This is a genomic window from Lysinibacillus boronitolerans JCM 21713 = 10a = NBRC 103108 (genome assembly GCF_000772935.1).
Lineage (GTDB): Bacteria > Bacillota > Bacilli > Bacillales_A > Planococcaceae > Lysinibacillus > Lysinibacillus boronitolerans.
The window spans coordinates 173,015-230,685 of the sequence record NZ_JPVR01000078.1 but is presented as its reverse complement, the minus strand read 5'-3'; the positions used below and the strand labels follow the sequence as shown (position 1 = coordinate 230,685).

The window sequence follows — 57,671 nt, the reverse complement described above, 5'->3', positions numbered from 1 at the left end:
CAGGATATGGAACCAACCGTTTTACCAGCACGTTTTCCAAACCTTTTAGTCAATGGCTCTACAGGGATTTCCGCTGGGTATGCGACAGATATTCCACCACATGCCTTGGATGAAGTACTGGATGCCGTGTTAATGCGCTTAGAAAAGCCTAATGCTACTGTAGATGAATTGATGACGGTGATTAAAGGGCCAGATTTCCCAACTGGTGGAATCATTCAAGGTGTAGATGGTATCAAAAAGGCGTATGAAACAGGTCGAGGTAAAATTATTGTTCGTGCACAAGCAGTTGTCGAACCAATTAAGGGTGGTAAAGAGCAAATTGTTATCACTGAGTTACCATATGATGTAAATAAAGCGAATCTTGTGAAAAAAATTGATGAGCAACGTGTAGATAAAAGACTAGAAGGCATTGCGGAAATTCGAGATGAATCAGACCGTACAGGTTTACGTGTCGTGATTGAGCTGAAAAAAGATGTACCTGGGCAAGGAATTTTACAGTACTTGTTTAAAACAACGGATTTACAGGTAGCTTATAATTTTAATATGATTGCAATCCATAATCGTCGTCCAACAATGATGACATTGCCATTATTGCTAGATGCGTATATTGCCCATCAAAAAGAAGTGGTAACAAACCGTTCCATTTATGATTTACAAAAGGCAAAGGATCGTTCTCATATTGTAGATGGATTAATTAAAGCTCTTTCCATTTTAGATGAAGTTATTGCGACGATCCGTTCTTCTAATGATAAGAAGGATGCGAAGCTTAATTTACAAGCGAAGTTTGATTTTACAGAGGTACAGGCAGAGGCCATTGTAAGCCTGCAATTATACCGTTTAACGAATACGGATATTACAGAGCTACGTCAGGAACAGGACGAGTTAAATAAGTTAATTGCGAAGCTAGAGGGGATTCTGCAAAGTGAGGCTAAGCTTGTGCGCGTTATTAAACAAGAGTTGCTAGATATTAAGAAACGCTTTACAGAACCTCGCCGCTCGAAGATTGAGCAAGAAATTGAAGAAATTAAAATTACATTGGATGTCCTTGTGCCAAGTGAAGAGGTTGTCGTAACAGTAACGAAGGATGGTTATATTAAACGTACATCCACACGTTCTCATGCCGCTTCAAACGGGCAAGATTTTGCCATGAAGGATTCAGATTATTTATTGTATGAAGCAAACTTAAATACACAGCACCATCTATTGCTGTTCACAAATCGAGGCAATTATATTTATCAGCCTGTTCATGAGCTGCCTGATATACGCTGGAAGGATCTCGGCCAGCATATTTCAAGTATTGTGCCAACAGGGGAAGATGAATCCATTATTGCGGTTTATGGCTTCGAAACATTTGAACAGCCAAATACGTATGTCTTCACAGCCACAAAAGATGGCCAAATTAAGCGCTCACCACTCGCAGACTATGCGGTAACACGTTATTCAAAGCCAATTAAAACGATGAACGTCAAGGCTGGTGATGCGATGATCTATGCATCGTTTGTAACAGATGACGTGGAGCTAATGCTCACAACGGATACAGCCTATGCGATTCGTTTCCCGATGGAGGAATTACCAGTTACAGGTGTGAAAACAGGCGGTGTGAAAGGGATCACACTAAAAGATGGCGAAGCCTTAGTTGGAGTCAATGTGTTACAGCCTGATGTTACCCAATATGTAGTCATTGTGACACAGCGTGGGGCCGTAAAGAAAATGAATGTCGCTGAAGTTGAAGTAGCAAGTCGTGCAAAACGTGGACTAAAAGTATTAACAGAGTTAAAAGCAAACCCTCACCGAATTGTGGCAGTTGTTCAAGCAACAGATGAGGAGCAGGTTGTGATTGAAACTGAAAAAGGTGTTCAAGAGGTGATTGACGTACAAGCATTGTCTCGTGCGGATCGCCATTCCAATGGTTCATTTAAAGTGGATATTGCTACAGATGGAGCAATCTCTCATGTTTTAACAGCCAAAAAAGAACAGAAACCAAGCTAAATGCATGCCCAGTCTCTAAGGAGTACTGGGCTTTAAGCTCTATTCAAAAAATAGCACCTTGTCATTTAAGTGAAACTATGGGTATAATAATCATCGAAAAGTTCATAGCGAAAGAATGTAGGGGGGCTAGTAATTGCTAGCTGAGATTGTGTCCGATAGACGCTGACCCTTTGAACCTGATTTGGCTCGTACCAGCGTAGGGAACATCTATTCAAAAAAGCAAAGCTTTGAAGATTGATTGCAATACGTCTGGGAGGAATCCTAGGCGTTTTTTTATGTTTTCAAGCAACAGCTTGCCAACATTGTATACGCTTTCTTCTGGTGACAACATTCATTCATGAACACTTTCATATTACAAACTGGGAGGCTTTCGCATGAAAAAATGGTTATTTATTCTATTCGCAGCACTATTGACATTAGTAGGCTGTAGTGACAAGGATGACAAGCAGGCTGCTGACAAGCTGAAAAAGGTGTCTGTGGTACTGGATTGGACGCCGAATACAAATCATACAGGACTATATGTTGCCAAAAAACTCGGTTATTTTGAGGAACAGGGCTTAGATGTTGATATTATCATGCCTGGTGAGGCGGGTGCAGATCAGCTTGTTGCTTCTGGAAAGGCGGATTTTGGCGTGAGCTATCAGGAAGGCATAACACAGGCACGAGTACAGGATGTGCCGCTGGTCTCAATCGCAGCTATTATACAGCATAATACATCTGGCTTTGCCTCTATTGCTTCAAAGGGCATTACATCGCCAAAGGATTTTGAAGGAAAAACCTATGGTGGTTGGGGTGCGCCATTAGAGCAAGCCGTTTTACAATCACTAATGCAGACGGAAAATGCAGATATTAACAAGCTAGATATCGTCAATGCAGGCGATTTAGATTTCTTCACAATGATGGAAAAAGATATTGATTTTGCTTGGATTTATTATGCATGGACTGGTATTGAAGCTGAGCTGCGTGGGGAAAAGATCAATATGCTATATCTTACAGATTATAGTGATCAATTGGATTATTATACGCCCGTTTTAGCTACAAATGAAAAAATGATACAGGACAATCCTGATGTTGTGAAAGCCTTTGTGGCAGCTGCATCGAAGGGCTATGAATACGCAATTGAAAACCCAAGTGAAGCGGCTGATATTTTAATCGAAGCGGCACCTGATTTAGATAAAGCGTTAGTTCATAAAAGTCAGGAATGGCTGGCTGATAAATATCAAGATGATGCCAAGCAATGGGGAGAGCAAAAGCTTTCTGTGTGGGAAAATTACGCGAAATGGATGTCTAGCAATCAAGTACTAGAGGGCGAATTTGATGCGAAAAAAGCCTTTACTAATGATTTCTTACCTAAAAAGGAGGCCAAATAAGATGGCAAATTCATTAATCAGTGTACAAATCATTCCGAAGACAGAGAAATATGAAGATGTTATACCATATGTCGATGCAGCAATTGCGGTGATCGATGCTTCTGGGGTGAAATATGAGGTACATCCATTGGAAACAACGATGGAGGGTGAGTTGTCAACATTGCTTCAAATCATTGAAAAAATGAATGACAAGATGATCGAGCTTGGTGCCATTAATGTCATTACACAAGTCAAAATTTTATATCAGCCAACGGGTATTACGATGGATACATTAACGGAGAAATATCAGTAATGAAACGTGCATTACAGAAGGGAAGGACGATAATTATTATCGCCTTCCTCTTATTCATATGGGAACTAATCGTGCGTATGGCTGAAGTTCCACATTGGTTATTACCCGCGCCAAGTAGTATTTTGTCGGAGGCCCTCCAGTCATATCATACCTTTCTACCACATGCATTCGCTACGGTGCAATTAGCCCTACTAGGTTTGGCCATTGGCATTGCTTGTGGGCTAACGGTGGCAGTAGTGTTGCATCGGTTTACATTCATTCGGGAGCTGTTTTATCCAATTCTTATTATGTCGCAAAATGTTCCTATTCTTGTCTTGGCACCACTGCTTATTATTTGGTTTGGCTTCGGCTTATTACCGAAGCTTATCATTATCTGTCTTGTGTGCTTTTTCCCGATTGTCATTGCGGCAATGGATGGATTCAGGCAAACAGCACCTGAGTTAAAGCATTATTTTGCTATGGTTGGTGCTACAAAGGCACAAACTTTTTGGAAGCTAGAATGGCCTCATGCCTATCCTGCTATTTTTTCAGGCGTTAAAATTGCGGCTACATATAGTGTGATGGGGGCTGTCATTGCGGAGTGGCTTGGTGCAAAAAAGGGTATTGGCGTATACATGACCCTAGCCCAGTCCTCCTTCCGTACGGATCGCGTATTTGTGGCAATTTTTGCGATTGTTCTCTTGAGCTTACTATTATTTAGTGGTATTCGTTTGATTGAAAAATTCATGGTGAAGGGGAGAGGCTATCATGCTCAGCATTCAAAACATCGCTAAATCCTTCGATACACTGCAAGTTCTCAATCATCTATCGTTTGACGTCAAGGATGGCGAGTTTGTGGCCATCGTTGGTCCTTCAGGCAGTGGGAAGAGCACACTTTTTCAATTAATTGGTGGTGTTTCGCCAATTGATCAAGGAGCCATTTTATTAAATGGAGAGGATATCCAGCGAAAAAAAGGAACGATTGGCTATATGCCACAGCAGCCATGTCTATTACCCTGGCGTACAATAGTAGAAAACGTCACGCTTGTAGAAGAATTACACCATAAACCGAATGTTGAACGTGCTAAGGAATGGTTGGAAAAAGTTGGACTTGCCTCCTTTATCCATGCCTACCCGAACGAACTGTCTGGAGGCATGCAGCAGCGTGTGTCCTTTATTCGTGCAATGGTCAGTGATAAACCGATTTTATGCTTAGACGAACCATTTTCTGCGTTGGATGAGTTTACTCGACTAGAAATGCAGGCATGGCTTTTATCCATCTGGGAAGAGTACCGTAAATCCATTCTATTTGTTACACATAGCATTGAGGAAGCTCTCTTTTTAGCCGATCGCATACTTGTTTTAACCAAGCGTCCAGCAACCGTTAAAAAGGAAATCATCGTGCCATTTGAGAGACCTCGGAAAGAGGAGATTCGACATTCTGCAGCATTCACAGCGTTAAAGCAACAATTATTTATGTATTTACAGGAGGAAAAGGGTGATATGTATGTTGATTGATGCGCATATTCATTTGGATCAGTATACCGATGAGGAAATTCCCTCCTTATTAGAAGAGGTGAAAGCTGTCATCGCGGTTAGCATGCAATTATCCTCTTGTGAAAGAACGTTGCGTTTAGCGAACAGCTACCAGCAAGTAAAGGCTGCTTTTGGCTTTCATCCTGAACAGCCTTTACTAAGTCCAAATGATGAGACAGCTTTATTCGATTGGATTCGTTCGCATCAGGATGACATGGTTGCTATTGGTGAGGTGGGTCTACCTTATTATTTAAGACAAGAGCAAGCGATTGATGAACGTCCCTATGTGGCGTTATTAGAGCGTTTTGTTGTATTGGCGAAGGAACTGGACAAGCCAATTGTGTTACACGCAGTATATGAGGACGCCCATGTTGTGTGTGATTTGCTGGAAAAGCATCAGCTTCACGAAGCCCATTTTCATTGGTTTAAAGGGGATGCAGCTATTGTGAAGCGCATGATAGAGCGTGGTTATTTTATTTCCATTACGCCAGATTGTTTGTATGAAGAGGAAATTCAACAGCTAATTCATGCTTATCCCATTGAGCTGATGATGGTAGAAACGGATGGTCCTTGGCCGTTTGAGGGACCGTTTACGAAGAAGCGTACATCTCCCTGGATGATGCACTCAACGATTGAGGTGATTGCCGCCATCAAAGGACTGTCAACACAGGAAGCGGCCAAAATTATGACACAAAACACGACAACATTTTATCGGCTTTAATAAGAAAAAGCAGTATAGGGTACGAGTTATTCGTCCTTATACTGCTTTTTATATTTCGTATAATCATGCTCTAATTTTTCGTTTTTTGTTTTCGTTAGACGTTCATGTGTACTAAAAGAGCTTGATTGTCGATTTTTTTCAACATCTTTACCAACGGTGCGTTGAATGTGCATCCGCTTCTTTTTAGCCTTTGACTGTGACATGAGCATCGCCTCCAATTCATTTTTAATTCTATAGTAGCGAATAGGGAAGAAAAAGTAAAACCTCGTAAGCAAGATACTTACGAGGCTGTTGAGTGTATTAGTGAGATACGTCCTGTACAGAAATACCTGTGTTTGCTTTAACGTCAACTTCACGATACTTCGCATCATCTGTTTCTTTAGAAAGTAATGTGCCGATGAAACCACCAAGGAAACCAAGTGGTACAGAGATTAAGGCTGGGTTCGTTAACATAATTAATGGATCACCAACGAAAATTGCCTTACCTTCAACTGGATTCCATACGTTTGGAGACATAGCAACTAATACTAACGCAGAAATTAAACCTGTCAACATCGCAGTAACAGCACCTGCTGTATTAAAGCGTTTCCAATAAATTGTGTAAATAATAACTGGAAGGTTAGCTGATCCTGCAATACAGAATGCTAAAGATACTAAGAATGCAACGTTTAATGTTTGTGCACCAAGTGCTAATAGGATAGAAATAACAGCGATTGTAATCGAACCGATACGAGCTGCAAGAACTTGTTCTTTTTCTGTAATTTTACCCTTTTTGATAATTTGTCCATAAATATCATGTGATAGGGCAGATGCACCAGATAGTACAAGACCTGCTACTACCGCTAAAATTGTTGCGAATGCTACTGCACAAACGAATGAGAATAGAATGTCGCCACCAAGTGCTTCTGCAAGAAGTGGGGCAGCCATGTTACCAGCAGCATTTGCTGCGATAATATCTTCTTTCCCAACGAATGCTGCTGCACCGAAGCCTAAGAAAATTGTTAGAACGTAGAAGATACCTACGATCCAAGTAGCCCAAATAACAGATGAACGAGCTGTTTTCGCATCTTTTACTGTGAAGAAGCGCATTAAGATATGTGGAAGACCCGCAGTACCTAATACTAACGCAATTAACATTGAGATTGTATCAAGTCCATTTGTATATTTAAGACCTGGGTTTAAATAAGCAGCGCCACTGTCAGTAACCGTTGTCATTTCTTTAAACATAGTAGAGATACTGAAGCCGAACTCTTTTAATACTAAGAACGAAATAATAACTGTTCCTAACATTAAAAGACAAGCTTTAATAATTTGTACCCAAGATGTTGCAGTCATACCACCGAATAGTACGTAAGTTGTCATCATGAAACCTACGATTAATACAGCGATCCAATAGTCGATTCCTAAAAGTAATTGAATAAGTGCTCCTGCACCAACTAGTTGTGCAATCATGTAGAATAAAACAATTGTAATAGTGCTTAAAGCAGCTGTTCCACGAACTTTGGCGTTATCAAAACGCGCTGTAATCATGTCAGCTAGAGTAAATTTCCCAAGGTTACGTAATGGCTCAGCAACGATATATAATACCACTAAGTAAGCTACTAAATAACCAATAGAGAAGAAGAATCCATCAAATCCAAATAATGCTACAGCACCAGCGATACCTAGGAAGGATGCAGCTGATAAGTAGTCACCTGCGATAGCTAGTCCATTTTGCCAGCCTGTTAAGCCACCACCAGCAGTGTAGAAATCACTTGCTGAAGATGTACGTTTAGATGCCCACCATGTAATAACTAATGTTAAACCAACAATGGCTACGAAGAAGAATATGGCTGTAAAACTCATTCCGTTACTCATCGGCGGCCACCTCCGTTCTCGTATTCAGCGATAATCGCTTTTGCTTCTCTATCGAAGCTGTTTGCCTTTGCTACATATAAATGACATAACCCCCATGTCATGATGAAAAGACCTGCTGCATAGATCCACACCCAAGTAATTTCCCCAAATGCCTTTTGGTGTAGAATTGTCGTGTACGATGTCAGAATTGGTAACAACATGTATGCCGATAAAAATATGGCAGTCATAGACCAAAGAAAAGAGTTCTTTCTTCGTACAAGAGACTTAAATGATTCTTGGTTTGCAATTGCATCATAGTCAATCACGATACCTTTTTTTGCTTGATTGTTCGCCATTAACATTCCCCATTTTGTGTATATTTTTTCTACCTCAAGACTTGATTTTGCTAGTTTAGTGAATTCACATTTTCATTTTATGAAACAGTTCACAAAATTGCAATACATTTCAGAAAAATTATGTAAAAAAAATTTTTCAGAAAATACTCCTAGAAGAGAAAAAATGGCGCAAACTCAAGAATAGAAAGGGTTTTAGAAAATTCAGATAAATAAATGAAGTGAAGAGAAATCTAGATTCTTGACAAAAAATGAAGGGTAAATTTACAAAAAAATCTTGTTTTTTCAATCGAAAATAAACACTATTTGCCTAGTGAAAATTGGATTTTTTCTGTTTTTTGGAAGTGAAATAATATTGTTCGATAAATAAATTGGTAGATATTGAATAACAAAAAAGGCGAAAAACTCGACCAAAAATCGAATTTTTTGCCTATTTTTTTGCATTTTTTGAATTAGAATTCATTATGCAGGAGGTGTATAAATATTAATGTGAAATATCAGAGACAGACACACCTGTATTTGCTTTCACACGAATTTCTTTATAAATACGTTCTGCCTCTTCCTGTGGCACTTTGTTAGATGAAAGAACAGTACCTAAGTATCCAGCAATAAAGCCTAATGGAATCGTAATAATTGCAGGAACAGCAAGTGGCACAAGTGGTTGTCCAACAAAGATAGCCGCACCTTCAACAGGGCTCCACACATTTGGTCCCATTGCTCCTAAAATTAAGCATGAAACTAGCCCCGTTACCATTGCAGTTACAGCACCTGTAGAATTAAATTTCTTCCAATAGATAGTATAGAGGATCACAGGTAAGTTTGCAGATGCCCCGATACAAAAGGCGAATGATACTAGGAACGAAACATTTAAACTTTGTGCAAACAGAGCAAGAATAATAGAGACAATTGCAATCGAAATAGAGCCTGTTCGTGCTGCTACTACCTGTTGCTTCTCTGTTAATTTACCGCCTTTAATGATTTCTCCATAAATATCATGAGAAATGGCAGACGCCCCTGTCAGTACTAAACCAGAAACAACGGCTAAAATTGTCGCAAATGCTACTGCCCCGATAAATGCCATCAATACATCTCCACCTAAGTAATGCGCAAGAAGTGGAGCAGCTGTATTACCAGCCTTACTTTCAGCAAGAATTTGATCTAAACCTACAAAGTTTAATGCACCGAACCCTAAGAAAATTGTTAATGAGAAGAAAATAGCTGTAATCCAAGTTGTCCAAGAAATAGAGGCACGTGCTGTCTTTGCATCCTTTACTGTAAAGAAACGCATTAAAATATGTGGTAAACCAGATGTTCCTAAAACTAAAGCCATCATCATCGAAACAGAGTCGATTGTACTTGTGTACTTTATTCCAGGAACAAGGAATTTTTCGCCATGATCTACTGCAATTGTGTCGAACATCTTCATAAGAGAGAAGTCAAATTTCATTAGCACTAATACCGCTAAAAGACCAGTCCCGAATAATAATAGACTTGCTTTAATGATTTGCACCCAAGAAGTCGCTGTCATACCACCAAACAATACATAAGTTGTCATCATAACACCGACAATTAAAACGGCAATCCAATACTCAATGCCAAATAATAGCTTAATCAATGCACCAGCACCGACTAGCTGTGCAATCATATAAAGAATAACGATAATAATTGTACCAGACGCTGCCACGCCACGAATTCGTTTTTCATTGAAACGAGCCGTTAACATATCTGCCAATGTATAACGTCCTAAGTTTCGCATTGGCTCAGCAATGACATAAAGCAGTACTAAATTCGCTACTACATAGCCTACAGAGAAGAAGAAACCATCAAAGCCAGTTAAGGCAATTGCACCAGACACCCCAAGAAAGGCTGCCGCAGATAAATAGTCACCAGCAATCGCAAAGCCGTTTTGCCACCCCTTTAATCCACCACCAGCTGTGTAAAAATCAGCCGCAGAGGATGTGCGCTTTGCTGCAATATAGGTAACAACAAGTGTTAAGCCAACAATAGCTAAAAAGAAACCTATGGATACGATGTTCATTTATTTTCCACCTTTCGCCTGATACTCTGCTAGCACAGCAGCTGCAGCTTTATCGAATGAAGCAGCTTTTTTTACATATACTGTACAAAGCACAATGGTCATGATAAATAATCCTGCAGAATAAACCCATACACCCGTAATATTTCCGAAGAATTTTTGTTGTAGTACAGGCTGGAAAGCAAGAATCGGAAGCAGGATATAAAGAATTAAAAACACTGCGGTAATCGAGAAAAGAAAGGTATTTTTCTTTTTTACAAAGCTATTAAACGATTCCATTGCTTCAATTGCATGATAATCAATTGATTGGGCCTGTTTTTTGCTTGAAACATTCGCCATTATTATTCCCCCTAAAGTTATATATTTCTGTTTTAAACGACATATTTCTTTTTCATTCGTCGTTATATTCACTTATTTTATGGGGGAGATTCCTATAATGCAATACTAAATTTTGAGTTTTTATAATTTTTAGTCACTTTCGTTTTGAGGAAATAACATAGAAATAATAAGGATTTATTAGAAAAAATGTGTTTAAAAGAGTGTGAAGTTTTCTGATGAAATAATATTGTTAAAATAGTTTGTTGTTAATAAAAATGAATGTAGGAGAAAATCCAAACATAAAAGAGAATATTCTGTATTTTATTATTCTGCTATTAAATTCCAGGGTAGCTAGTTTAGCAGAAATAATTTGTTATATAACAATTATCTGAGGTTTTGGGAAATAACAAAAATAATAAAAAAAAGCTATGAAAAAAATTTTGAAAAGGATGTGTCATTTGGAAGATTTAGTGAGGCGGAATTCCAGAATCAGTTAATGTTCACATGTTATACAAATAGCAATCTAGGTGTAAGTCCATTATCTTGTGTTTAGCTTCTATAATGAATAAAATAAAGTGATGAAATGAAGGGAAGTGGGCACCACTAATGACAAAGAAAAGTATATTGCTAGTTTTAGTTCTAGCATTAAGTAGCATTCTAGCTGCTTGCGGTAGTTACAAATTTGAACCAACATTAAATCTCGAGGTTCAAGATTTCACTGTAACGAATCAAAAAAATGAACAAGTAAGCCTAGATGATCTTAAAGGTAAGCCTTGGTTAGCCATGTTTATTTTTACAAATTGTACGACAATTTGTCCTCCCATGACATTTAATATGACAGAAGTTCAACAAGCACTACAGGATGAAGGCCTTGAGGATTATCAAATTGTGGCATTTAGTGTGGATCCAGAAGTGGATAAGCCTGATGTTTTAACAAATTACTTAAATACGTATAATGTTGTAGATGAAAGCAAATGGCAGCTATTAACGGGCTACCAACAAAAATTTATTGAACAATTTGCACGTAAATCATTTAATTCATTAGTTAAAAACGATCCTAACTCAGACCAAGTCATACATATGTCGAGCTATTATTTAGTAAACGCAGACGGCACAGTTGTAAAAGACTATGATGGCGCGACAAACGTACCAGTTGAAACAATCGTTGGAGATATGAAAGCTCTTATTAAGGAGAGCAAATAACACAGAAGTCCATGTGACTTCTGTGTTTTTTTATGGAAAGAGGGGAAAATAAGGTGTATGCCTTTAAAAATCATTCGTCTCGATTTACTTTCCCAATATTGCAGCGAATAGGGCAATATTATATCGTTATATGCAGCAATGGTTCATTAACTTAAACTATTCAACTGATTAGTAAGAGGAGGGATTTATATGAATAAACAGGACCAGCTTAACTTGATTAAGGAGGACTTTATAAATTCTCAAAAGGTATTATTAGCAATTGGTGATGAAACCAGACAAGCCATTTTAATGGTTTTAATGAGTACAGATTGTCAAACGGGATTGCGTGTAGGAGAAATCACGGAACAAACACATCTTTCTCGACCCGCTGTGTCACATCATCTTAAGATTTTGCGAGATGCTGGAGTTATTTTAATGCGTAAAGAAGGTACAAAAAACTTTTACTATATCGATATACGGACAAAACTAGGTTTGTTAAAAAATCTTGTTTTGGATATTGAGACGTTGTTAACGGAATTTTATTGACAATATAAAAGATTATCTGGAGGAATGAACGATGAAAGCAATGGTGATAGATCAATATGGCAAAGCCCCAATGCGCTTGGCAGAAGTGCCTACACCTGAAATAAATGAATATGAGGTACTTGCTGAAATCCATGCAGCAAGTATTAATCCGATTGATTTTAAAATCCGTGATGGGAAAGTGAAGCTGTTAATCCAATATAAAATGCCACTGATTCTTGGAAATGATTTTTCAGGGGTCGTCGTAAAGGTTGGTGAAAAAGTGACTCGCTTTAAAGTAGGAGATGAAATTTATGCACGTCCAAGGAAGAGTAAAATTGGTACTTTTGCCGAATACATCTCTATTCATGAAGATGACATAGCCCTAAAACCTAAAAATTTGAGCTTTGAGGAGGCCGCATCAATCCCACTGGTTGGCTTAACGTCATACCAAGCCTTACATGACATCATGCAATTACAAAAAGGTCAAAAGATTTTAATCCATGCTGGCTCTGGTGGTGTAGGTACCTTTGCTATTCAACTAGCAAAGGCAATGGGTGCCACAGTGGCAACAACCGCTAGCGAAGCTGGTGCAGACTTAGTTACATCGTTGGGTGCAGATAAAGTGATTAATTATAAGAAAGAAAACTTTGAAGCTATACTGAAAAATTATGATGCAGTCTTTGATACGCTTGGAGGAAAGACCTTAGAAAAATCCTTCGAGATTATCAAGGAGGGTGGGAAAATTGTCTCCGTATCAGGCAGGCCGAATGCTCGTTTCGCCAAAGAATATGGTGCAGGATTTTTTAAAACACTGTTATTTTCAGCGGCAAGTCATAAACTGACTGCACTTGAAAAGAAACATCATGCTCAATATTCCTTCTTATTTATGAAGCCAAGTGGCGAGCAATTACGAATTATCGCAGATTTAATTGAATCTGGTAAAATCAAACCCATCATTGATAGAACTTTTTCATTTGAAGAAGCCCAAAAGGCGATGGAATATGCGGAGTCAGGTAGGGCAAAAGGGAAGATCATCGTAAAAATGAAATAGTCTTTATGTTGTATTTTAGCAAAGTTTAAGTGAAAAGTACGTAATAACCACAAACCTCAAATAAAATAAGAGGCTTCTGCTTTTGTAGGATAGATGTAGTCCAATATTGAGATGAGCGATGGTTCACCACTTGCGTTCTTTGAAGGCAAATATAGCAAAGTTAGTCAGCCAATAAGCTTATAATTACCTATCTCCTAAAAAATAGCACCATCGTTTGAGCATTATTTGTTCGAACGGTGGTTTTGTCTTTGTTTTAAGTGGAAAATGGATTGCTTAATTGTTGTTGTTATGGACGTTTTTATTCAATCCAAAGGTTGATAAAATCACATCATACTACAAGTAGGAGTGATAACAATGGATAAGGTACGTTATAAAGTAAGAGAAGTGTTGGACAAGAACAAAATTGATGCATTTTTGCAGCAAGCTCGCATTGGGCATTTGGGTATGGTTGATGGTCATTTGCCGTATGTTGTCCCCCTTAATTTTGTGTGGACAAATGGAGTGCTTTATTTCCATGGAGCCACTGGCGGGAGACGAAATCAAGTGATGGAAGAGAATCCAGAGGTTTGCTTTACGGTTTGTGATGAATATGGAACCATTACAAATCCAGTACCTGCAAAGACGGACACGGCTTATATGAGTGTCATGGTTTTTGGCAAGGCTCAGCCAATTTTCGATTTGGATGAAGCGACACATATGTTGCAAGAAATGATAAATAAATATGTACCTGGTTACTATAATCGCCCCTTATCCCAGCAACACGTGGACAAATATCGATCAGCCATTTTCGGAGGGCCTGTTCAAGTTTACCGTATTGATCCTCAACATATTACCGCGAAAGAAAATCCAATTGCCTTAGGGGAGATGTTCAATATTGAGAAAATCCCACATACATAGTATTGGTTTTCAGAAATTAGTACATCAAATCACTGCAAGCACCGCTAACTCTAGTCAGATATGTAGCTTTGGAATAAAGATGGATTAACAAATAGCTCTAATCTTATCTAATAGCAACATCAAAAACTCCATTTTGAAAAATTGATCAAAATGGAGTTACTCTCTTTAGATAAGCATGAGATTTTTATAAAAAAGTTTGATCATTTTTCAGCTATGTTGTTCCACAATTGCGCCCTATTATTGAAGAATAAGCTATTGCATGATGTCCTCATATTGTTCAGTAGTTTTTGGATTAGCAGTAAGCTCGCTATGCAAATCTAAATTAATCGAAACCGTAATTATATGTTAAGATTGACTTATATAAAATAAAAGGAATGATCTTATGAAAAAAGCAGTCAAATTAGCTTCCTAAAATTATCTAGATTTTAAATTTTAGGAGGCTTTATAAGATGAGATTCAATAAAATTGATATTAATAATTGGGAACGAAAAGAAATTTTCAATCATTTTTTAAATCAACAAACGAGCTTTAGCATCACCAGAACTATTGATATTACCGAACTTTATAAAATTACAAAAGATAAGGGATATAAATTCTATCCTGTACTCATCTTTTTAATCACTCATGTAGCAAATTCACATAAACATTTTAGAATGAACTTTAATTCTGCTGGAGAGTTTGGATACTGGGATAAGGTAGTCCCAATGTATACTATCTTTGATAAGCAATCAGAGTTATTTTCAGCCATTTATACAAATACAGATGAAGGTTTTAAAAAGTTTTATGAGAACTATATTTCCGATACTGAGAAGTTCAATGGTAAAGGAAAGCTTTTTCCTAAAACACCGATCCCTGAAAATGTCGTCAATATTTCTATGATTCCATGGACTTCTTTTACTGGTTTTAACTTAAACGTGAATAATAGCCCAAATTATTGTTTGCCGATAATCACTGCAGGTAGGTTTATCAATAAAACTAGTAATATTTATTTACCTTTATCCTTGCAGGTTCATCATTCTGTCTGCGATGGTTACCATGCAGCACTATTTATGGATAGATTTCAGACTCTTGTAGAAAATAAACTAGAGTTTCTTGTATAAATTAAACACGAAACACTGACTAATTTCTTTTAGTTGGTGTTTTTTACTATCCTGCACCTAAAACAAGGTAGTATATGTGCCTTATTTTGTATTCCTTGTATCAGATTATTGTCTATATGCTTTCCTCCTATGTCCACTCAAGTTACTGAACAATTTCTTTCAAGTATGCAAAACCGCTTTGAAAGATGTTAATTAAAAAGACACAAATTCTTTTATAAGAATTGCGCCCGATTGTAGAAGGTTGTGATTCAACTAAAGCCCTCGTTACTTCCATGTAACAAATTACTAAATGTCAGTTGATAGTTTTGAGCATATTTATTCCCGCTATTTCAAATCCGAGTTCCTCATATAGTTTCCTAGCCCCTTCATTACTTCCAAAAACATGAAGTTTGAAGTAATAAATTCCTTCCCGTTCTAACCACTCCTCAACATTTTTCATCACTCTAGTCCCGAAACCTTTACCTCTGTATTCTTCAAAAATAAATATCTCATAAAGAAATGCACTTTTCTTTTCCTTTTCAACCTTTATCCAAACAAATCCAATTAACGAATCATCTTCATATATATTATATAAATGATGATTAGAGGTTGCTATTCCTTGAGGAAGTAGATTATATAACTGTTTACGTGCTATTGAAAGAGGATCTTCGCTACTTACCTCATGGACATTTTCTGATTGAACTTTGCTATATCTCTCTACCTTATCTTCTAAATAAATTGTAAATTCTTTTTCTGACATTTTCTTTAAGACAATATCCATTTTAATCTCCTATTTTGAATGACTTGTAAAAAAATTGATACACTGAACTGTTCAGTAAATTTATGTGAACTTTCTACAAATATATCTATATTTTAACATTCATACTAATTTATTTGTGTAGTATTACTCCACAATCTGGCCCTTTAATGATAACGAGCACTGATTCTTATTACAGAATCGCGCCCGATTGCTGAATATCAAGTCGGTGATTTGTCTTTTGCTTGTTAAAGTAAGCACGCCGTTAGTTAAAGAAGATTTATAATTAAAATAAGTGTTTTTGAATAGATAAGGTGCTTTCTCCATCAAATTCGAAGGCAGATGATCCATTTGAAAAAATGAACTATTTATAATGCTAAATTGTTACTTGTGTAGAAAACGGAAAAGGAGGTGGGAATATGGAACAAATTAGCGATGAAAGGGTCTTGTTTCAAACATATTATAAGGACGTCTTCAGAGCTTGCTATTACATGCTTCAAAATAAATACGATGCAGAGGACCTTTGTCAGGATGTATTTGCAAAAGCTTTGAGTGAAGATTTCCAATCTATACAAAATCAAAAATCTTGGTTACTTAGTATTTCTATGAATATGTCTCGAAATTACTTAAAGAAAATGAAAAGACTGCTATTAAAAGAAAATTTTGAATTCCTATCATTGATGCGAGTTGACAAATCCCAAAATATTGAGCGTACAATACAGCTCAATGAAAATAAAAGTGAGTTAGTCGACTTAATGAACAAATTGCCTATTCGTATACGAAAGGTAATGATATTGAAATATGTGCATGACTGTAAAGATAGAGAAATCGCTGAAATTCTAAAAATCCCTGAGGGAACGGTTAAATCGAGGCTTTTTAAAGGTAAAAAATTAACGAAAGAGTTTATCCAAATAGATGAAAATTTGTTATTTGAATGGAGGGATCATCGTGAATAATATGGACGATTTAATAAAAGAAAAAGTGAAGTACGATCAAGTAGATTATCCTAATGAGAATGAAATGTGGAGTAAAATCATCCGTAAACAACAAAATCAAAATTATAAAACTAAAAAACATAGCTATAAACCACAAGTTATATTAACCGCCATTATGTTCACAATTGTTTTATCAGCCACACCTGTATTTGCTAAATATACAACAGAAATCTTGGACTGGATGCGAAATATGAATAGAACAGGCATTATTACTTCTTTAGAAAATGGCTTTGGACAGGAAGTCAATAAAACTGTAGAAAACGAAGCTGGTGTATTAAATATCCATAATGTAATTTCAGATCAAAATGGTACTACTATTAACTTTAGCTTAGATATTGATCATGATTATCCAATCGATGCAGCAGATTTCGAACAAGCATCACTCAAAATAAATGACGAAAAAGAAATAAAGTTGGAGGCTAACGCAGTATATAATCAGGAAACGGATCAATTAGTAGGGATTCTACATACAGATGAGGGAATCCCGCACAACAGCAATGTTACACTTCAACTTGGAGGTGTAAAGGAGACACAGTTGAAAAGTGTAGAGTTAAAAGATGTGGTTCAATCGAACGCGTTCCCTGAAAAGATTACTATAAATCAAGATGGAATATCACATATAGAATTCACTTCAAATGGATATCAAAACGGGCAATATACATTGGATTATCTTATCGATCTGGAGGAGTCCAATAACATAGAAAACGCATATTTATCTTATAAAATTCAAGGTGAAAACATTGCGAGTTTTGGCGTTACTCATAAACGTCCAAAACCAAATGTCATTAAAAGTAGTGATTCACTAGAAATTCAAAAAGAAGTGGTAGAAAAATTAGGGGTATTTTTAAGTTATACTGATACAGTAAGTTATAAACCAGATACGTGGAGCCTGGATTTCCAATACAATCAGGATCTTGCTAAAAAATCTACATTTGTTATGGATATAGACGAAACAATTGAGATAGGCTCTCAGCAACTTCAATTTAACGAGCTTGTTATTACACCGAGTGAGGTAAAGCTTTATTTTGATGAAAAATATATAGATTCTAATTCTAATATAGCTCATTTCAACTATCGTCAGTTTAAATTACGAATTGGTGAGCAGGAATTATCGGGAAATAATTTTAAAGATTATATTTCTTTTGAAACAATGGGGCTGATAAAGGATATTACGAATAAAGAAATTTCTCTTACTTTAAATGATGCGAAGATTTCTTATGAAGCTGGAAAGCAAGACAAAGTAGAGCTAAGAAATATTTCTGAAGTTCCAAAGACTCTAAATGCAGAATTAAACGGGTATCCAATTGATATTACCTACTATACGAAAGGTAATGATTTAATTGTTGAATCAGAAAGTAAGAACGAGCAATTTGGAGGTATTACACAAAATGTTATTTATGAGAATGGCAAAAGAATCTTTGCTGAAACTCGTTCTAATGACGGAGTGTTAAGAACACACAAACAAGTAGAAACATTTAAAAATATAAAAGAAAAAGATATTACATTAAACTTCTTCCTTTATACTGTCAATGAGGATCGAGCGAAAACTATTGTTTTACAGTAAATCGTTTGCAGTATAACTTCTTTCAGCAAATGTTTTATGTAACGTAAGTGAAACGGCAGTGACAAATGTTTTATGTAAGTCTTTTCGTAGCGACAGTACACAACTTCTTGGTGTTTTAACTGTAAGTCATCTAAAGGTAACGCTACTTGAAGGCACATGATAATAAAAGAATAATTCATTTGAGTATAAAAAAAGCGTGTTTTGATTAATTCAAAATACGCTTTACTATTTCTTTGGTTGTTGTTTTCGAAAAGATAATTGCTTTTCAACGCTTAACGCATCTAAACGAACGATTTTTGTTTGCTCTGCTTGTGTTTATGTATCGTAAGCTTTGCCTCAAAAAGCTTTCCACGACCGCTAAATACAATACATCTACATCTAATTGAGGAATTTCCTCTTTAATTTGACTGTTCAACAAACCATCAGAATAGGTGCATTTGTTGTAATCAATATTCAGCTAGGATTAACTAAAAACGAGATAAATAAAAACACCTTTCGTTATAAAAAGGTATTGAATAATCAATGAGGATGTATCTATAGGGACAAAAGTATGTTACAAACTATATGGCCCTTTCATGAAAAAAGACGCATTCTTAATTAAAGAATTGCGCCCGATTGTTGAAGATCGGTTTTTCAATTAAATGCCCTATAATTTTCTTCGTTTGTTTTTCAAATCATTTATTTTAATAACACCATAATAAACAATCCAAAATAAGAGAATTATAAATACAGAATAATTCTTTTTACTTTCAGGCAATAAAATTAAAGTTACAATATATATAAGAACACTAGGAACAAGTAATACCCAATACAATTTTCGTCTATTCATTTAAAATCACTTCTCCTCCAAGACAATCTATTGACAGTATAGTTCTCGCACAAACAACCCTAATAAAGGAATTTTAAATATATTATACCATTAACAAAAAAGCTCCCAAAGCGTCCTTTGGTGACCTAATTGTTATTCAACAATCTGGCCCTTTTCATGAAGAAAGACGCTTTCCTAATTTCAGAAAAGTGCCCGATTGTTGAAGATCGTTTTTGAACTAAAGCACCTGGTTAGTTCAATAAGAAAAAAAGAGCTGCATACGCAACTCAATTATTTTTAACTAATTCTTAATATATATTTACCCCTATAATATATGTCAATTCATTCATAGATTTGTTATTTATAGTTTTCAAGATAGTTTCCTTTTTCAAAAATTTCTTTTGCACTTAAGGCAGTCCATTCCTCTGGAGTTTTATCAGGATTTAAGTCAAGATAGGATTTAACCATCTTGTAGCCTTCACTATAGCCGTAAGATATCGGCAACCCTTTTCCGCCATTTAAAATTTCTAAACTACGATTACTGTCATAATTTTTTAAATCAGGTTTAACTTTAGACCACAAAACCTTGTTGTAAGTCAAGTAAATCGGAGTATAGTCGTAGTCAGGATATACAGATTTTTCAAACATGACCGCTTTTCCTTCAAAAACCATATTATCCAAAACAGAAAACCTGTCCCCATTGGCATGCTTTTCCGCCCAAACACTGTGATGGTATTCGTGGGCAACGATTGACTTTAAAGCATCCCCCAAACCATTTAGATTAAGTGGGATAATAATTTTGCCCGCCCCTACTGCGAATGCCCCCCTATTATTGGTAGAGGAAGGGAATACACAAACTGCTACATCACTTTGAGAGGGTAGGAGGTCAGCTGATTTCAAAAGGGATTCTTGTATAAGTTGATTGATTTCTGCTTTACGAGTCTCCATTTTTTCACTTACCACTTCTATTTCTGTTAACCCATTAGGAATCGTATTAAGAAGGTTTTCTGCCATATGAAGGTATTCTCCATTTTCAAAACAATCTTGATATATGGGTTGAATAATCTCATTATTATACAGTTCTAAGGTTTCCGAGGTTGAAAGATTCGGATTATCTTTGACCTTTTCAATATACGGATAAAACAGTTGATTGGCATAAATGATTTTGTATTTTTGTTTGGTTTGAGGGTGCTCAAATGAGAACACCATTTCTTTGTCAAGTATTTTTTGCTCTTTTTCTGTTTTTGTACAAGAAGTAAGGGTTAGACATGAAATTATTAGAATAAAAACAACAACAATTTTTAGATATTTTTTCAAAAAAATCCCCCTTATGTAAAAAAGACTATTTGTAAATAATATTACCATATTTTAGTCCCTTTTCGTCTATCAATTCTTGAACTAAACTGCCCCGTTAGTTTAAGTGAAAAGCTTCAAAATCTTTTACTCAATAATTCAACAATAATGTCCAATTTTATTGAAAAGGTTTATCAATAATCTGGCCCTTTAATTAAAAAAAGCGCTGATTCTTGTTCCAGAATCGCGCCCGATTGTGGAAGATTATAAGCATAATTCTTGCTAAACTAAAGCATCCCGTTAGTTCAACAGCAAAAGTTTATTAATTCTTTATTTTCCTTTATGTAAAAACTTCAAATAAAGCAAGAAGGAAAATAACAATACTATTGCATAAAACCAAATTGAACGATACCAAGCATTTTTAAATTCTATCCAAAAACCCCTTCCACCTAGTTCTGGAGGCAAAGCTGAATAAATTGAAACTTCAATATATAGCATTAAACTGAAAAATAAGAATAAAGGAAGAAAAAATACCCACACCAAAAGATTGGATTTCATAAAAGTCCCCTTTCTATTTCACAAAACTATTAATAACAGTAGAGAATTTATAAGTTTAACGTTTGTATTTAGATGAAAGTTCCAATATAAAAAGGAGATGGTACTTCAACTAACCTGCACCATTAGTTTAAGTAATCTTCACAATCTTCGCGTCCAATAATTATTGTATTTTATTCTATTAAATGGCCCGTTTGTTGACAAAAAAATCCTGCATTTCAACACAGGATTTTTATCAAACTTAATATGAATGATCAATCTTTGTTTTTAACGATTAGTCATTTTTATAAAACTACACTATAGGGATAGTGGTTATTTTATTATACCTAATTTTATGGACTGCTAAAATTCGTAGTTTTGGATATTTTTTATCAATCCGTATTACGTTATGCTAAGACCGTTCAAGCAAGGAGGGGAAGTGCTACTGTTTAGTTCAGGTAGATTGACATTTTATCAAATAGCGGCAAGTAAAGCGTTAACTGGAATTAAACAAATTGAAATTTTACTGGAATGACATGTTACATAAAGAGGGCTAATGACAATAGGAAAACGATATTCCATATAGGAAGGGAACAGTTCTTAAAGGACGCGAATACATGCTGAATTCCTAGTATGAAGAAGTGATTAAAATAATTTGTAGAAAGGAAGGAAAGTGTATGAACTCAACATCCGTTTCACTGAATGTGCGTGATTTCCTGTCGCCCACCATCGCTGCTTTTATATCTGTCTTAGTTAACTATGGGGGCACTTTTATCTTGGTGTTTCAGGCTGCCAAGGTTGCTGGTCTAAGCCCAGAAATGACTGCATCATGGATATGGTCGATTTCCATTGGTGTGGGGGTAACGGGTATATGGCTAAGTTACCGATACCGTGAACCCATTATTACAGCTTGGTCAACACCAGGCGTGGCGTTTCTTGTTTCGGCTTTAGCGGTTACCCCATATGCTGAAGCCATTGGTGCTTATATTATTTCTGCAATAGCCTTTGTTTTGTTAGGTTTATCAGGCATGTTCGAACGTTTTGTTCAACTTATTCCTCCAGGCATTGCGTCAGGTCTACTGGCAGGTATTTTATTACAATTTGGTATTTCTGCCTTTGGTGGTGCGAAAGTGGAACCTTTACTTGTCATCGTCCTGTTTACTACGTATATCGTATTAAGAAGGTTTACATCTCGCTATGCGATTGTCGGTATTCTAGTCATTGGCTTGATTTATTTAATAAGTATGGGGCAGGTAGATTTCAGCCATATCGAGTTGGCCTTCGCCTCTCCTGTATTTGTTGCGCCAACGTTTTCTCTACATGCATTATTGGGTGTCGCCTTGCCACTTTTTATTATTACCTTAACAGGACAGTACATGCCAGGCATGTTAGTGTTGCGAAATGATGGATATAAAACGAGTGCCAATCCGATTTTGATTGTAACAGGATTGGGATCACTCCTGACAGCCCCCTTTGGATCACATGCTTTTAACATAGCAGCAATTACAGCAGCCATCTGTACGGGGAAGGACGCTCATGAGGATTCAAGCAAACGTTATATTGCAGGTATTGTCTGTGGCATTTTTTATATAATTGTCGGTATTTTTGGGGTAACATTGGCTGCATTGTTTTTAATTCTCCCAGCTACGTTCATTGCAACATTAGCGGGATTAGCGTTGCTAGGCACAATTGGTAGTAGCCTTGCCAATGCTTTATCAAATCCGATTGGACGCGAAACAGCACTCATTACTTTTTTGGCAACAGCCGCAAATGTTACTTTACTTGGAGTTGGCGGGGCATTTTGGGGGCTTGTAGCTGGTTTGGGCGCACATTTATTAATGAATGTTCCATTGCTTAGAAAACAGCAAAGCATAAATGAGGGACAACAATTTAGACAAAGATAATATCACTGCGAAAGGTGGTTTTTAACATCGATACGACGAAATCAATAGAAGCCTTTGAAATAGCAAAAAAACTTATGCCTGGTGGGGTAAATAGCCCAGTGAGAGCATTTCAATTAGTTGGGATGGAACCAATTTTTATAAGTCATGGGAAAGGCTCGAAAATATATGATATTGATGGCAATCGCTATATAGATTATGTTCTATCTTGGGGACCATTAATTCATGGACATGCAGATAAGGAAGTTTCAGATGCACTTCTTGAAGCCATTTACAGGGGGACAAGTTTTGGCTTGCCAACTTTACTAGAAAATAAGCTAGCCACATTAATATCGACTCGCATTCCTTCCATAGAGAAGATACGAATGGTGAATTCGGGTACAGAAGCGACAATGAGTGCCATTAGACTAGCTAGAGGCTTTACTGGCAAAGACATGATTGTGAAATTTGATGGAAACTATCATGGACACAGTGATCATCTATTAGTAAAGGCAGGCTCAGGAATTGCTACATTAGGGCTTCCTGATAGTCTGGGTGTACCTGTAGAGATCACTAAGCATACAATCTCCATTCCTTATAATAATATCGAAGTCCTGAAAAAGATCTTTGATAAATATGGCCCACAAATTGCAGCAGTCATCGTAGAACCGTTTGCAGGCAATATGGCGGGAATACCAGCTAACCCTGAATTTCTTCAAGCAATACGTTCTTTCACTACAAAATATGGTGGACTATTTATACTCGATGAGGTCATGACTGGTTTTCGTATAGATTACCACTCTGCTCAAGGGCTTTATAACATAAAACCAGACTTAACATGTTTAGGCAAGATCATTGGTGGGGGGATGCCTGTTGGAGCATATGGTGGAAAAAAAGAAATCATGGATCACATTGCACCTGAAGGTAATATTTATCAGGCTGGAACCTTATCGGGTAATCCAATCGCTATGGTAGCGGGGTATACCACAATCAATAAATTAAATCATAACAGTTATACGTATATCGAAGCGTTAGCAGATCGGCTTATTCAAGGGTTATCAAAAGCAGCTCATACCAATCATATTCCACTTAAAACAACGAAAGCTGGGACAATGATTGGCTACGCATTCATTGATCATCCCTTACAAAATTTTGATGATGCTCGAAAAATAGATGCTGAGATGTTTCGCCGTTTTTATAAAGAAATGCTTAAACAGGGTATACTCCTACCTCCTTCTCAATATGAAAGCATATTTATCTCAACTGCACATTCCATACAGGATATTGATAGAACGATTCATGCTGCAGATGTAGCCTTTAAAAGGATGTTATCATGTATTTAGATGATGCAAAGTGTACTACAAACATCCTATATCTATAAAATGATCGATTTGATAGTATAATAATTATCGACTGTACAAAACTATAAATTTTCTCATATTTTAACAATCTATATTCTAACTGGAAGTGAATTGAATGTTACAAGTTAACCGAGACGATAAAAATCCTATATGGCAACAGTTACTTGACCAAGCTATTCATCATATTACAACAGGAAAATGGCCACCAGGGGAGTTACTCCCTCCATCCCGAGAACTCGCCTTATTAGTAGGTGTTTCACGCTCAACTATACAAATTGTATATGAGGAATTATTTAGTCGAGGATATACCGTGACAAATTGGCGTGGTGGAACAAGGGTGAGTGAATGGGGATATAAAACTAACTTGCAAGAAGAGGTGATTCCTCAAGGACCATCAACGCCAGCATTACCTTTATTAAACGTGGCAGTTGATGAATTAAACAGTTGGTTTAGAGGCAAAGAAAATGGAAACGTCGCAATCGATTTTTGTCCCCATGAGCCGTATTTGGACGAGCATTTCCGAAAAACTTGGCGACAATCGTTTTTACAGGCCTCAGCAGAAACTGATCTGACCAATTGGGGCTATGGCGATGCCTACGGTTTTACACCGCTGCGTGAAAAGATTCAACGTTACCTGACATTTGAAAGAGGTGTACATGTAGAGATTGACCAAATCATCTTAACCTCTGGCGCACAGCATAGCATCGATCTGATTGCCCAAGCCCTTCTTAAGGAAGGAGAAACGGTTTCTGTTGAAGATCCAGGCTTTCCTGCAGCCTGGATGACCATGAAATATCGGCGTATGAATGTTGTTGCTGTGCCTGTGGATGAGTATGGCGTACAAGTAGAGCATATTGATCCACAAACAAAGCTTATTTTTGTTACACCTTCTCACCAATGTGCGGTTGGTGTCATAATGTCTGAGCCACGCAGACAACAATTGCTGCAAAAATCTGCGAAAAATCAATTTTGGATTGTAGAAGATGATTATGATGGTGAGTTTAGGTATCGAGGTGGCCCGCTGCCTACCTTGTTTAGCCAACAACCTCACAACACATTATATATGATGAGTTTTTCTAAAATGGTTGCTCCTGGCATACGAATATCGGCTGTGGTCGGCCCAAAAGATGCCATCCGCCAGCTTGCGCAAGTACAACAATTAACCTATCGACATCTTCCCATTATGGAGCAATTAACGCTTGCTCATTTTATTGAGAACGGTCATTTTATGCGTCATATGAGGAGAGCCAGAAATGTCTATCGACGTAGACATGAAGCGATGACAAAGGCAATCATGGCGACAGGACTAGCCGAGCGTTTCAAGCTAAGTGGCATTGAAACGGGTTTGCATATGCTTCTTGAGGCGGAAGAATCGTTTGATGAAGAAGCAATGACGAACCTCGCACTCGAAAATGGGATACGTGTTTATCCACTGAGCAAGTATTGCTTAGAAAATAATCGAAAAGGATGGGTACTAGGCTTTGCTAAAATTGATGAGCAAGCCATTGAGGAAGGCATTTTTCGTCTTGCAAAGATTCTCTTGCAAGAAACGTAATCATTAGCTGGGCAATAAGGGAATTGGGGGTTGCGATACTATGCCATACATTCATGAGTTTGGAATCATTGCTTGTATAGAAAAAGACAAGGAATATGCTGCTTATGAACCTGAAAAATACAATTGCATCGGTGTAGATGGTGACCTCTTTGATGAACTGCTTTCCAAGGATTTTGGCAAAAAAATACATCACCTCGAAACTTTTGCACACAACACAAATAGGCCATTTAAAAGTCTCGCCTATTGGGGGATAACCTTGATACCACCGAGCTCTCATAAACAATTTTTAAATATGGTGAGTGAAGCCAATGTCGAGTACCAATCTGCAGAACTTGAAGAATTAATCAAAAAAATAGCTGAAGCAATAAAACAAGATAAATGGATGATTCATTATGGTGTTTAATTTTTACCAATACATACAGGTAAGGGGAAGAGGCGATTGTTCAATTAGAGCAATCGCTTCTTACGATTCATGGGGAGAAGTGTTGTAATAACAGGATCCTAAAAAATATCAAAAATTTTGAACGAAATGCAACAATGTTGAGTCTAATGAGAGAAGGAGGCGAAAAAGGATGAAATTTGAATTAGAGCAGCGTGCTATACGTGGAGATCAAGAAGCGATACTTTCACTGATTGAAATGGATGAGGATATTTTATATCGCATGGCCTTTACATATATGAAAAATGAGCAAGACACGCTGGACGTGATGCAGGAGCTTGTTTACAAGGCACTCAAAAAAATGCATACCGTTCAACAGCACGAATATGCCAGAACATGGCTTGTGCGCGTCTTAATCAATTGCTGTAAAGACCATTTACGAAAACGTCCGCCGACTGTTCAAATTGAGGAACACCATTTATCTGAATGGGTTATTTATTCAGATATGGAGAGATTATTGGAACATTTATCTTTGTCGGAGCAGCAACTCGTCTATATGAAATATTTCCAGCAACTAAAAAATAAAGAAATTGCTGAGCTAAATCAAATTCCTGAGGGGACTGTAAAATCGAAGCTTCATCACATTTTAAAGAAACTTAGAACCTTTGCTAGAGAAAAGGAGGACTGGCTATGAGTAAACCATTGATTGACGTTCCAAAGGAGAAATTGCAACAAGTTCGCATGGACATGTTTCGGAAGGTTCAACGAGAAAAAAGAAGAAAGAAGCGCATTGTTTCGGTTACATTCATCTCCATGCTTTGTCTAAGCCTTCTCTTTTCAATTCGCGTTTCACCAACGATTGCTAGCCAAGTTGCAAAAATACCTGGCTTTCAAGCAATTGTAACAGCGATTGCAATAGATAAAGGAATAAAAGATATTGTAGATCATGAATACTATGAAGAAATCAATGTAACGCAATCTAGAAAAGGTCTAGCCCTTACATTGCAGGGCGTGGTTGCCGATAATTCGGGATTTGTATTGTTCTATGACGCTGATGCCTCATTTGATATTTCAAAATTAAACTTAGAGCGAGTTCAATTGTTTCAAGGAGATGAGGAGATTGAATGCGGCTGTACGTTTACGATGAATGCAAGCAATCAAACATACATCTCTTCATCCGTGAAATATAATTTTTTAAAGCCTATCGCCTATACTTCAAAGGATTTTAAAGCAGTATTTCATTTTCATGATGAAGAGAAGGGGAACATTGAAATATCTTTACCGTTTTCACTGAAAAACGAGATCGCAAAGGAGAAAATTTTTACTGCAAATCGTACAATCGATGTCAATGGGCAGAAATTTACGATTACACAAATTCGCCGTTCGCCATTAAAAGTGGCACTCGATATAGAAGTAGCCAAAGATAATACAATGCAACTATTAGCGCTGGATGATGTTGCCGTCATGACAGAAAGCGGTGAGCGTAGAGATAGTATTAGAAATGACATTTCAACAGGTGGAGATATTCGCGATGGCAAATTTACGCTCTATTTGCAAAGTAATTATTTCGATGATCCAGCGTCATTGACGGTTATGATTGGCGCCGTTCAAGCTGTGCCCAAGGGTGAGGATTTTATCGAAGTTGATTTTGGCACAAAAGAGATACTCACGAAGCCTACTTATTTTAAGGGGGACATTTCAATAGTGCAGCAAAGTGTAGCAGTTAAGATGAATAAAAATAATGAGGGCAAATTATTAATGCTTTCTGACGCCATAAAAGAAGATGGTACGCCGCTAGAATTCAAAGGTTTGACGATTTCACGAGACGAGCAGTATGTAGTGGAGACATCACAATTTGAAGAATATAATGGAAAAGCTAAGCTATATTTAAAATATTACCCTAATCCGATTGGGGAAAATATTGAAGTAAACATTCCATTGCAATAAAATGCAGCAGCTGTTCAAAAGGACGAACCTTTTTGAATAGCTGTTTTGCTATTTTGAATGCAAGGGTTGGGGGCTTCTTATATGAACAACTTGATAGATGATAGATTAAATAGGCACTTGATTTGGTTATAACAGAGGTAACGATATGTTTTGATTTGAAGCGGTTATCTTTTCTAGAATTAGTTACATAGCTAGCTCTTTTTTCTTTTTGAACTTACAATAGTTGTAGAGCGATGATGGTATAATTACTTTAAACGGAGGTGGAAAATGGACTCTTTAGAATTAAACAAATCAAAATATATGGTCTCTAATATCAAAGACATTTTGCATAATAAGCTTATTCTTGCAAAACCGTTGACTAAAGATGACATCAATAAAATAAACCTAGTCAATCCCCCTGTATACGATAAAGAGAAGTATCTTATTCAGGAACAGTGGTTATACAGTATGAATATCGGGGAATGGGAAGATGTGGAGATAATTATCCAAGGAAATAATGAAAATCCTGAGGTGGGGATCATCGAATTAGCGGAAAGAATTTTCGATGAACTCCATTTACATATAAGCTGCGCATTGGCGTATTTACATAAGTTTTTTCCTAATCAAGAAATAAACAGCTATTATTTATCGACGATATGCTTTGGAAATATGGCTAACTTTGATAGTTATATATTTTCAGGCTTTAGTTTAGCTTTTATTTATGAGGGTCACTTTGAATTTCAGTATAAAGTGAAATTTAAAGAAAATGGTTGGCCTATTGGTTTTGAGGGTGGACCACTTTAATTCATGGGGAAGGAATAGTTATCCCATGACGAAATCGTTTTGAAAAGAGGGAGTTGAATGGAAGGTTTTTTCTTCATACTGATAGGCTTTTTGATTGTTACTGCAAATGTGATTGGATTTCTATTCTTCAGAAAAAAGAAAAATCTATATCATGCTGCTTTCATCATTTTACTACTGGCAGGTGTATTTGGTGGACTAGGGAGTGTAATAGCACTAATTATTATTCGTGATCCCTTTGCGTTATTCTATGGATTGAACATTGCCTATTATTTACTCATTAATAGTTTGATTGTATTTCTTGTGGCGATTTTCGTTACGATCATTAAAAAATATACTAGCAGTAGCACCATATAATTAACGATCGTGGTGCATGAGCATTGAGTTGTTTATGAACGAATTACTATTAAAAACGTTAGGCGGGACGCTATGCATAACTTGTCGGGAAAGGTTATTCTTATCACAGGTGCAAGCTCGGGTATTGGATTTGCCACGGCTGAACTACTGGCAAAACTCGGGGCTAAAGTAATTATCAATTATCATACAAATGTGGAAGGTGCCAACGAAGCTGTCCAACGAATTCAAGAACAAGGTGGAGACGCCATTGCTATTCAAGCTAATATTGTAAATAAAGAAGATGTGAACGCAATGGTTGAGCAGGCTATTTCTTCATTCGGCACGATTGATGTTTTAGTGAATAATGCTGGAGGTGGCATCCGTCAAAGTACATTTATGGAGATGAGTGAAGAGCTATGGGAAGAAACATTCAAGCTAAATGTCAATAGTGTACTCTTATGCTCTCAAGCTGTATTAAGACATATGATTCCGAAGAAATGCGGAAAAATTATTAATGTCTCTTCAGCAGCTGCACGTATTGGTGGGGCAGGGGAAAGTATTCATTATGCATCGGCTAAGGGAGCTGTCAATACAATGACGATTGGTATGTCCAGAGAATTAATTGAATATGGAATTATCGTGAATGGGGTAGCGCCTGGAATGGTAGAGACACCCTTTCACGATAAATTTGCTCCTGGTGACAATCGGCTAGAACGGATGGCTTCCTCTGTACCCATTAAACGAGCTGCAGCGCCTAAAGAGATAGCAGAAGTAATTGCCTTCCTTTCTTCTGATGCCTCCAATTATATTCTTGGAGAAATTATACATGTGAGTGGCGGTAGATAAATAAAACCTATGAAAATTATTATTGCTAAAATTGTTCGTCTATTCTACTAACAGTAGCTATTTCTAACGTAAATTGCGGATTCTAAACAAGCTCTACCTTAGATATCCTTAAATTTTGAGGCAAAAAAGGTAGGACTTGTTTCGCTTATTTTATTAAATCCGACACAACTTGAACAATTAAGAACAAAAAAATGATCGGTAAAATAATTTGAATCCATTTTGTTTGGATATACGGAATGATCCTTAAACCTAAGAAAGAGCCAGCAATAGAGCCAATTGAAACAGGGATAGCAATTCCCCAATCAACAATGCCAGTAAAGTAATAAAAGAGAAAAGCACCTGTACAGCTTGATAACGAGAGCATTCTTGTTAACTCGACTGCTTTTAAATAATGGTATTGTTTTTTCAGGAAATAGGTTATATTCATAAGAGCTGAACCTGGTCCAAAACCACCGTCATATATGGAGATTGCAAATGGAATGAGCTTGCTCAAGAGTTGTTCCTCTGTTTCTTTTACATCTTTGACAATCCATTTATTACTGCAAAGGACAATTAGAAATGCAAATATTAAGCTTATACAAGCGACCACATTCATAATTTGTTCCGATAAAAGGATTGCGAATAATGCCCCAAATACTCCTCCTATACTAGCAACAATCATGAAAGAAAAATATTTTTTTATAGATAATTGTCCTTTTATGACAAATGAAACAACATTTGATAGGGCTGATAAGCCTGTCGCAAATTTATTAACGGCAACGGTTGTATGTATCGGAATGCCGACGAGTAACAATGAAGGCATCAAAATAAAGCCTGCTGCCCCAAAAAGCACGCCTATTATGGCTGCGAGTAAACCAATTGTAAATAAAATAACTCCTTTTACTGTTAACCATTCCTGTAGTAAAATTTCCATTCAATCACCTCAATACTTAAATTACTGGTAAACTATACATAAAACAAATATATAATTATTGCTTATTCATAAATATTATTTATGGATAGAAAGGGTGGAATGGAATGAATTTACATGCATTGAGGATCTTTACGAATGTAGCCAAGCTTGGCGGAATTACTGCAGCAGCGAATAGTATGCTACTAAGTCAACCTGCTGTTACCATACAAATTCGAAAATTAGAGAATGAAATAGGGGCAAAATTGATTGAAGGTAAAGGGCGTGGAATTCAATTAACGCCAGAGGGGAAGTTTTTATACGAGCAGGGCATGCGTTTATTTTACTTAGAAGCACAAATCGATGAGAAGCTTGGGAAGTTTTTAGCAAAGGAAGACAAAATACATATAGCATCCTCTTATATCCCTATTAATTATATACTTCCGCCTATCATCGCTAAATACAAGCTTGCTCATCCTCAAATTGAATTTTTTGTATCGTTAGGTAATGTTCAATCTGTGGAGGAGCAAGTGCTGAATTATGAAGTAGATTTTGGTTTTGTCGTTCAAAGCAAAATTGGCCATGAAGATTTACAATTTGAAAAGGTATTAGATATCCCGTTTTGGTTTATAGTCCATCCCTCACATCCTCTAGCAAATCAAACGGTCTCCCTTCATGAATTATCGAACGAGGACTTTATTTATCGGGAACGTGGTAGCTCGACACTCGATTTATTGGAGTCCATATTTTACACGTTTAATGCGCCATTACCTAAATTAGGACTTCAAATGCAGGGCTTACATGAGTCCATAAAAGTAGTGGAAGCGGGGTACGGCATGACTTTAGCTCCGTCCTCTAGTGTGGCTGAAAGTATAATAAACGGGAAACTTGCTCAAGTGTATGTTGAGCAGGCAGCTATTCAGCAAAGTTTATTTATTTGCTCTCGAAAAACCGATCTAATGGAGCAACCTTTTTTGCAATACTTAAAAACGCATTTAAATGCATTAAACTAACCACTACTTGGCATAAATAAGACTTCTCTAAATTTAAGTGAAGAATTTAGAGAAGTTGATTTTATTATTAATTAACACAGAAAATTCAGAAAAATGTTTTTATAAAAGTATTTTTCCCTCTATTGAAACAACTGCTGCTCCCGCTACTTCAATAACAGCGTTCTCCCCATCAGGTGTAATCGTGACATAAAGAGTTCCAGGTCTATTAATCGTATGGCCTTGCCCAATTACTAATTGATGTTTTTGTTGTTGAGCAAGTATATTTTCTAGATATAAATAACCGCCTAATGCACCGTTTGCTGCCCCTGTAACTGGATCTTCATCAATCCCTATATTTGGGCAAAAATCTCTTGTATAAATATCAAATTCCCCATTTGTGTCAAAGGTAAAGAGGTGAGTGGTGGATATGTTAAAATGATGGTTCATCTTTTTAAGCTCATTTAATTTAGGCTCTGCTTGATCAATTGCATGACGCGTTTTAACTGGAACCATAAGATGTGGGACCCCTGTGTTCGCTATTTTTATCGGATATCGATCATCAATGTCCGTTTCATCTAAACCCACAAGGTCCGAAACGACTTCAGGGCTAATGTCTATACTTTTTACATGGGGACGTACTTGAGTCATGGACACGCTCGTTAAGTGATTGTTTTCCGTAATCCATTTTACAGGAATTAGTCCAATGTTTGATTCAAAGATTATTTTCTCGTCCTTATCAATCCAATTGTACTTACTGGCCATCAACCATGCAGTACCTAACGTAGCGTGACCGCAAAAGTCCACTTCTTTTGTAGGGGTAAAATACTTTATTTGATAATCTGCCTTTTCATTTTTCGATGGTAAAAGAAAGGCCGTTTCCGAAAGATTTAATTCATTGGCTATTTTTAGCATTTCCTCATCCGTTAAATTTTCTGCATGAGGTATGACGCCAGCTGGATTTCCTCCAAACGTTTCTGTTGTGAATGCATCCACATAAAAAAACTCTACCATTTTCTTCATTGCTATCTCCTCCTTCATTCTACGATTATTGTATTATGATAGAATTGATAAGTAAAATTCATGTTTTTGATTATCAACATGAGGAAGTCGAATGGAAAGTTAAATCTTAGATGGGGGTTATATGGTGAACCTTTTGCAAATAGAAATATTCGTCAAAGTAGTGGATATTGGTAATTTCACAAAAGCAGGGGAAATATTGGCGATGACACAATCAGGCATAAGCCATAATATCGCTTCATTAGAGTCAGAGCTCGGTATTAAGCTTTTGAATAGAGGAAGAAATGGCATCTCATTAACAGATAGTGGGGAACGTATTATCAACAATATGAGAAATATTTTATCCGAAGCAGAAAGCATTAAACAAGAAGCCGCTTCTATTTTAGGAATACAAAACGGAAAAATAAATATTGGCAGCTTTTCAAGTTTCGCCTCAAAAGTGTTACCAACGATCATAGCAAGGTTTAAAGGAGCGTATAAAGGGATTGAAATAAATTTTTATGAGGGGAGCTATGACCAAATTACACGTTGGGTAGAAGAGGGGAAAGTGGATATAGGGTTTACATCTTTAAGTAACTCTATGGACCATTTGGAGGCTATTACCATAGTAAGAGATCGATTAGTAGCAATCGTACCGTTTCATCATCATCTTGCAATCAATGAACAAGTAAAGGCGGAAGAACTTCAAGGGGAGGCTTTTATTATGCCTCAGCTAGGATGTGAAGTGAGTGTTAAGAAGTTTTTACAGGAACAAGAAGTTTCCCCAAACATACAGTTTAATGTGGAGGAAAATCAAACAATCATTGCAATGGTACGTGAAGGATTAGGCATTACAATCATACCAGAACTAGCTTTACCCTATAATTTAGAAGGGACCATTGTAAAACCTCTCTTACCCGAACCTTTCCGAGAAATAAGCATGATTACTCGCTCAAAGAAGCAATCCCTTCCCGCTGTCAAAGAGTTTATAAAAACAACCATGGATTGTATCAAAGAATTACAGCTCTAATAAGCATTCTGTATCCATTGAATAAAACGTAGCTACATAAGAGCATGTTTTGATTCATTTTTTCAAGACATGCTCAAATCAAGGTGATGATATTTAGTAAAGAACACGCCATAAATAGAAGGTAGCGTAGGATTCCCAGTTTTTCCATGGTATCGAGAGCGCTAAGATTTCCTCTTTCGTAGGCTTTCGGTTCATATTCCGTAATGTTTTTATTGAATTAATCAGACCCACATCATCGATTGGAAAAGCTGTCTGAAACCTCAGGCAACGCATTAGCACGTAATTGGCTGTCCAAGGTCCGATTCCTCGTATTTTGATTAAGCTTCTTTCTGCCTCTTTAAAATTCATGTTCATTAATTGGTCCTTCGATAATTCTCCGCTTGCCATTAATCTTGCAATGCCAATAATATATTCACTTTTTTTAACTGTCATTTTAATAGCTGCTAGGTCAGTAGGTTCTAACTGTGCAATTCGTTCGTACGGAGGGAATACCCAATACTTTTTACTCTTCCATTCGATAGAATCGCCAAAGCTTTCTACAAATTGTCTCTTTAAGGTGTGGGCAAATGCGAGGTTAATTTGTTGTCCTAAAACGCCCCAGCATAAAGCTTCAAATAAATCGGGGATGCCGATAACTCGTAATCCATAGAATTTTTGGGCAGGTATTTGAAGTAATGGATCTGAATTTGCCATTTCATAAAATGGTGTTAAATCGTTATCAAGATCAAACCATTCATGAATATATGTGACAATTTTTTCCCTCTCCCACTTTTCAATAGGTCTAGAATCATTTAGGAACTGAACAACCATTTGTTGATTATCGATTACGCTTATCTGTACTAAAGACTGCATTTCTCCAATGGCTATCACTTTTGTGATGATATCGCTCTCTATTTCATACATGCATTCATTTTTTTCTCTTGTTAAATAGCCTAGATTCGCATTCATATCAAAATTTGCTGGTAAGGTAATGATCATCACATCGTCAACGTCATGCCATATCACTTTTTCATTCTCCTTTTCAACATACACAGTTTGTTAGTTTACTTTATCATAAAAGTAGCTTTACTCATTTTGTTATCTTGCTATTCCATTCTAAACGCCTTATTTTTTTCTATTGATGAGGTTATAGTGTTAGTTATTAAGAAGGCCAAGGAGGGAATAAAAATGGTCCAAGATATTCAAACACGTGTTGGCAGCTTAGAGTGGGATGCCATTCAACATGAACTAGATAAGCAAGGATTTGCAAAGCTTCCTGCGATCTTAACAAAAGAGGAATGTGAATGCTTAATAGGGTTGTATAGTACAGAAGAGCCATATAGAACGACCATTAATATGACGAGGTATCGCTTTGGGGAGGGAGAATACAAATATTTTTCCTATCCATTGCCTGAAATTATCCAAAGTTTAAGAGAGTCCTTTTATCAAGAATTGGCCAAAACAGCTAATCGATGGTTAGGTTATTTAAAGAAAACAGCACAGTTTCCAGCTCAGCTTCAAGATTTTTTGAACACTTGTGAAGAATTTGAACAAACTAGACCGACACCGTTACTCTTAAAGTATGAAACAGGTGGCTTTAATTGTTTGCATCAAGATTTATATGGTGATGTGTTCTTCCCGTTTCAAGTAGTATTTGTATTAAATCAACGCGAACAAGACTTTTCTGGTGGAGAATCACTCCTAGTGGAACAAATTCCACGTGCTCAGAGTAGGGGACATGTTATTACGTTAGATCAAGGTAGTGCACTCATCTTTCCTACTAACCATAGACCTGTTCAAGGTAAAAGGGGATATTATAAACATACGGTTCGTCATGGAGTAAGTACGATTACTGCTGGAGATCGATACGGTCTTGGCATCATTTTTCACGATTCTAAATAAAAAAACTTCAATATCTTGCTATTCCATATCCAGAATTGTACATTGTGAATTTTTAGGGAGTATATTGTAAGGAGAGGTGAGATAAATGCTGGATCCTATGAATGATGAAAATAAAACTTTGAATAATGTAGAAATGATGACAGATGAAAAGTGGCAAGCCATTATCACGAATGATACAGCGTACAACAATCAATTTTTCTATGCTGTCAAGTCAACAGGGATATTTTGTAAACCATCCTGCAAGTCTCGCGTTCCGAAAAAAGAGAATGTATGTATTTTTGCAACTGCAGAACAAGCACTCCGCGCAAATTTTCGCCCTTGTAAACGTTGCAAGCCAACTAATGAAAATTTGCCTGATAGCGAGTGGGTTGATATTATCACAACATACATTGATCAAAATTTCGCTGAAAAATTAACGCTAGAATCTTTAGCAATGATTTGTCATGGGAGTCCCTATCATATGCATCGAACATTTAAAAAGATTAAAGGCATGACGCCCGTTGAGTATATACAACAAGTTCGCGTACACGCGGCTAAAAAGTATTTAATTCAGACGAATAAAGCAATAGGCGATATTGCCATATGTGTGGGTATGGCGAATGCGCCCTATTTTATTACTTTATTTAAAAAGAAAACCGGTCAGACCCCAGCGCAATTTCGTCAAATGAGAAAAATGGAGGAAATAAATGATGGAAATAAAAAATAAACCAACCCTTTTTTGGTCTTTACTCAAGTTTGAGGATTGGCATTTTTATATTGCTGCTACCTCCAAGGGCCTTGTGTTTGTAGGTTCACAGAACAAACCATTCGAGGAAATGTTTGAATGGGCGAAGAAACGCTTTCTAGGAAGTCCTCTTATTGAAGATGAGGAAAAGCTTGCACCCTATGTCCATGAAATCATTCAGTATCTAGCAGGAAAGAGGCAAACCTTCTCTATCCCATTTGAGTACGAAGGTACGCCATTTCAGCTAGCAGTCTGGCAAGCACTTTGTGAAATTCCTTATGGGCAGACCAAATCCTATTCAGACATTGCCCATGCTATCAATAAACCAGCAGCTGTTCGTGCTGTTGGAGCGGCTATTGGTGCTAATCCAGTGTTGCTTACTGTACCGTGCCATCGTGTAACAGGAAAGAATGGCTCTTTAACTGGCTATCGGGGCGGATTAGAAATGAAGAAATTGCTCTTGGCCCTTGAAGAGCGAGGTTCGTCTAGCAATGCATAATACTTGCTACACATGGAATGGAGGGTCCGTATGAAAAGCGAATTATTCTATAAGCATCCAAAAACCATTTTGAATAAAGGGACTGGCTTTCTTTCTGGCTATACGCATTCACTCAATCCTTATACAGGCTGTTCCTTTGGATGTTCCTATTGCTATGTACGTCAAATGCCTGTATCTCTTTTTCGAGAAGGGGAATGGGGAAGTTGGGTCGATGTTAAAAACGGTGCGGCGCATGTATTAAAAAAGGAGCTTCATCGTGCCAAAGCCAAAGGGCCTGTAACCATTTTTATGTCCTCAAGTACAGACCCGTATCAGCCAATAGAGCATAAGGAAAAAGTGACGCGATCTTTACTCGAAGTGATGCTAGAGGATCCCCCTGACTTCTTATTTGTACAGACGAGAAGTCCACTTGTCAGTCGAGATATTGATTTGCTGCGACAATTTAAAGAAAAAGTGCGGGTAAGTATGACAATTGAGACAGATTCGGAAACGATACGTAAACATTTTACGCCAATGGCACCTCCAATCCAAGCGCGTTTTAAGACATTGGAAAAATTAGCAGCTGCGGACATTCCGACACAAGTTGCTATCGCTCCCATTTTACCAAGTGGAGAATATTTTCCTTTGAAATTGAAGCAACTCGTCGATCGGATATGTATAGATGACTACTTCATGGGAGATGGCAGTGGTGGAAAACGCACAAGAAAACTTGAGATTGAGAAAAAATACGACCAACTTGGTTTAGAAGAATGGTATGGACCAGATGTATTAAAAAAAGTATACAACCGATTTATTGAAATCTTTCCAGAAAATCATATTTATATAAGTCAGGCTGGGTTTGAGCCGTAAAATGCTGTAATAGATGGATTATAAAAATAGCCCCAATACCCATCTTTACTGAAGTGGGTATTAGGGTTTTTTCACATGATCGTATGATTAACGTTTGTTTTCATTTTGAATTTGACTGAAATCTACTTCTTCAGCAAACTCTTCTCTGTTTTTACGTTCATTGTTAGCATTTTGATTTTGATTCTGCTGTTTTTTATTGTCTTGCGTTTTATTATTTTTATGTTTATTATTTCCCATTTTCATCTCACCTCCAACACCATTAGTGTGAGTGGAAGATGTTTTTTTATCCGTAGAACTTACAATTAATTCTTCAAGTAATGTACTTTACTTTATTAAGGAGTACAGTATGACTGAAAATTTACCTAATTTATTTCTTAGACCATCAAAATAATATAGGATGAAAGTAAACAGGCTATATGTTTTAATAACCAGGTATCCGAAGTAATTGTGAAGAATGGTAATGCACCAACAACAGATAGCACTTAAGGAGGTACAGTAGTGAACCAACACAACATAATTATTACGCAATATAACCCCCAATATGCTGAACAAACAGTTGCTATGTGGCGAGATAGTAAGGAACAGGCGATTGGTCAGAAAGAAATTCACACCTTTGAAAGTCATGTATATTTCTTAAATCATCTATTAGCTGAGCAGTTTCACATCGATTTAGCGTTAATGGATGAAAAAGTGGTTGGAATGATAGCCTATAACGAAGGCGAAATAAGCCAACTATATATTCATGTCGACTATCAAGGGATGGGCATAGGCCATACATTACTAGATAAAGTAAAAGCACAATCAAATGGACGATTAACTTTATACACATTTGAGGTTAATGAAAATGCCCAACGATTTTATGAAAAAAATGGATTTAAAATCATAGGGAGAGGACATGAAAATGAAGAAAATTTAGCAGATATTCAATATGAATGGATAGCCAAATAAAAAATTTTACTAACGAGCTACTAAAAAGCGTATATACGCTTTTTTTTGATAAGATCTAAAAATGATGAAGAGGCAAATAATCCCCTTAACTGCTATCATCACTCGAATGAGTAGTCGTCAAGCTGCATTTAGTTGCTTTTAATGATCTTAGGAAGTTAATCCATATCATCTGGTATAATAGAAAATAGATTTTTTTAGAACGGAGTAATTGATATGAATGCAGCGCAAAAAGCATTTTTTGAGGAAAAGGAGCGGTCACTTGGCGTTTATCTAAATGATGTGCAGAAGCAGGCGGTGTTGCAGACGAATGGACCGCTGCTACTATTGGCATCTCCTGGTTCAGGAAAAACAACGACGATTATTATGCGTATTGGCTATATGATCGAGGCGCTTGGTGTCAAGCCTGCTCGCATCAAGGCTGTCACATTTAGTAAGGCATCAGCAAATGATATGAAGGCACGTTTTGCAAAGTTTTTTCCGCATTTGCCACCAGTTGATTTTTCGACGATTCATAGTTTAGCATTTCAAGTTGTGCGGGAGACACTTGAACGTCAGGGCATTTCGTATGGGATTATGGAAGAAGCGGATCAGCCTGGTGTTATGTCAAAAAAACGAGTGCTTCGTGAGATTTTTGAACAATTAAATGGCTCGAAAATTACGGAAGATCAGTTAGACGAGCTACTGACGTACATAACGTTCATCAAAAATAAAATGCTGCCAGAACAGGAATGGGCAATTGCAGAAGTAAAGGTGCCAAAAAAAGTCGAGATTTTACATCGATATGAGGAATATAAGCGCACAGCTAGTGACCGTTTGCTCATTGATTTTGATGATATGCTGTTAATGGCGAATGATATTTTTACGAAAAATCGAGAGGTATTGGCGCAATATCAACGTCGATACGATTTTTATTTAACAGATGAAAGTCAGGATACATCGCCAGTTCAACACGCGATCATCGAGAAGCTTGTCGCAGTCCATCAAAATTTATGCGTTGTTGCCGATGAGGATCAGGCTATTTATAGCTGGCGTGGTGCAGAGCCAGATTATTTGTTGAATTTCCAAAAGATTTATCCAGAGGCACATGTTTTACTAATGACACAAAACTATCGTTCATCTGCCTCGATTGTAGAGCCAGCCAATCTATTCATTCAGCGTAATAAAAAACGATATAACAAACAAATGTTTACAGAAAATCCTGCAGCAGAGCCAATCTCATTTAAAATCCTTGAGAATTATAGCTTACAGGCGAAATATGTAGTGAATCAGTTAAAAAGCTTGTCTAAGCCTGGCTCAACAGCTGTTTTATATCGAAATAATACGTCAGCCATTCCTCTTATGGACGCGTTAGACAGAGCGGGCTTGCCTTTCTATATGAAAGATTCGACCATTCGCTTTTTTACGCATTGGGTTGTGGAGGATATTATGAACTTCATGCGTCTAGCGTACAATACAAAAAATATATCGATATTTGAAAAAGTTTACAGAAAAATGAATGCTTATCTTACACCAACGCAATTAAAGGCACTGCAGAAAGTGCAGGAGGATGGCTGTGTATTCACACGATTGTTAGAGCATGTGGAATTAAAGGAATATCAGCCAGAATATATTAAGCGAATTCGCAAAACGTATGATAGCATTCAATTTGATCAAACAACACCAACAGCCATGCTAGAGCATATCCGTTATGACTTTGGTTATGAGCGTGCCTTAAAGAAAATGAGCGAGGACCTCGGTTTTAATTATGAAAATTTACTAGATATTGTGGATGTACTTGGGCTAATTGCTCGCCATACGTCGACGATGACTGAATTTGCGGGTCGTTTGAAGTACCTTGAAAATTTAGCACGTACATCTCATCTGAAAAATGAAAAGAATGCCATTACACTAACAACCTTACACAGTTCAAAGGGCTTGGAATTTGACCGTGTGTATTTGATTGATTTAATTGATGGGATTTTACCTAGTGAGACGGAAGAAGCGATAGAGGAAGAAACAAGGCTCTTTTATGTCGGTATCACACGTGCAATTCGCCATTTGGAATTAATTTCGTACAACAAGCGCTTTAAAGCAAGTGAGGTGCCATCGATGTTTATGAACGCGTTAAAACAAATCGTCTCACCTCAGGATTTGCCAAAGAAAGCGTCGAAAAGTCCATGGAAAGCACCGAAGCAATACCGTAATGATCGGACAATCACAAAGGAGTCAGCGCTAATCGTCGGCTCCAAGGTAAAGCATGTGATGTTTGGAGAAGGCGAAATTTTGGCCATCACAAGTAGCACGATCAAATTGTCATTTGAGGCAGGGATAAAGCAGTTTATGACGGATACATGTTTACAGCAAGGCTATTTAGAAGCGGTGGAGGATTAATGCAGCGTATTCGAGATTTTTTCGAATACGCTTTTTTCGTTGTGCAAAATAATAGCTAAACTACTTATTTTCTCTTTCGATAGGATAAATATTCTATAAATCTCTTTGCTGCAAGTGAAAGCGATTTTTGCTCTCTCATCGCAATTCCAATAGTTCGAAAAGCAGGAACTTCTAGCTCTTTCGCGATAATTTGGTAGGGAATGCGTTCTAAAATCAGTTCAGGTAATATACTGATACCTAATCCATTTTCCACCATGGACATAATGGCGTAGTCGTCCCATGTTGTAAAAGAAATTTGCGGCGAGATATTGTGCTTCTCGAAAATTTCGGAGATTTCCGCTTTTGCGCCTTTTTCTAAAAGCATGAATGGACTATTCAATAGTTCACTTATAGGAAATTTATCGCAATCAGCGAGAGGATGATCTTCAGGAATGACTACCAACAAACGGTCTTGCTCCACAAAGATTGTTTCCATTTCCGCTTTTGTTGGCAGTCGTAAAAATCCAAAGTCGACCCTACCTTCGATAATCCAGCTTTCGATTTCGGTGTAATCTCCTAATAGTAACTCGAAATCAATCCCTGGATAATCCTGCTTAAAGAATTTGATCATATATGGTAGCCAATGTGTTGCTACACTAGAAAATGTACCAATTCGGATGATTCCTGATTGGATATCATGTAAGTCTTCGATCTGCATCATTAACATTTCATGTTCATTACATATACGCTGTAATTGGGGCAGTAACTTTAAGCCATCAGATGTTAAACTGATTCCGGCACGACCTCGTTCAAAAAGGGAAATTCCCCATTCTGATTCTAAATCATTGATCATACGGCTGATGCCGGACTGTGTATAGTTTAATGCATCAGCAGCTCTTGTAAAGCTCCCATATTCTACTGCTTTGACAAAGGCCATATATTTTTGGATATTCATAACGCTATCTCCCTTACATGCTATTTTGTTATGTATGCCATGACAAACATTCGATTTTGTAATGCATATAAGTATGCTATGCTATTCCCATTACAAAAGCAAGTGGAGAGGGAGTGGAAGAAGAGAGAGGGGAAAGCACCTAAAAGTACCTATTAAATTGCGGTAGGTTAGGGGAGTAAATCATGAAATCTAAATTTCAATTTATCGTATCGATGATTATTTTTGGCACAATCGGTTTAGTTGTGCGTCACATTGATTTAGCGGCGAGTGAAAGAGCTTTACTAAGTAGTTTACTAGGATGCTTATTTTTACTCCTAATCTTCTCCATAATGAAGAAAAAAATATCCTGGAATTTAGTAAAATCGAATGCTTTATTTTTGATTCTCTCAGGCGTTGCATTGGGAGGAAACTGGATTTTTCTCTATCAATCCTACGACCACACATCACTTGCCAATGCCACACTAGGATATTACTTTGCGCCAGTATTTGTAATGATTCTTTCACCTGTTGTACTTAGGGAACAATTATCCATTAAAAAAATAATATGCATTGTCATAGCAATTATCGGGATGATAATGATTGTAGGAGAAGGGGTGGGTGCAACGGAATCAGATGATGTTCTTGGACTTACCTTTGGATTGATGGCAGCTGCTTTTTATGCTGCATTGTTACTGTTAAACAAATTTATTAAAGAGATGGACAAGCTAGAGCTGACCATTATTCAACTTGGAACGACTGCATTATTACTGCTGCCGTATGTTTTTTTGACAGAAGGCTTTGGGATCTTTGGATTATCAAGCGCATCTATTCCTTTTATTTTAATTTTAGGTATCGTTAATACAGGGATTGGATTTTGGTTGTTTTTCTCGGGAATGGAAAAATTGAAAGGGCAGAGTATTGCGATGCTCAGTTATGTCGATCCTTTTGTAGCAATATTGATTTCTGCAATGATATTGCAAGAGCAAATGACCCTAGTACAAATTATCGGCGGGGTATTCTTATTAGGTTCTACATTTGTTAGCGAAATTCGATCCTTTAACTTTTCAAAACAACTCATGAAAAAACAAATAGAGTAACAAATTTATCACGGGAGACTTAAATCGATATTACATGGTATTCAACGTTTATAAGGTTATTCAATTACTAAGACAACAATCAGCCAATTCATGGTGGCTGACTGTTGTTTTTTAAACTCTTGATAAGATGCTTGAGCTTCTTGATGAGTTTCCCAAAACGTTAAATATGCCCTTCAGAAAGTTTAAGAACTTCAATATATCTATACATACCCTTTAACATAACAGATTCATCTCTTATAATTCTGAGCCTTTGATCATTTTGTTTAAACAACTCCTCAAAACTTCGACCAATATCTGTTCCTAACATACTTATAAATGGCCTTGCCAATTTTTTTGTTAGCGTTAGTTTTTGATTTTTAGGAGCAAATTTATCAAAGATAAGAATTCTACCATCCTTCTTTAAAACTCTTATCATCTCTTCAAAGCATTTATTTTCATTAGGAACCATAGAAAGAATTAAACTAGCTACAATATAGTCAAATGATTCATCGGCAAAAGACATTTTTTGAGCATCCATTTCTAAAAAATTGAATATATAAGGAAGGATGCAGGAAATTTGAGTTATGTAAGGAAATAGGTGTTCCTTAACTACAGAAAAAATCAAAGAGAGAGGAACATCTTTACTAATACCTTGTAGTGCAATGTTAAATCTGAATAGAATTTAAAAATGGGTTAATGAGGTAATGTAACGCATATTGAGGGAGGTTGTGACGGTCAACCAACGCCACAACCGTATAAGTGCGTGCGAAACACTTAATATAAATTTGTGTAAGTAAAGGCTAATTATACATAAAAAAAAGCAGCGTCGTCACACGCTACAGAATAATTATTTTTTTAATGGACTGATGATTCATAAAAGAGTTTAACAAATGAATGGAATCATGCTATAAAATAAATGTTCGATACAGAAGAAAACTTGGGTTCAAAAGGTTGTTATGATCAATCTACTTACTAATATTTTCGCCAAAATCATATTCTGACACTTGTATGATTTTGGTGAATTTTGGTATTTACTTTATATGTGAGCTAAGAATAATTAGTGTTATACCCGTAAATAAGCAAATGATTCTCGTCACAGGAATTTTATCAGCTAGTCCAAATAATGCAATTGCCGTCGTGACGATTAAAACTGTTGGACCAACCAAAGCAAGCATTGTATTAATATAAAATGCTTTTTCTAAATTATTCAGCTTTAGCATCAACAATCCAGCACTTACTTCAATACTCCCAGACAATACACGTAAAATAACCATAGCAAGAACCGACTTTTCAATAATTGTCATCATCCTATCTTTATAGAAAATTTCTGTTTATAATAAAATTCCATCATGAATAGAATAATAGATTTTTGTTTGTATGAAATACTAAAATCAATATATGTCTGACTCCTATCTAATATTCTTGTTAGATTATGCTTTAAACCCAGGAATATAATGAAAAATTTATTCTATGCTAAATGAGCTGTGTTTCTATAGTTGAAACACGGCTCATTTTTATTTTTAATCCTAATTTAAATTAATGATCAAATAGAAAGGTATCAACAATACATTTCCATATAACTCAGCATATGCATATATTCTCCATATTTATAGTCTATACTTTATTTTCAAACTGACTATAGAAAGGTTGAGTGAGCGTATTTGTTAGAACAATTAAATTTACTTCTTGCATTTGGTGCTGGATTATTATCATTTGTATCACCTTGTTCATTACCATTGTATCCAGCTTTTCTATCTTATGTAACAGGAATATCCTTTAATGAACTAAAAGAAGAAAAAGGGATTTTGAGGCGAAAATCTCTGATACATACCCTGCTTTTTTTATTTGGTTTTTCTATTATTTTTATGGCACTAGGTTTTTCAACTTCTTTTATCGGACAGATTTTTATTCAGTATAAAGAGTTCCTAAGACAAATTGGAGCAATTATCATGGTCTTTTTTGGATTAGTTATTCTAGGTTTTTTTAAAATAGATATTTTACAATCTGAAAAAAAGATTCATTTTAAAAAAAGGCCCAAAGGATATTTTGGTTCGGTACTTATTGGAATGGGTTTCGCAGCAGGATGGACACCTTGCACTGGACCAATTCTTGCAGGAGTAATAGCTTTAGGAGTGTCTGATCCTGGGAAGGGGATGTTGTACATGCTATTTTATGTGCTAGGTTTCTCTATACCTTTCCTTATAATGTCTTTATTTATCGGAAAAATGAAGTTTCTTCAAAGAAAAAATGGACTGTTTATGAAAATAGGTGGTGCAATAATGATTGTTATGGGAATTTTATTGTATTTTGATATGATGACTAAAATTATTGCGTTTTTAACACCGATTTTTGGAGGGTTTACTGGTTTTTAGTTTTACATCATTTAAGAGAGGAAGGAGCATAACTTAATTATGGATAAAAAAAAGAGAAGATTTCTTATGCGTTCAATTATATTAATTGTATTATTTGGGGCAATATTCTTCACAGTCTATACAACTTTAACGCAAGATAAAAATGAAGTTTTAAAAATAGGGGACAATGCTCCAAATTTTACTCTAGTTGATATACATGGTGATAAACATAATTTGGAAGAATACAAAGGACAAGGCGTCTTTTTAAACTTTTGGGGGACTTGGTGCAAACCTTGCGAAAGAGAATTTCCAATTATAGATAGATATTATAATGAATATAAAGAAAAAGGTATACAGGTATTAGCTATAAATATAGCAGAATCCGACTTCGTGGTTCAAAATTATATCGACCGAAAAGGGCTAACTTTTCCGGTTTTAATAGATAAAAATAAAAGTGTAATGGAAGCATATAATATCAATCCATTACCAACGACTGTTCTTATTAATTCTGAGGGGAAAATAGAAAAAATAATTACTGGAGAAATGAAAGAACAAGATATAAAGAATTACATGGAACTAATTCTACCAGACTAAATAATTATAGTTGCTACATTTACAAAATGAAAGGGATGAAAGGGGGAAACTGCGAGAATTGATTCCGCAGAAGAAACTTATCTTCTCCGTAAGATGTTTGACGAGTCGATTTTGACAAATTGAACATCTTTTTTTATGTAGACACTATCAATTGTCAAAGCCGCTAATAATTTTATCACAGAGAGAACGTTAGATTTACAAGCAAAAATTTTTAGTGGAAGTACAATAAAAGAAATAACAAATTATATTAGACAGGGAATACCAGTCATCACCAAAGGTTGAAGGTGGATGGATACAGGTGAGTCCCATCAAACTTAAATTTACATACGATGGTACTATTATCTGTGGGAAATACGACTGTGGAAGTAATGGATCCACGTAAGGGATTGATAACATTGGATAAGGGAGCATTTTTTAATAGCTATGAAGCATTAGGCGAACAGGCAGTTGTTGTTTATTAACAATAGTTCCTTATATGCAAGTAATAGGTTAAAAAAGATAGCGTTGAATCATGGAAGAAAAATTACTTCAATTACTAGAACAATCTGGATCATTTGCAATTTTGGTTAGTTTAATGATAAATACTTTGGTTAGTATAATAGGTGTACTACCAAGTGTTTTTGTTACAGCTGCTAACCTTGTGTTTTTTGGCGTATTCAACGGTTTGCTGATTTCTATTATCGGTGAATCAATTGGTGCAGTTATTAGCTTTATTTTATATAGAAAAGGAATCAATAAATGGAAAAGACCGTTTGTATTGCACCCTAAACTTTTAAAATTAAAGGAGTTGGAAGGATCTGATGCATTTTGGATAATTGTTAGTTTAAGGATTTTACCTTTTATGTCATCAGGTCTTGTGACTTTTACTAGTGCTTTTTCTAAGGTGTCTTTAGGCACATTTGCGCTTGCTAGTACTATTGGAAAAATACCAGCCTTAATCTTTGAAGCTGGAGCCGTATATGGTTTTATGCAAGTAAATTTTATATGGAAAATTGTAATAAGTATCTTATTAATGTCCATTATCATTTTCATTTGGAAAGTTAAGAAGTAAAAGAAGTCATATCAAAATTTTCTTAGATAGAGTAGTTAATATTTGTCTCATTTAATTTCAAATCCATAATTTCTCCATACTTCTTTGTTATAGTGCCTATGTAAAGAATGAAAGGAGGAAACATAATGAAATCTAAACTTTTGATTTCTTCATTATTAGTAGGCGCTATTATAATGGGAGGATGTAGTGCGGGAAAATCGGAATCTAATTCAAATATGGATCATTCTGCTATGTCTGGTATGGACCATTCCAATATGAGTAATGAAGAAATGAAAAACATGGAGGGTATGGATAATAATGATAGTAGCATGGAAAATGATCATGCGAGTCATAACAATCCATTAGCATTAAATAATTCAACTGGGGAAAATGAGCTTGCGCTCCCACCTATAATTGAACCTAAAAATGGAATTGTTGATATTACTGCTCAACAAGGTACGACAGAAATTTTTAAGGGAACTAAAACAGAGTCATATGGATATAATGGTTCTTTTTTAGGGCCAATCATTCGTATTCATAAAGATCAAACGGTAACGTTTAGAACTAAAAATGATTTATCTGAACCAACAACATTTCACTGGCATGGATTAGAAATCCCTGGTAATGGTGATGGCGGTCCACATCAAGTCTTAGAGCCAGGTGTAACAGAAGATGTGAATTTTACAGTTAATCAAGGAGCATCTACGCTATGGTTCCATCCACATCCAGAAGGTGCTACAGCAGAGCAAGTATATAAAGGTTTAGCGGGCTTAATTTATATTGATGATGAAAATTCGCAAAAAATCAATTTACCGAATGAGTATGGTGTGAATGATTTTCCGCTAGTATTCCAAGATAGACAATTTAATGAAGAAAAGCAATTAAATTATCAAGCAGTCCTTAATGAGGATGGTACAATAGGGGATACTTTGTTAATTAATGGTACTTTAAATCCTAAACTTACTGTTGGTAAAGAAAAAGTAAGACTTCGATTATTAAACGGTTCTAATGCTCGTAATTATACGTTTAAATTGAATAATGGAGCTACATTCCAACAAATTGCTACTGATGGAGGTTTCTTAAATCAACCAACTGATATGAATGAAATTACCTTAACACCAGGTGAGCGAGCAGAGGTAATAGTGGATTTTTCAAAGATGGATGACAAAACTGATATAGCATTAATAAATGAAGAAGGAATTACCCTTTTACCATTTAAAATTGAACAAAAAGCTGCAAGTACAAGTAACATTGCACAAAAATTAAATGATTTTGGTGTTACGGAAGAGGAAAAAAACTTACCAGTTACAAAGAAACTTGAACTTTTTGGTATGGGCACAATGGTTTCAATCAATGGTTCACAGTTTGATATGAATCGCATTGATTTCACTCAAAAACAGGGAGATACTGAAATTTGGGAAATTTATAATAAACCTGATATGATGGGCGGCATGACACATCCTTTCCACATACATGGCACTCAATTTAAAATCGTATCGATTGATGGGAAAGAACCGCCTTTAAATTTAAAAGGGTGGAAGGATACTGTGTCAGTTGAAGCTGGTCAAACAATTAAATTAGCAGTGAAGTTCAATAATAAGGGCATTTACATGTTCCATTGCCATGTCCTTGAACATGAAGAAAATGGGATGATGGGTCAAGTTGAAGTAAAATAAAAATAGTTTAAAAACCTCCAAATATTTGGAGGTTTTTTAGATGTCATTCAAAAGTGGATTTTAAACTACTTAAAACACCAGACAAGGCCATTTCGTGCCATTTAAATGTTTCTAAATCATAGTATACGACTTTTTTTAAATAAACAAAAACATCATTAACCGCGCAATAAAAAAGAGGCTTCCATTATCATTTTAAATTGATAAATGTTGAGTAACAATAGAGAAGTCCCATAATCGGGCCATTTAATTAAATAACACTTCAAAATTAAAAATAGGATTCTATGTTAATCTTGATGTGAGTTTGTGTAACAGTATACTTAAGCTATCAATGCAGTTTAGTTGAATAAAAGGGATTTTTGAAACAGTGTAGAAAGTTAAAATTAGGTGATAAATTGCATTTAACAGGGAGATGGGATAGATATATGCAGACCATTTTTGTCGACTGGGGTGGAAATAATGTGAAGCTAACTTGGATGCCTCGATTGAAATTAACAGAATCTTTAATAGTGACGAGTGTTCATGCAGTGTGCTTTAAAGATGGGAAAGTGTTATTAGCACAAATAAAAAATCGAGGGTTTAATTATCCAGGTGGACACGTAGAGATAGGGGAGAAAGTAGAAGAAGCTATACTACGTGAAACATATGAAGAGGGGTACGTAAAGGGAACAATTAAATACATAGGTTCAATTGAAGTAAGCCATAAAGAAAATCTGTCCTTTGATTCAAATGGAAAATATCCTTTGATTGCTTATCAGGCATTTTTTAGAATGGATGTTACCGAGTGTTTACCTTTTCTCCGAGAACATGAATCATCTGCTCGAATTTGGGTCGAACCCACTGAAATACCATTTGTGATTAATGACAATAAACTTTCAAAATTAATCTTAGACGATGCGTTAACCTTTTGTTCTTCTTAAACTAACGATGTACTTTAGTTCAATAACGATCTTCACCAATCGGCGCGATTCTGTAATAAGGATCAGCGCTCGTTTTCATTAAAGGGCAAGATTGTGGAATAAAAATTGTAAAATAATCACAAAAATTTATTACCATTATTGTCAAAGTATTGATTTACAAAAGCACCCTCTATAGTTGGTGAAAGAGTGAGAATGGGTTAATTGAATCGAGTTGATGTGTTTCCTCTATCCACATTGACCAAGGAGTTGTCGAATGTAGGAGCTTTTATTTTGATATATCACAGATAATATAACAATATGGGTAAATCAACTAATTATCACAAAATTATTTGCTGCATAGTACAAGAATACTGTTCTGCAGGAAAAACTAAAAGAATGATATTTTGGTAATCAATTTTATTTAACTAAAGAGCGATTCTCTAAAATAAGGAAAGCGTCTTTCTTCATGAAAAGGGCCATTTAATTGAAAAAGACTAAACAAAAAGGCAACCCGTCCTAGAATAGAACGGGTTAGCTTTACTGAGATTATATATTACTTCATCTGGTGGTTGTGTCTTTCTCCAGCCATAAAACTGCATAACGTCTTTTGATCATATAAAACATTTCAATTCCCACCTTTCATGTTTTTTAATTAACAAGATTAATATTGACGAATACGAATATAATCGTCAATTTTTTTTCGGTTCTCTTCAAAGATTTTTTTCACGTATTCATCATGAAGTGCTTTCTCAAGAGAGACCTTACGTTTTGTAATAGTTATCGTGAGCGCAAAAAAGTTTAATATCATTTATTATCACCTCCTTAAAGTGCCATGAAAAATAAAAAAACCGCAGAGAGACTCCTCTACGGTGAAAAAAGGCACAAAAATACCGCAGGGGCACACTTCTCCCTGCGGTATGGGTATGCTTATTTACAAAAAAAACCTTAAGCGATCCATTCCGATGCGGTCGAATGTGTGATTTTCATTTTTAATGAAGTTGTAGCTACCAATGACATCAATTTAACGATAACGATCATTTTATTCGACCTCCTTAAGAATTTTTTGTTTACTTTGTAAGTATATCTAACTTTAAGTTGTTTGTAAACATCTTTTACAAAGCTTTCCTAATTATTGAAGTGTGAACATTTATGGAAGCTACTGTACATGGGGGGGAATCCAAATCCAGCAATTTCTACAAGGGTATGACTTCAAAATAAAAAGCATTAGCAGATCATATTGAGTATGGTATCCCAGATCTAAATATATAGTGAATCCCTTTATACGAGTAATTCAGTTATAAAAGTAGCTAATTAATATCTTGTACAAAGTCAGAGACAATATTTTCTAATATAAATAAATTGATTATGATAATTGATGGATGACAATCCATCAGTAACACTAAATACGTAGTTGCTAAAAGTTGTTTTCTGTAAAGCATCGATTCAGCCAGGTACATCTGCAGTATCCAATTCGGCCAATTCCTGAAACATGATTTTTTGTCCATCGATAAACAGAGGGATTTGCTGTCCCAATCAATCGTAGGAGTATGCTCTTATCGATGCATAAGGTACTCCGTTTATTATAGGAACTCTAGCAATTGATGTATCTTTAAAACAAAGTTGTACCGTTTATAAAAAAGATGAACTGTTTTTTAGATCTTAGAATGATAAATTATAAAAGTTTGATTAAAAATCCTGTTAATGCAGGATTCGGCCATATTGTTGAAGAAGACTCTTTAATGAAGAAGATGAAAATTTCCTCGAGCAGATCATTGACAATAAAGAAGGATGGGTTTTTATACTGACTTGGTTTAAAGGCTATCTGAAATACAGAGCCCACGGAATGCGAGGAGGACTTGTAAAATGAAAAACAAACCCGGGATTGGATACCCGGGTTTGCTTTTACTTATTGGCAACTATGACCAATTTACCTGTATCCAGTTCCTTTTCGAATTGAGCAGCTTCCGATTCACTTAATCCGACAGAAGCTAACTCATTGCGGAGTTCATCTCCACGGGAATTCACCAGGTTCTTCATAGAAGTCAGGAACCCTTGCTCGCCAATACCAACTTCTTCTGTCCCGAGTGCTTCGTTAATATCATCTTCACGTTCTTCATAGTGCGCAAAGATGTAAATGTTATCTCGAAGATATCCTTGGGCTTCTAATTTCTCCACTTCTTGTTTTGCCTGTACTACGTTTTCTACTGTCAATTTGACTGTCATTATTTATCCCTCCTAATATGTTCACATTCAATGTATTCCACTAAATTGAATCAATAAAACATCTTTTTAGTTTTTATGTAGGTTAGAGTGGCATTAACAACTAATGAACAACTCGAAAACATTGTATGTTGTTATACTATAATTGGGCGCTATTGTTGTATAAGCCCCTGCAACAATCCTTGAGAAAACAGCTTTTTTCATAGAGATAGTAGCTTCCGAAAAAGTTTCTGAGAATATTATCGAAGTAAAGAAAAAAAAGAAAAAACAGCATAAATTATCACACCAATACCTATGATTGCCAACCCCATACTAATCAGTCTCAAATGGCCCGATTCTTTTTGCATCTCCTGATAACATTTTGACGTCAAAAATGCACCAGTTAGCATTATGACCACACAAGCCATATACGAAAGAATTCCACCGCCATCAATTTTACTTTGTTCGATGATTCGCATCGCTATATAGTTTATAAAAGACACAACTGAAAAAAGGGATGTTTCCTTCTTTGCTAATTTTCTATCTTTCTTTTTTGACACTCTATACCATTGTTTTACATCTTCTTGAGATACATACTGCTCAACAATAGCTTCTACTTGTCCTGCATATTCTTTTCGAACTTTGACTGCATAAAACACTATGTATACTTCATTATTTTTTTTCGATCGCAGTCTTTCGGACGGTTGCCTTAAAATATCTTTGATGTCTAGTTCAAACGAAATGCTATTTCTATCTAAGTGTTCGATAATTGCCTGGACAGTATCTTCTGAATATCCAACTAATATTTTCTTTTTAAACAAACTCTGCACCTCTTAAACAAGTTAAATACGCTTAATTATACTATTTCATTAGACCTTTCCAACGATCCAAAATATAACAATCTCTTTAAATATCTAATGCTTTCATATAGCAGCATTCTTTGGAAAGGCTATTTTCTTAAAGATTATTGTTATTCAGCTAACGTGGCTGGTTAGTTGAAGAGTGTTGTTAAACTGGTAAAATAAACAGAGATAAAAAAGAGGAATGTTATATGAATAAAAGACAGGGGAGAGTAGCAATTTTTTTATTTGATGATGTTGAGGTAATAGAAGGCTTAGTTGAGATAGAGAAAGAGAATTTTAAAGAATTTTTTATAAGAATATTAAATATTTAAAATGAAGTAGTGGATGGGAAGTGGGCAGAACGGATAATTGGGTTAGTGACGTTAGAGCGACAATTGTAATGATAGGACCGTCAGATGGCAAGCAACTTTTGAGTTGGTCAAATTCCAAACGCGGTTAAATATAAAAGGTCAGCAATCGGGGCTTTTCTGAATAAGGAAAGCGTCTTTCTTCATGGAAAGGCCGCGTTTGTTGAATAAAGCTGGAAAATGATCAAACTTTTCTATAAAACTCTCATACTTATCTAAAAAGAGGAGCTCCATTTTGAACAATCTTTTTCAATATGGAGTTTTTGATGTTGCTTTTAGATAAAGATTTAAGGATATTTTTTAATCATTCTTAATTCCAAAGCTACAACTGTTAGGAACTTAAGCTTATTAAAGGATTATCCAGATTACACTTTTTCATTTAGTTTTAGCATATTGTTAGGGTAACCGTACCGTGAGTAAATGAGGAAAAAACTTATAAAATTAAATTGAAAACAGGTTTGATCACAGATCTGACCTGATAAAAAGTTTTTGAGTTGAACCGTTACTCTAGGTTCAACTTTATTTATCCTGTTAGTAGCAAAGATAAGGAGGATTAGAAATGTCAAAGAAAGTCATTGCTACTAGCTATAGGGAATTATTAATGCATAGAGAATATTTATTTGTTTTAGTATCAAGTACACTGTCAAGCTTTGCTTTCGTATTATTTCAAGTAGTTCTTTTCTGGTTGGCGTATAAAATTTCAGAGACAACCTTTCAAGCAGCTGTTGTCGTGCAAAGCAGTGCTGTGCCCTATTTATTATTTGGCCTTCTTGGTGGAGTGTATGCTGATCATTGGAATAAGAAAAAAATCATTATATGGAATCAACTTGGAACAGGTTTTATGATTTTTACCATCCTTATCATGTACTGGCTTCATATCGAGTCTATCTGGTACATAGCAGTTGCCTCATTTTTTATTGTATCTTTTCGCTGTTTTTACAGCCCTGCTATTAGAAGCTTGGTGTCTAAAACATTACCTGAGGCATTATGGCCAAAGGGAAATTCTATATTTCAATTAAGTTTGCAATTATCTAGATCGATTGCACCGATTTTCTCAGGAATTCTATTATCCTTTTTTTCACCTGAATGGATGTTCTTTATTTTTTTCATTTTAACTATTGCACCTATAGGATTTGTGATACCTTTAATTTTAGAACATAAAAAAACTTCCAAGAGTGTACCTGTAATAAAGGAACTGAAAGAAACATTTACGTTTTTAAAAACCAAAAATTCCTTGTTTATTTCGATTGTTTCTTTTGGGATCGTGTTATTGTTCTTTACAGGGATGGAACGTTTAGGTCTCCCGATTATTTCGGATCAACAATGGCAAAAGGGAGCAAAAGGCTTTTCGATTATGTTGACACTTTTCGGTATAGGAAATGCTCTTGGAGCTGTTTTACTGGGGAAAATTGAAATCAAATCCCATTATTCTCGTTTCATTATGATTAGTTGTATTTTGTGGGGGCTTGGTTTGATGGGAGTAGGGCTCTCACCAAACCTGTATATGGCATGCCTATTTGCGTTATTCACAGGGATTACGGAAGCTTTCATTGATCTTCCTATGGTACTAATGATTCAAAAATTCACACCAGAAGACAAAATAGGTAAGGTATTTAGTTTTCTATCTACGATTGCCTTTATCGGGGAAGCAGGTTCTAGTATATTAGTTGCTTTTGTCATTGGGGTTTCAGGAATCCATGTCAGTTTTATCATTATTGCCTGTTCCATCATCGTGATATGTTGTACTTCTTTATACTTAATGGAAAGACGTAAAATAGATAATAGGATTTCTAAGAAAGACTATAGATTGGGAGAATCACATGAATGAGTTATTAATCACTTTGGATCGGGATTCATCCGTTCCTTTGTATGTTCAAATATATGATTTTATCAAAAAAGAAATCTTAGAAGGGCATCTTTCCCCCAATACCTCATTACCATCGATTAGAAAGATGTCAGAGCAATTGAAAGTTAATAAAACCACTCTTGAAACGGCATATGATCAACTCATGATGGAAGGGTTAATTGAGAGTGTGCCAAGAGGTGGTTACTATATCAAAGAAATCGATATTGGCTTTTTTCATAAACTAGATCACAAAAATAAGTTGAATAGAGTTAAAAAAACGGAGTCTAGTTATCAGTATAATTTCAACTTAGACCATGTTGACGTCCAACATTTCCCCATCTCCACTTGGAGGAGATTAACGAACGAAGTGTTAAGCGATGAAACTTTTAAGATATTTAATACAGGAGATTCTCAGGGAGATCTTGGATTAAGAGAGCAAATTGCCAACTATGTTAGGTTCGCTAGGGGTGTAAAGTGTACAGCAGATCAAATCATCATTGGTTCACATTCTCAAATCCTATTAATGCTCGTATGCAATCTAATCGGTCTAAGGGAAAAAATAGTAGCTGTAGGTGAGCCAGGCTATTCTTTAGCAACAAATGTATTCGAAAAATATGGATGTCATATTGCACCCATTTCGTTAGAGAGAGATGGAATGAACCAAATAGAATTAGAGAATTCTGGAGCTAGTATCGTTTTTACCTCACCATCCTTTCAATTTCCATTCGGTAACATAATGAAGATTCAAAAGAGAATAAGCTTATTGAAATGGGCAAGTGCAAATAATGCTTATATCATTGAAGACGATTATTTATCGGAATTTAGATATTCTGGAGAATTAATCCCTTCCCTTCAGAATCTAGACCGCGAAGAACGGGTTATTTATTTAGGGACATTTCATGGAAGTTTATTACCTGCCATTAATATAGGTTATCTCATTTTACCTCCTCATTTACTGTCAGAGTATTATCGAAGTCAATATGAATTTCAGCAAACGACATCGAGAATTGAGCAAAAAACACTTGAATTATTCATGAGAAATGGTCACTGGGAACGGCATAGGTTCCGTATGAAAGAAATTTATAAAAAGAAGTACGGGACCATTATAAATGCTATAGAAGCCTGTTTTAAAGATAAGGCTGTAGTATTTAAAGGACAGACTGGTCTTCATATTGTTTTGGAAGTAATAACAAGTGAAAAAGAAGAGAACCTACTTCAAAAAGCTAGAAAAGCAGGTATTAATCTTTATAGCCTGAGTGACACATGGTATAGACAAGCAAACAATCCATTTATAAATCCTATGTTTTTACTAGGCTTTGGTGGGCTGACAATAGAAGAAATCGAGAATGGTATTGCGATTCTTTACAGAACATGGTTTTAAATCAAATATTAGAAAATAGTAGCGGTAAAGATAGGATGGAGAGAAATCCATCAAGGTTAGAAAATCTCACTTAGATCTATCACGGTGAACCGTATCATAAATAAGAAAAGAACCACCTAGAACATTTGTATTAACAATGTTTTAGGTGGTTTTCTTTTATTCAAATTCACTAATTATTTTTAAATAAGTGCTTGTTGATTTACCTACTGGATTTTTTTGTATTAGTTTATGGATTTTGGATAACGAGGTTTGTTATATTTGGTACTATTTCTAGTGAATATTTCATTTCCATTCTTTCAAGCTTCTTGTGAGCATTCAATCCATTTGGCCCGATATTAAGAACAGGGACATTTATATCTCCCATGCTATTAAATCCAACCCCGATCCCAAAATCGAATTTGGGAACTTCTTTGTATGTAAGGTAGTAAACCACACGAATACGACGTTCCCTTATACAATAATCGGGCGCGATTGTGGAGCAACACAGGTAGAAAACAATCAAACATTTTTATAAAAACCTAACTTAAAACTGCTAAAGAGGAATCCCTTTTGATCAATCTTTTTCAAAAGGGATGCTTCTTATTTATCATAAAATAAGGGTTTGCGAGGTATATTTGCTCAAATTTTATTTCAAAGCAACATCAAATTGGGTAAAAATCTGTTGCATTTCAAAACATTAAAACATAATATAAGAATATAATTATATACGTATTAATTCACCTTTTTTTAAAGAGGTGATTTTATTTAAATTAATACATAAGCAAATGATTATATAAGGAGTGCAGATAAATGGAAAACACACAAATTGAAAAACAACTAAAAGCAGCAGCAGATTTAAATCGCATTAAATTACTTGCATGCATGAAAAATGGGGAGGTATGTGTATGTGATTTTGTGGATGTGTTAGGAATATCACAACCAGCTGTTAGTCAACATTTACGAAAATTAAAGGAGGCAGGCATTATTACGGAACGAAAAGTAGGGACTTGGAAACATTACCGTTTAGTAGAGGATCAAACGCCACTGATGAAGGGCATTTTAGAACAAATTCAGCCTTTAAACGGGGGCAACTGTGATACAGATTGTTGCCATTAGGGGGAAATATAAATGAGTAATGATTCTT

General features: G+C 36.0%; 57 protein-coding genes, 2 pseudogenes and 1 riboswitch (2 of these 60 running past the window's edge). Of the genes and pseudogenes, 41 read left to right on the top strand and 18 right to left on the bottom strand.

What is annotated here, in order from left to right:
* The 6 genes from parC to CD31_RS16595 all read left to right on the top strand — a co-directional run.
* Positions 1-1,989: the 3' portion of a DNA topoisomerase IV subunit A gene (parC, locus tag CD31_RS16620; protein WP_036079287.1), read on the top strand. It extends 450 nt beyond the left edge of the window; the window shows 1,989 of its 2,439 coding nt (coding positions 451-2,439); the start codon falls outside the window, past its left edge; its stop codon occupies positions 1,987-1,989.
* A 109-nt stretch (positions 1,990-2,098) separates the two neighbouring features.
* Positions 2,099-2,209, top strand: a riboswitch (TPP riboswitch).
* 154 nt (positions 2,210-2,363) lie between these two features.
* The gene (locus tag CD31_RS16615) at positions 2,364-3,359 is read left to right on the top strand and encodes an ABC transporter substrate-binding protein (RefSeq protein ID WP_036079284.1); all 996 of its coding nucleotides are present in this window, start codon (positions 2,364-2,366) and stop codon (positions 3,357-3,359) included.
* A 1-nt stretch (position 3,360) separates the two neighbouring features.
* Positions 3,361-3,651 (top strand): thiamine-binding protein, encoded by a 291-nt coding sequence (locus CD31_RS16610; RefSeq protein WP_036079281.1) that lies wholly within the window; start codon positions 3,361-3,363, stop codon positions 3,649-3,651.
* Complete coding sequence (locus CD31_RS16605; RefSeq protein ID WP_036079268.1) at positions 3,651-4,424, top strand: ABC transporter permease; 774 nt, start codon at positions 3,651-3,653, stop codon at positions 4,422-4,424. The genes CD31_RS16610 and CD31_RS16605 overlap by 1 nt, the downstream gene beginning before the upstream one ends.
* The gene (locus tag CD31_RS16600) at positions 4,399-5,148 is read left to right on the top strand and encodes an ABC transporter ATP-binding protein (RefSeq protein ID WP_036079266.1); all 750 of its coding nucleotides are present in this window, start codon (positions 4,399-4,401) and stop codon (positions 5,146-5,148) included. The genes CD31_RS16605 and CD31_RS16600 overlap by 26 nt, the downstream gene beginning before the upstream one ends.
* Complete coding sequence (locus tag CD31_RS16595) at positions 5,138-5,887, top strand: TatD family hydrolase (RefSeq protein ID WP_036079264.1); 750 nt, start codon at positions 5,138-5,140, stop codon at positions 5,885-5,887. Before CD31_RS16600 ends, CD31_RS16595 begins: the two co-directional genes overlap by 11 nt.
* Positions 5,888-5,913: 26 nt before the next feature.
* On the opposite strand, the gene CD31_RS23585 is transcribed toward CD31_RS16595, so the two are convergent.
* From CD31_RS23585 to CD31_RS16575, 5 genes are all read right to left on the bottom strand, one after another.
* Entirely contained in the window at positions 5,914-6,090 is a 177-nt protein-coding gene (locus CD31_RS23585; protein WP_016993896.1) for a hypothetical protein, read from the bottom strand.
* Positions 6,091-6,187: 97 nt separating this feature from the next.
* Positions 6,188-7,732, bottom strand: a complete 1,545-nt coding sequence (locus CD31_RS16590; protein WP_036079363.1) for a solute symporter family protein — start codon at positions 7,730-7,732, stop codon at positions 6,188-6,190.
* 8 nt (positions 7,733-7,740) lie between these two features.
* Positions 7,741-8,079, bottom strand: coding sequence for a DUF485 domain-containing protein (locus tag CD31_RS16585; protein ID WP_036079262.1), 339 nt, complete (start codon positions 8,077-8,079; stop codon positions 7,741-7,743).
* Positions 8,080-8,560: 481 nt separating this feature from the next.
* Entirely contained in the window at positions 8,561-10,114 is a 1,554-nt protein-coding gene (locus CD31_RS16580; protein WP_016993894.1) for a solute symporter family protein, read from the bottom strand.
* Complete coding sequence (locus CD31_RS16575; protein WP_004227946.1) at positions 10,115-10,450, bottom strand: DUF485 domain-containing protein; 336 nt, start codon at positions 10,448-10,450, stop codon at positions 10,115-10,117.
* 585 nt (positions 10,451-11,035) lie between these two features.
* Between CD31_RS16575 and CD31_RS16570 the strand changes: the two genes are divergently transcribed.
* The 5 genes from CD31_RS16570 to catA all read left to right on the top strand — a co-directional run bounded on the left by CD31_RS16570 (position 11,036) and on the right by catA (position 15,184).
* A complete protein-coding gene (locus tag CD31_RS16570; protein ID WP_036079260.1) occupies positions 11,036-11,632 on the top strand; it encodes an SCO family protein in 597 nt (198 codons plus the stop codon).
* A 189-nt stretch (positions 11,633-11,821) separates the two neighbouring features.
* Entirely contained in the window at positions 11,822-12,157 is a 336-nt protein-coding gene (locus CD31_RS16565) for an ArsR/SmtB family transcription factor (protein ID WP_016993893.1), read from the top strand.
* 31 nt (positions 12,158-12,188) lie between these two features.
* A complete protein-coding gene (locus CD31_RS16560; RefSeq protein ID WP_036079258.1) occupies positions 12,189-13,187 on the top strand; it encodes an NADP-dependent oxidoreductase in 999 nt (332 codons plus the stop codon).
* A 354-nt stretch (positions 13,188-13,541) separates the two neighbouring features.
* Entirely contained in the window at positions 13,542-14,084 is a 543-nt protein-coding gene (locus CD31_RS16555; RefSeq protein WP_036079250.1) for a pyridoxamine 5'-phosphate oxidase family protein, read from the top strand.
* Between the two features lie 449 nt (positions 14,085-14,533).
* Positions 14,534-15,184 (top strand): type A chloramphenicol O-acetyltransferase, encoded by a 651-nt coding sequence (gene catA, locus CD31_RS16550; RefSeq protein WP_036079248.1) that lies wholly within the window; start codon positions 14,534-14,536, stop codon positions 15,182-15,184.
* Between the two features lie 292 nt (positions 15,185-15,476).
* On the opposite strand, the gene CD31_RS16545 is transcribed toward catA, so the two are convergent.
* Positions 15,477-15,944 (bottom strand): GNAT family N-acetyltransferase, encoded by a 468-nt coding sequence (locus CD31_RS16545; RefSeq protein WP_036079245.1) that lies wholly within the window; start codon positions 15,942-15,944, stop codon positions 15,477-15,479.
* A gap of 395 nt (positions 15,945-16,339) precedes the next feature.
* Here CD31_RS16545 and CD31_RS16540 point away from each other — a divergent pair, with 395 nt between their 5' ends.
* Entirely contained in the window at positions 16,340-16,876 is a 537-nt protein-coding gene (locus CD31_RS16540) for an RNA polymerase sigma factor (RefSeq protein ID WP_036079243.1), read from the top strand.
* Position 16,877: 1 nt separating this feature from the next.
* Positions 16,878-18,479, top strand: coding sequence for a DUF4179 domain-containing protein (locus CD31_RS16535; protein ID WP_244905032.1), 1,602 nt, complete (start codon positions 16,878-16,880; stop codon positions 18,477-18,479).
* 1,165 nt (positions 18,480-19,644) lie between these two features.
* Here CD31_RS16535 and CD31_RS16525 read toward each other — a convergent pair.
* Both CD31_RS16525 and CD31_RS16520 read right to left on the bottom strand, forming a co-directional pair.
* Positions 19,645-20,604: a DUF2268 domain-containing putative Zn-dependent protease gene (locus CD31_RS16525; RefSeq protein ID WP_036079239.1), complete on the bottom strand. Its 960-nt coding sequence runs from the start codon at positions 20,602-20,604 to the stop codon at positions 19,645-19,647.
* Positions 20,605-20,910: 306 nt separating this feature from the next.
* Complete coding sequence (locus CD31_RS16520; RefSeq protein WP_036079237.1) at positions 20,911-21,138, bottom strand: hypothetical protein; 228 nt, start codon at positions 21,136-21,138, stop codon at positions 20,911-20,913.
* A 653-nt stretch (positions 21,139-21,791) separates the two neighbouring features.
* On the opposite strand from CD31_RS16520, the gene CD31_RS16515 reads away from it, so the two are divergent.
* The 9 genes from CD31_RS16515 (at position 21,792) to CD31_RS16475 (ending at position 30,198) form a co-directional block, all read left to right on the top strand.
* Positions 21,792-23,018, top strand: coding sequence for a benzoate/H(+) symporter BenE family transporter (locus tag CD31_RS16515; protein WP_081977509.1), 1,227 nt, complete (start codon positions 21,792-21,794; stop codon positions 23,016-23,018).
* 26 nt (positions 23,019-23,044) lie between these two features.
* Positions 23,045-24,337 (top strand): glutamate-1-semialdehyde 2,1-aminomutase, encoded by a 1,293-nt coding sequence (gene hemL, locus CD31_RS16510; protein WP_244905031.1) that lies wholly within the window; start codon positions 23,045-23,047, stop codon positions 24,335-24,337.
* A 133-nt stretch (positions 24,338-24,470) separates the two neighbouring features.
* On the top strand, positions 24,471-25,910 hold the full coding sequence (pdxR, locus tag CD31_RS16505; RefSeq protein ID WP_036079226.1) for a MocR-like pyridoxine biosynthesis transcription factor PdxR: 1,440 nt from the start codon (positions 24,471-24,473) through the stop codon (positions 25,908-25,910).
* A gap of 40 nt (positions 25,911-25,950) precedes the next feature.
* On the top strand, positions 25,951-26,313 hold the full coding sequence (locus CD31_RS16500) for a hypothetical protein (protein ID WP_036079224.1): 363 nt from the start codon (positions 25,951-25,953) through the stop codon (positions 26,311-26,313).
* A 169-nt stretch (positions 26,314-26,482) separates the two neighbouring features.
* Positions 26,483-26,983, top strand: coding sequence for a sigma-70 family RNA polymerase sigma factor (locus tag CD31_RS16495; protein ID WP_036079222.1), 501 nt, complete (start codon positions 26,483-26,485; stop codon positions 26,981-26,983).
* Positions 26,980-28,236 (top strand): DUF4179 domain-containing protein, encoded by a 1,257-nt coding sequence (locus CD31_RS16490; RefSeq protein ID WP_036079221.1) that lies wholly within the window; start codon positions 26,980-26,982, stop codon positions 28,234-28,236. Before CD31_RS16495 ends, CD31_RS16490 begins: the two co-directional genes overlap by 4 nt.
* A 267-nt stretch (positions 28,237-28,503) precedes the next feature.
* Entirely contained in the window at positions 28,504-29,019 is a 516-nt protein-coding gene (locus CD31_RS16485) for a hypothetical protein (protein ID WP_036079218.1), read from the top strand.
* 57 nt (positions 29,020-29,076) lie between these two features.
* Complete coding sequence (locus CD31_RS16480) at positions 29,077-29,373, top strand: hypothetical protein (protein WP_036079216.1); 297 nt, start codon at positions 29,077-29,079, stop codon at positions 29,371-29,373.
* Positions 29,374-29,445: 72 nt separating this feature from the next.
* Positions 29,446-30,198, top strand: coding sequence for an SDR family NAD(P)-dependent oxidoreductase (locus CD31_RS16475; RefSeq protein WP_036079214.1), 753 nt, complete (start codon positions 29,446-29,448; stop codon positions 30,196-30,198).
* A gap of 145 nt (positions 30,199-30,343) precedes the next feature.
* On the opposite strand, the gene CD31_RS16470 is transcribed toward CD31_RS16475, so the two are convergent.
* Positions 30,344-31,111 carry a sulfite exporter TauE/SafE family protein gene (locus CD31_RS16470; protein WP_036079212.1) on the bottom strand — a complete coding sequence of 256 codons (768 nt, stop codon included), beginning with the start codon at positions 31,109-31,111 and terminating at the stop codon, positions 30,344-30,346.
* Between the two features lie 104 nt (positions 31,112-31,215).
* On the opposite strand from CD31_RS16470, the gene CD31_RS16465 reads away from it, so the two are divergent.
* Positions 31,216-32,100, top strand: a complete 885-nt coding sequence (locus CD31_RS16465; protein ID WP_036079209.1) for a LysR family transcriptional regulator — start codon at positions 31,216-31,218, stop codon at positions 32,098-32,100.
* Positions 32,101-32,199: 99 nt separating this feature from the next.
* On the opposite strand, the gene CD31_RS16460 is transcribed toward CD31_RS16465, so the two are convergent.
* Positions 32,200-33,099 (bottom strand): PhzF family phenazine biosynthesis protein, encoded by a 900-nt coding sequence (locus CD31_RS16460; RefSeq protein ID WP_036079207.1) that lies wholly within the window; start codon positions 33,097-33,099, stop codon positions 32,200-32,202.
* Between the two features lie 124 nt (positions 33,100-33,223).
* Between CD31_RS16460 and CD31_RS16455 the strand changes: the two genes are divergently transcribed.
* Positions 33,224-34,105: a LysR family transcriptional regulator gene (locus CD31_RS16455; RefSeq protein ID WP_036079361.1), complete on the top strand. Its 882-nt coding sequence runs from the start codon at positions 33,224-33,226 to the stop codon at positions 34,103-34,105.
* Between the two features lie 93 nt (positions 34,106-34,198).
* Here the strand turns inward: CD31_RS16455 and CD31_RS16450 are convergent, their stop codons facing one another.
* Positions 34,199-35,110, bottom strand: a complete 912-nt coding sequence (locus CD31_RS16450) for a DNA glycosylase (RefSeq protein ID WP_036079205.1) — start codon at positions 35,108-35,110, stop codon at positions 34,199-34,201.
* A gap of 162 nt (positions 35,111-35,272) precedes the next feature.
* Here CD31_RS16450 and CD31_RS16445 point away from each other — a divergent pair, with 162 nt between their 5' ends.
* The 4 genes from CD31_RS16445 to CD31_RS16430 all read left to right on the top strand — a co-directional run bounded on the left by CD31_RS16445 (position 35,273) and on the right by CD31_RS16430 (position 38,058).
* Positions 35,273-35,986 carry a 2OG-Fe(II) oxygenase gene (locus tag CD31_RS16445; RefSeq protein ID WP_036079204.1) on the top strand — a complete coding sequence of 238 codons (714 nt, stop codon included), beginning with the start codon at positions 35,273-35,275 and terminating at the stop codon, positions 35,984-35,986.
* 85 nt (positions 35,987-36,071) lie between these two features.
* Positions 36,072-36,692, top strand: a complete 621-nt coding sequence (locus CD31_RS16440; RefSeq protein ID WP_036079203.1) for a bifunctional transcriptional activator/DNA repair enzyme AdaA — start codon at positions 36,072-36,074, stop codon at positions 36,690-36,692.
* The gene (locus CD31_RS16435; RefSeq protein ID WP_036079359.1) at positions 36,676-37,209 is read left to right on the top strand and encodes a methylated-DNA--[protein]-cysteine S-methyltransferase; all 534 of its coding nucleotides are present in this window, start codon (positions 36,676-36,678) and stop codon (positions 37,207-37,209) included. The genes CD31_RS16440 and CD31_RS16435 overlap by 17 nt, the downstream gene beginning before the upstream one ends.
* A gap of 30 nt (positions 37,210-37,239) precedes the next feature.
* Entirely contained in the window at positions 37,240-38,058 is an 819-nt protein-coding gene (locus CD31_RS16430) for an SPL family radical SAM protein (RefSeq protein WP_036079202.1), read from the top strand.
* 87 nt (positions 38,059-38,145) lie between these two features.
* Here the strand turns inward: CD31_RS16430 and CD31_RS23580 are convergent, their stop codons facing one another.
* Entirely contained in the window at positions 38,146-38,295 is a 150-nt protein-coding gene (locus CD31_RS23580) for a hypothetical protein (RefSeq protein ID WP_016992948.1), read from the bottom strand.
* Between the two features lie 261 nt (positions 38,296-38,556).
* Here CD31_RS23580 and CD31_RS16425 point away from each other — a divergent pair, with 261 nt between their 5' ends.
* A complete protein-coding gene (locus CD31_RS16425; RefSeq protein WP_036079201.1) occupies positions 38,557-39,006 on the top strand; it encodes a GNAT family N-acetyltransferase in 450 nt (149 codons plus the stop codon).
* A 213-nt stretch (positions 39,007-39,219) separates the two neighbouring features.
* The gene (locus CD31_RS16420) at positions 39,220-41,376 is read left to right on the top strand and encodes an ATP-dependent helicase (RefSeq protein WP_036079200.1); all 2,157 of its coding nucleotides are present in this window, start codon (positions 39,220-39,222) and stop codon (positions 41,374-41,376) included.
* A gap of 64 nt (positions 41,377-41,440) precedes the next feature.
* Here CD31_RS16420 and CD31_RS16415 read toward each other — a convergent pair whose 3' ends face one another.
* On the bottom strand, positions 41,441-42,310 hold the full coding sequence (locus CD31_RS16415) for a LysR family transcriptional regulator (RefSeq protein ID WP_036079199.1): 870 nt from the start codon (positions 42,308-42,310) through the stop codon (positions 41,441-41,443).
* A gap of 182 nt (positions 42,311-42,492) precedes the next feature.
* On the opposite strand from CD31_RS16415, the gene CD31_RS16410 reads away from it, so the two are divergent.
* Positions 42,493-43,386, top strand: a complete 894-nt coding sequence (locus CD31_RS16410) for a DMT family transporter (protein WP_036079198.1) — start codon at positions 42,493-42,495, stop codon at positions 43,384-43,386.
* 160 nt (positions 43,387-43,546) lie between these two features.
* Here CD31_RS16410 and CD31_RS16405 read toward each other — a convergent pair whose 3' ends face one another.
* Positions 43,547-43,990 carry a class I SAM-dependent methyltransferase gene (locus CD31_RS16405; protein ID WP_280522766.1) on the bottom strand — a complete coding sequence of 148 codons (444 nt, stop codon included), beginning with the start codon at positions 43,988-43,990 and terminating at the stop codon, positions 43,547-43,549.
* A 406-nt stretch (positions 43,991-44,396) separates the two neighbouring features.
* Complete coding sequence (locus CD31_RS16400) at positions 44,397-44,672, bottom strand: YqhV family protein (protein ID WP_026023565.1); 276 nt, start codon at positions 44,670-44,672, stop codon at positions 44,397-44,399.
* A gap of 354 nt (positions 44,673-45,026) precedes the next feature.
* Between CD31_RS16400 and CD31_RS16395 the strand changes: the two genes are divergently transcribed.
* From CD31_RS16395 to CD31_RS16375, 5 genes are all read left to right on the top strand, one after another.
* Positions 45,027-45,737 carry a cytochrome c biogenesis CcdA family protein gene (locus tag CD31_RS16395; RefSeq protein WP_036079195.1) on the top strand — a complete coding sequence of 237 codons (711 nt, stop codon included), beginning with the start codon at positions 45,027-45,029 and terminating at the stop codon, positions 45,735-45,737.
* Positions 45,738-45,776: 39 nt separating this feature from the next.
* Positions 45,777-46,310 (top strand): thiol-disulfide oxidoreductase ResA, encoded by a 534-nt coding sequence (resA, locus tag CD31_RS16390; RefSeq protein WP_036079193.1) that lies wholly within the window; start codon positions 45,777-45,779, stop codon positions 46,308-46,310.
* A gap of 511 nt (positions 46,311-46,821) precedes the next feature.
* On the top strand, positions 46,822-47,361 hold the full coding sequence (locus CD31_RS16385; protein ID WP_036079192.1) for a TVP38/TMEM64 family protein: 540 nt from the start codon (positions 46,822-46,824) through the stop codon (positions 47,359-47,361).
* 125 nt (positions 47,362-47,486) lie between these two features.
* A complete protein-coding gene (locus CD31_RS16380) occupies positions 47,487-49,016 on the top strand; it encodes a multicopper oxidase family protein (protein WP_036079190.1) in 1,530 nt (509 codons plus the stop codon).
* 422 nt (positions 49,017-49,438) lie between these two features.
* Positions 49,439-49,933: an NUDIX hydrolase gene (locus CD31_RS16375; RefSeq protein WP_036079188.1), complete on the top strand. Its 495-nt coding sequence runs from the start codon at positions 49,439-49,441 to the stop codon at positions 49,931-49,933.
* Positions 49,934-50,573: 640 nt separating this feature from the next.
* Here CD31_RS16375 and CD31_RS23055 read toward each other — a convergent pair.
* The 3 genes from CD31_RS23055 to CD31_RS16365 all read right to left on the bottom strand — a co-directional run bounded on the left by CD31_RS23055 (position 50,574) and on the right by CD31_RS16365 (position 52,932).
* Positions 50,574-50,720 carry a YrzI family small protein gene (locus CD31_RS23055; protein WP_081011020.1) on the bottom strand — a complete coding sequence of 49 codons (147 nt, stop codon included), beginning with the start codon at positions 50,718-50,720 and terminating at the stop codon, positions 50,574-50,576.
* Between the two features lie 1,094 nt (positions 50,721-51,814).
* On the bottom strand, positions 51,815-52,135 hold the full coding sequence (locus CD31_RS16370; protein WP_016995409.1) for a YflT domain-containing protein: 321 nt from the start codon (positions 52,133-52,135) through the stop codon (positions 51,815-51,817).
* Positions 52,136-52,371: 236 nt separating this feature from the next.
* Positions 52,372-52,932, bottom strand: a complete 561-nt coding sequence (locus CD31_RS16365; RefSeq protein WP_036079186.1) for a hypothetical protein — start codon at positions 52,930-52,932, stop codon at positions 52,372-52,374.
* A gap of 230 nt (positions 52,933-53,162) precedes the next feature.
* Here CD31_RS16365 and CD31_RS24070 point away from each other — a divergent pair, with 230 nt between their 5' ends.
* The 5 genes and pseudogenes from CD31_RS24070 to CD31_RS16340 form a co-directional block, all read left to right on the top strand.
* Positions 53,163-53,285 (top strand): hypothetical protein, encoded by a 123-nt coding sequence (locus CD31_RS24070; protein WP_280522765.1) that lies wholly within the window; start codon positions 53,163-53,165, stop codon positions 53,283-53,285.
* A gap of 595 nt (positions 53,286-53,880) precedes the next feature.
* Positions 53,881-55,149, top strand: a complete 1,269-nt coding sequence (locus tag CD31_RS16360; RefSeq protein WP_036079185.1) for an MFS transporter — start codon at positions 53,881-53,883, stop codon at positions 55,147-55,149.
* Complete coding sequence (gene pdxR, locus CD31_RS16355) at positions 55,142-56,548, top strand: MocR-like pyridoxine biosynthesis transcription factor PdxR (protein ID WP_036079183.1); 1,407 nt, start codon at positions 55,142-55,144, stop codon at positions 56,546-56,548. The genes CD31_RS16360 and pdxR (CD31_RS16355) overlap by 8 nt, the downstream gene beginning before the upstream one ends.
* Positions 56,549-57,337: 789 nt before the next feature.
* Positions 57,338-57,663, top strand: a pseudogene (locus CD31_RS16345) (ArsR/SmtB family transcription factor).
* Positions 57,656-57,671: pseudogene (locus CD31_RS16340) on the top strand (arsenic resistance protein); its annotated part runs 182 nt beyond the window's last position; the annotation flags it as partial. The pseudogenes CD31_RS16345 and CD31_RS16340, both read left to right, overlap by 8 nt.

Bases quoted from the DNA above. Each gene is read 5' to 3' on its own strand.
- CD31_RS16615 (WP_036079284.1), top strand. From the start codon at position 2,364: ATGAAAAAATGGTTATTTATTCTATTCGCAGCACTATTGACATTAGTA.
- CD31_RS16610 (WP_036079281.1), top strand. From the start codon at position 3,361: ATGGCAAATTCATTAATCAGTGTACAAATCATTCCGAAGACAGAGAAA.
- CD31_RS16605 (WP_036079268.1), top strand. From the start codon at position 3,651: ATGAAACGTGCATTACAGAAGGGAAGGACGATAATTATTATCGCCTTC.
- CD31_RS16600 (WP_036079266.1), top strand. From the start codon at position 4,399: ATGCTCAGCATTCAAAACATCGCTAAATCCTTCGATACACTGCAAGTT.
- CD31_RS16595 (WP_036079264.1), top strand. From the start codon at position 5,138: ATGTTGATTGATGCGCATATTCATTTGGATCAGTATACCGATGAGGAA.
- CD31_RS23585 (WP_016993896.1), bottom strand. From the start codon at position 6,090: ATGTCACAGTCAAAGGCTAAAAAGAAGCGGATGCACATTCAACGCACC.
- CD31_RS16590 (WP_036079363.1), bottom strand. From the start codon at position 7,732: ATGAGTTTTACAGCCATATTCTTCTTCGTAGCCATTGTTGGTTTAACA.
- CD31_RS16585 (WP_036079262.1), bottom strand. From the start codon at position 8,079: ATGGCGAACAATCAAGCAAAAAAAGGTATCGTGATTGACTATGATGCA.
- CD31_RS16580 (WP_016993894.1), bottom strand. From the start codon at position 10,114: ATGAACATCGTATCCATAGGTTTCTTTTTAGCTATTGTTGGCTTAACA.
- CD31_RS16575 (WP_004227946.1), bottom strand. From the start codon at position 10,450: ATGGCGAATGTTTCAAGCAAAAAACAGGCCCAATCAATTGATTATCAT.
- CD31_RS16570 (WP_036079260.1), top strand. From the start codon at position 11,036: ATGACAAAGAAAAGTATATTGCTAGTTTTAGTTCTAGCATTAAGTAGC.
- CD31_RS16565 (WP_016993893.1), top strand. From the start codon at position 11,822: ATGAATAAACAGGACCAGCTTAACTTGATTAAGGAGGACTTTATAAAT.
- CD31_RS16560 (WP_036079258.1), top strand. From the start codon at position 12,189: ATGAAAGCAATGGTGATAGATCAATATGGCAAAGCCCCAATGCGCTTG.
- CD31_RS16555 (WP_036079250.1), top strand. From the start codon at position 13,542: ATGGATAAGGTACGTTATAAAGTAAGAGAAGTGTTGGACAAGAACAAA.
- catA (WP_036079248.1), top strand. From the start codon at position 14,534: ATGAGATTCAATAAAATTGATATTAATAATTGGGAACGAAAAGAAATT.
- CD31_RS16545 (WP_036079245.1), bottom strand. From the start codon at position 15,944: ATGGATATTGTCTTAAAGAAAATGTCAGAAAAAGAATTTACAATTTAT.
- CD31_RS16540 (WP_036079243.1), top strand. From the start codon at position 16,340: ATGGAACAAATTAGCGATGAAAGGGTCTTGTTTCAAACATATTATAAG.
- CD31_RS16535 (WP_244905032.1), top strand. From the start codon at position 16,878: ATGGACGATTTAATAAAAGAAAAAGTGAAGTACGATCAAGTAGATTAT.
- CD31_RS16520 (WP_036079237.1), bottom strand. From the start codon at position 21,138: ATGAAATCCAATCTTTTGGTGTGGGTATTTTTTCTTCCTTTATTCTTA.
- CD31_RS16515 (WP_081977509.1), top strand. From the start codon at position 21,792: ATGAACTCAACATCCGTTTCACTGAATGTGCGTGATTTCCTGTCGCCC.
- pdxR (WP_036079226.1), top strand. From the start codon at position 24,471: ATGTTACAAGTTAACCGAGACGATAAAAATCCTATATGGCAACAGTTA.
- CD31_RS16500 (WP_036079224.1), top strand. From the start codon at position 25,951: ATGCCATACATTCATGAGTTTGGAATCATTGCTTGTATAGAAAAAGAC.
- CD31_RS16495 (WP_036079222.1), top strand. From the start codon at position 26,483: ATGAAATTTGAATTAGAGCAGCGTGCTATACGTGGAGATCAAGAAGCG.
- CD31_RS16490 (WP_036079221.1), top strand. From the start codon at position 26,980: ATGAGTAAACCATTGATTGACGTTCCAAAGGAGAAATTGCAACAAGTT.
- CD31_RS16485 (WP_036079218.1), top strand. From the start codon at position 28,504: ATGGACTCTTTAGAATTAAACAAATCAAAATATATGGTCTCTAATATC.
- CD31_RS16480 (WP_036079216.1), top strand. From the start codon at position 29,077: ATGGAAGGTTTTTTCTTCATACTGATAGGCTTTTTGATTGTTACTGCA.
- CD31_RS16475 (WP_036079214.1), top strand. From the start codon at position 29,446: ATGCATAACTTGTCGGGAAAGGTTATTCTTATCACAGGTGCAAGCTCG.
- CD31_RS16470 (WP_036079212.1), bottom strand. From the start codon at position 31,111: ATGGAAATTTTACTACAGGAATGGTTAACAGTAAAAGGAGTTATTTTA.
- CD31_RS16465 (WP_036079209.1), top strand. From the start codon at position 31,216: ATGAATTTACATGCATTGAGGATCTTTACGAATGTAGCCAAGCTTGGC.
- CD31_RS16460 (WP_036079207.1), bottom strand. From the start codon at position 33,099: ATGAAGAAAATGGTAGAGTTTTTTTATGTGGATGCATTCACAACAGAA.
- CD31_RS16445 (WP_036079204.1), top strand. From the start codon at position 35,273: ATGGTCCAAGATATTCAAACACGTGTTGGCAGCTTAGAGTGGGATGCC.
- CD31_RS16440 (WP_036079203.1), top strand. From the start codon at position 36,072: ATGCTGGATCCTATGAATGATGAAAATAAAACTTTGAATAATGTAGAA.
- CD31_RS16435 (WP_036079359.1), top strand. From the start codon at position 36,676: ATGGAAATAAAAAATAAACCAACCCTTTTTTGGTCTTTACTCAAGTTT.
- CD31_RS16430 (WP_036079202.1), top strand. From the start codon at position 37,240: ATGAAAAGCGAATTATTCTATAAGCATCCAAAAACCATTTTGAATAAA.
- CD31_RS23580 (WP_016992948.1), bottom strand. From the start codon at position 38,295: ATGGGAAATAATAAACATAAAAATAATAAAACGCAAGACAATAAAAAA.
- CD31_RS16420 (WP_036079200.1), top strand. From the start codon at position 39,220: ATGAATGCAGCGCAAAAAGCATTTTTTGAGGAAAAGGAGCGGTCACTT.
- CD31_RS16415 (WP_036079199.1), bottom strand. From the start codon at position 42,310: ATGAATATCCAAAAATATATGGCCTTTGTCAAAGCAGTAGAATATGGG.
- CD31_RS16410 (WP_036079198.1), top strand. From the start codon at position 42,493: ATGAAATCTAAATTTCAATTTATCGTATCGATGATTATTTTTGGCACA.
- CD31_RS16400 (WP_026023565.1), bottom strand. From the start codon at position 44,672: ATGATGACAATTATTGAAAAGTCGGTTCTTGCTATGGTTATTTTACGT.
- resA (WP_036079193.1), top strand. From the start codon at position 45,777: ATGGATAAAAAAAAGAGAAGATTTCTTATGCGTTCAATTATATTAATT.
- CD31_RS16385 (WP_036079192.1), top strand. From the start codon at position 46,822: ATGGAAGAAAAATTACTTCAATTACTAGAACAATCTGGATCATTTGCA.
- CD31_RS16380 (WP_036079190.1), top strand. From the start codon at position 47,487: ATGAAATCTAAACTTTTGATTTCTTCATTATTAGTAGGCGCTATTATA.
- CD31_RS16375 (WP_036079188.1), top strand. From the start codon at position 49,439: ATGCAGACCATTTTTGTCGACTGGGGTGGAAATAATGTGAAGCTAACT.
- CD31_RS23055 (WP_081011020.1), bottom strand. From the start codon at position 50,720: ATGATATTAAACTTTTTTGCGCTCACGATAACTATTACAAAACGTAAG.
- CD31_RS16370 (WP_016995409.1), bottom strand. From the start codon at position 52,135: ATGACAGTCAAATTGACAGTAGAAAACGTAGTACAGGCAAAACAAGAA.
- CD31_RS24070 (WP_280522765.1), top strand. From the start codon at position 53,163: ATGAATAAAAGACAGGGGAGAGTAGCAATTTTTTTATTTGATGATGTT.
- CD31_RS16360 (WP_036079185.1), top strand. From the start codon at position 53,881: ATGTCAAAGAAAGTCATTGCTACTAGCTATAGGGAATTATTAATGCAT.
- pdxR (WP_036079183.1), top strand. From the start codon at position 55,142: ATGAATGAGTTATTAATCACTTTGGATCGGGATTCATCCGTTCCTTTG.